Below are 56394 nucleotides of genomic sequence, written 5' to 3' on the forward strand. Positions count from 1 at the left end.
TCCTGTGCGGGGCGTGTGGGGGGGGTCGGTGCCCGCGTTGCCCGGGCCGCGCGGGGGGGGGCGGGCGGGGCGCCCCGGTGTCTTGCGTGCGTTGGGCGGGTGCCCCTCGGCGGTCACGATGCGCTCGCCCCCGCCGATGAATGCGTCGGAACGGCGGGCGAGGGCCGGTGGTCCGCTGAACGCGAGGTCGTCGGCATAGCGCGTGTAGGTGGCATCCACTCTCTCTGCCCACGCCGACAGGCGCGCGTCGAGTCGGCGAACGCTGAGGTTGGCGAGCATCGGGGAGGTCGGGGCGCCCTGCGGGAGGTGTGCCGCCGCGAGGGCACGTCGCGCCGCGAACCTCTCGTCGGCGTCGCCTCCGGAAGGCATGGCCGCGATGACCCGTGGTGGCACCGCGTGCGTGCAGAGGCCGGTGATGGCGTGCGCGACCGCTTCGGGGTACCCGGCGCGGCGGAGGGTCGCGTAGACGCGGCCGGCGGTGACGCGGGAGAAGAACGTCGAGAGGTCGAGGGCGATCACCACCGCGGCGCCGGTGTGGCGGGCGGCGCCGGTGATCGCGCTGCGCCCCGGAACGAACCCGTGCGCCGCGCCATGGACCGGCAGGGGGCCCAGCAGCTCGGCGAGTACCGTGCGCTGGACGGCGACCAGGCGTGACCCCGGCACCTCGAGCAAACGTGGGGTGCGCTGCGGTCGTGTCCGCCACTCGTGCCGGTAGTGCTGCAGGCGGGTGTCGGTCGCGCGCCGGGTGTAGTGCCGTCGGTCGGCGAACCAGTCGAGCTCCCCCGGCGTGAGGCCGAGCAGGTCGGCGAGGTCGTCGAGCCCGTCGACGCGCGGAACCGCGGGCGTCGCGGGCACGGCCCGGGCGGCGACCAGCACGCGGTGCTCGATCCGGATCGGCGTACGGCGGTCGTGGGCGGCGACGACGGCGAGGCCGAATGCCGCTGTCATCTCGACGAAGTCACCGAGTTCGCGGGGGGCGTCGACCGGTGGGCGCCGGTAGGCCGCGAGGGTCTCGCGGACCAGGGGCGGCAACCAGCGGCGGCGCGCCCCGAGCACGTGGGCACCCGCGGCGACGAGGTCGCGCTCTGTCCACGCATCCGCGGCCAGGAATGCACCGGCGAGGGCCGAAGCGACGTCTGCCGTCGACGAGTGCGGCGTGTGCCCGCGGATCACGGCGTGGGCCCGCCCTGGTTCGCCTGCCTGGCCCGAGTGGCTCGGCTGACCCGATTGGCCCGCCTGGCACAGGGCAGCCAGCGGGGGATGGACGTGCCACCGGACGGATAAGTGCGACGGCTTTCGGACGACTCGTCCGTTCGTGCGGGCGCACGGCTGCGCGAAGCGCAGGGCCGCGCCCGCGGCGCTCGTTCCATCTCGGCCTGCGTGCCCCGGGGTAACCCCGGAGAGGCGGGCACCGCTCGGGTACCTGCCACCTCGTTCGAAAGCCGTCGCACGGCCCCACGCTAACGGCTGCCCCCGACCGTGGCTATTGGTCACGTCTTCACGGCGACGTGGCGCCCGGCCAGCGGCATCCACTAGTCTATTGATAACGAAACTCATTACCGCCTCTCTGGAAAGCCCTCATGCGCCTCACCCGATCCCCCCGTGTAGCCCTTTCCGCCGGACGTCGCGTCGCCATCGTCGGCGGCATCGCCGCGATCGCCCTGACCGTCACCGGGTGCGCCCCGACCGGCCAAGACCCCGATTCGACGGATGCCGCAGCCGGCAGTGACCTCGTGCAGGTTGTCGCCTCGACCGACGTCTACGGCGACATCGCATCGCGGATCGGCGGCGACCACGTCGAGGTGACCTCGATCATCTCCGGCGCCGCGCAGGATCCGCACAGCTACGAGGCCACCGCGCGCGACCAGCTCGCCCTCTCGAACGCCCAGCTCGTTGTCGAGAACGGCGGCGGCTACGACCCGTTCATCGACACCATGCTGGGCGCGTCGGGCAGCGACGACGTCGTCGTGGTCACGGCCACCGACGCGTCTGGCCTCCTCGACGATGACGGACACACCGAGGACGAGCACGCGGGCGACGAGCACGCCGACGACGCCGCTGCGGAAGGCGATGCTGCGGCGGTCGATGACGGCCACACCGAGGACGACCACGCCGACGACGAGCATGCTGGTGAGGAGCACGCGGCAGACGACCACGCCGGCGAGGAGCATGCCGAAGACGACGGTCACGGCCACGTCGAGGGGTTCAACGAGCACGTCTGGTACAGCTTCTCGGCCGTCGAGGCGGTCGCGCGTGAGATCGCCGACCAGCTGGCCGCGATCGACGCCGACAATGCCGATGCCTACGAGACCCAGTACGGAGAATTCGCCACCGAGCTCGACGCCCTGCACGAGCGCGCGCACGAGTTCGAGGCCGTCGCCGCCGGCCGGGGCGTCGCGATCACCGAACCGGTGCCGTCGTACCTGCTCGCCGACATGGGCTTCGAGAACATGACGCCCGATGAATTCTCCGAGGCTATCGAAGAGGGGACGGATGTCGCGCCCGCCGTTCTGCAGCAGACCCTCGCGCTGTTCTCCGACGATGCGGTGGCACTGCTCGCCTACAACTCCCAGACCGCGGGCCCCGAGACCGAGCAGGTGCGCGACGCTGCCGACGAGGCCGGTATAGCGATCGTCGACCTGACCGAGACGCTGCCCGACGGCGAGGACTACCTCTCCTGGATGTCGTCCAACATCGACCAGATCGAGGCCGCCCTCGGCTAGGCCCCGGTCGTCCCGGGGCGAAACGTCTCAGGGCCGGACGCCTCCGTGCTGGACGCCGCGGGCGCGGCCTGGCACCGTGCACACCACCAGGTGCGCCGTCGCTCCGGGTCACCCGTGACCTCGGCCCGCACCGACACCGGTGTGCCGCACCGCAGGCACGGGCGACCGGCGCGCCCGACGACCCAGTGCCGCTCGCCGCGGGCCGTGATGCCGGTCGTGACCTGGAACATTCCGGCGATGTGCACCGATGCCCGCAGCGACCGCGCGGCGACGGCGACCAGGCGCGGCACGTCGACTTCTCCCACCGGCGTCCACGGGTAGTGGCCGCGCAGAAAGCACACCTCGTTCGCCCACAGGTTTCCGAGCCCGGCCATCACGCGTTGGTCGAGCAGTGCCGCGATGACCGGCCGGCCCGGATCGAGCAGCAGGCGCCGGGCGGCGTCATCCGCATCCCAATCGGCTCGCAATGGGTCGGACCCGAGGTGCCCGACCACGGATTTCTCGTCGCGGGTAGGCAGCAGGTCGACGACCGGCACGTCGAGACCCCACGCGGTCGGGCCGGCTGCGGTCTGCATGCGCACCCGCACCTGGGGGATGAGGCGCCGGGGGATGCTGCGCCCCGCGCCCGTCACGGTCCACGAGCCCTGCATCCGCAGATGGGTGTGCAGCGTCATGCCGCTGTCGAAACGGGTTAGCAGGTGCTTACCGTGGGTGTCGTGGCCGAGCACCCGCCACCCCGCGAGCGACGTGCCTGCAGCGGTGCCCGATCGCGTCTCGCCGGCCTCCACCAGCTGCCCGTCGAGGGGAGGTCGAAGGCGGGCCGCCAGGCGGTAGACACTGTCACCCTCTGGCATGGTCGCAGCCTACGAGTCGCCCCCGACACTCCAGCGGTCCATAATGAGAATCAGAATCAACGCGCCGCCCGCGGGCCCGGCGCAGCGGGTAGGTCCCGCACCCCACCCGAACCACACAGCCCGCAACCACCTGCCCAGAACGGAGCCCCGCGTGACACCGTCGCCCGACGCATCCATTCTGAGCCTGCGCCAGGCGACGCTGTCGTTCGGTGACCGCCCACTGTGGCGGGGACTCAACCTCGAGCTCAAGGCCGGTGAGTTCCTCGCGGTGCTCGGCCCGAACGGCACCGGCAAGACCAGCCTGCTGCGCACCATCCTCGGCCAGCAGCAGCTCACCTCCGGCACCGTCGAGCTGCTCGGCGGACCGGTCGGGCGGGGCAGCCGCGACATCGGCTACATCCCGCAGCAGAAGCTGCTCGACGCCGGAACGCCGCTGCGTGCGCGCGACCTCGTGGGCTTCGGCATCAACGGGCATCGCTGGGGGCTCCCTGTCTCGAGCCGCGCCATGCGCCGCCGCGTCGACGAGGTGCTCGAATCGGTGGGCGCATCCGACCTTGCGAATGCCTCCGTCGCGAGCCTCTCCGGGGGAGAGCAGCAGCGCATCAGAGTCGGCCAGGCCATCGCCGGCAACCCGCGCCTGTTGCTGTGCGACGAACCCCTGCTGTCGCTCGACCTGCAGTACCAGCGCGCGGTCAGCGAGCTCATCGACGAGAAACGCCGCGAGCTGAACACCGCGGTCGTCTTCGTCACCCACGATGTCAACCCGATTCTGAACATGGTCGACCGGGTGCTCTACCTCGCGGGAGGCCAGTTCAGGGTCGGCACCCCCGACGAGGTGCTGCGCTCCGAGGTGCTGTCGTACATGTACGACACCCCGGTCGAGGTGATCCGCAGTCGCGGCCGCGTCATCGTGATCGGCGCCCCAGACGGCTACGGCGCACACGACCACGAGAATCACCATGTGCACGGAGACGGCGGCCATCACTGATGGACGACCTCTCGGGAACCCTCTTCAACTTCGAGAACTACGGCGAACTGCTCGTGCTGGTGCGCAACTCGATCTATGCCGGTGCGCTGCTCGGCATCGTCGGGGGCCTCATCGGGGTGTTCGTGATGCAGCGCGACCTGCAGTTCGCGGTGCACGGCATCAGCGAGCTGTCGTTCGCCGGGGCATCCGCCGCCCTGCTCTTCGGGGTCAACGTGGTGGCCGGCTCGATCCTCGGGTCGCTCATCGCCGCCCTGCTCATCGGCGTGCTGGGGGTGAGGGCGCGGGAGCGCAATTCGATCGTGGCCGTGCTCATGCCGTTCGGGCTGGGGCTCGGCATCCTCTTCCTGGCCCTGTATCCCGGCCGGAGCGCGAACCAGTTCGGCCTGCTGACCGGCCAGATCGTCTCGGTCGATAACGAGCAGCTCGGCCTGTTGGTCACCATCTCGATCGTCGTCATCATCGGGCTGTTCGTGATGTGGCGCCCGCTCAGCTTCGCCAGCGTCGACGCCGATGTCGCCCGTGCCCGCGGCCTTCCGGTGGCCGCCATCTCGATCGCCTTCATGGTGCTGCTCGGGCTGGCGGTTGCGGTCTCGATCCAGATCGTCGGCGCCCTGCTGGTGCTCGCGCTGCTGGTGACCCCGGCCGCCGCCGCCATGCGGGTGACGGCATCCCCGTTCCTCACCCCGCTGCTGGCCGTGCTGTTCGCCGTGGTGTCGATGGTCGGCGGCATCCTGCTCGCCATCGGTGGCGGGTTGCCGATCAGCCCCTTCGTGACCACCATCTCGTTCCTCATCTACGTCCTCTGTCGTGTCATCGGCTGGCAGCAGCAGCGGTCGGGATCACGCGGGGAGCGCACCGTCTCGCCCGGGAGGGCCGCAGGCCCAACGGTTAGGCTTTCGGAATGAAACGCAACACCTGGCAGCGCGAGGCGGTGCGCGAGGCCCTCGGCACCAACGAGGGATTCGTCAGCGCGCAGAGCCTGCATTCCACGCTGCGCGAGACCGGGTCGTCCATCGGCCTCGCCACCGTCTACCGGGCGCTCGCCGATCTCGCAGTCGAGGGCGAAGCCGACTCGCTGCAGTCCGACCAGGGAGAAAGCCTGTACCGGGCGTGCACGCCGGGGCAGCACCACCACCACCTGATCTGCCGCAACTGCGGGCTCACCGTCGAGATCGAGGCAGACGCTGTCGAGGCGTGGGCACACAGGGTCGCCGCCGACAACGGTTTCACCCAGGCCAGCCACGTCGTCGACGTATTCGGTCTCTGCGCCACGTGCACCGCACAGGCAGCCGCCGCGCAGGTTGCCCCCGCGCCCGCGAGCCCGTTATGATTGGCGGTTGGCGCGCGGGATCTCCGCTCGCCCTGTACGCACATCCCCTCTGAATCGCTCCTCACGGAGCGAATCCGCCTCTCGCGAGGTGCCGGTCGGATGGTGCGTGCCGACAAGAGACCTTGGGTAGGGCGTTCGCGCCCTACGGTATCGATGGAGGAAACCATGGCAGCAACCTGCCAGGTGACAGGAGCCATTCCCGGCTTCGGTCACAACATCTCGCACTCGCACCGGCGCACGAAGCGCCGCTTCGACCCGAACGTGCAGAAGAAGACGTACTACGTGCCGTCGCTTCGCCGCAATGTCACCCTGACGCTCAGCGCCAAGGGAATCAAGGTCATCGATGCCCGTGGCATCGAGTCCGTCGTGAAGGACATCCTCGGACGCGGGGTGAAGATCTAATGGCGAAGCAGCATGACGTACGCCCGATCATCAAGCTCCGTTCGACGGCCGGCACCGGATACACCTACGTTACGAAGAAGAACCGCCGTAACGACCCCGATCGACTCGTGCTGAAGAAGTACGACCCCGTTGTGCGCAGGCACGTCGAATTCCGCGAGGAGCGCTAACCATGGCGAAGAAGAGCAAGATCGCAAAGAACGAGCAGCGTCTCGTCATCGTCAACCGCTACGCGGCCAAGCGCCTCGAGCTGAAGAAGGCACTCGTTGACCCCGCGTCGACGGACGCCCAGCGCGAAGAGGCCCGCCTCGGCCTGCAGAAGCTTCCCCGCGACGCTTCGCCCGTGCGCCTGCGCGGCCGCGACGCGATCGACGGACGCCCCCGTGGATACCTCAAGCAGTTCGGTATCTCGCGTGTGCGCTTCCGCGACATGGCGCACCGGGGCGAATTGCCCGGAATCACCAAGTCAAGCTGGTAAATTACAGGCGGTTCGCCGGGTTCCTACCCGGAAACCGGAGAACTATCCTTCAGCTCCCGCCAGTGCCGAATGGCATCACGCCGAATGGCGCAGGCGCGTGCTGTACCGATCGTCCGAGGAGGACACCGAATGGCTGACACATTGAACCGTACCGAGCTCGTCGCGGCAGTAGCTGCAGAGTCCGGCCAGAGCCAGGCCGCCGTCAACGGCGTTCTCGACGCGCTCTTCTCCACCCTCGCCTCGTCCGTCAGCGACGGCACGAAGGTCACCATCCCGGGTTGGATCGCCGTCGAGCGCACCCACCGCGCCGCCCGCGCGGGGCGCAACCCCTCCACCGGCGAGGCGATCGAGATCGCTGCCGGATACGGCGTCAAGGTCAGCGCTGGCAGCAAGCTGAAGGCTGCGGTCAAGTAACCGCCTTCTCACCACGTCCGATGAGGATGGCGCCCGCGAGGGTGCCATCCTCATTGCTCGTTAACCGGCGAAACACCTGGGCGTCGGCGCCAGGCGAGGGAGCCGAACCCGGCGAAACCGACGAAACCGGCACCCGGGGCGCTCGCTCGTCGCCCGCCCCCAGCTTGCTCGCCTAGGGTTATCAGCGTGTCTCGGCTCGTTCGTATAGCAGGGCCGGCTCTGCTGCTGGTGGTCGCAATGCTGTGCCTTCTCGGCGGCCTCGCCTTCGGTGGGGGTGCCGCCGCTCCGCTGCTGGCCGATCCCGGTGCCGTCGTTCGCTACGGATTGCCCATCTCGAAGCTCATGGTCAACGTGGGTGCCGCCGGAACCATCGGCACGCTCGTGATGGTGGTGTTCGTGCTCAGCGCGAAACGACCCGAGTTCGGTCGTGCACTCGACTTCGCGGCCGCGGCATCCGCCTTCTGGGCCGTCGCCTCCGCCGCCACCGGATTCTTCACCTTCCTCAGCGTCTACCTTCAGCCGGTCTCGCTCGACGCGCAGTTCGGCCAGCTGCTCGGCGACTTCTTCACCGAGGTCGAATTCGGGCAGGCCTGGCTCGCCACCACCCTGATCGCCGCCGCCACCACCGTGCTGTGCTTTGCCGTGCGCAACCACACCGCACTGGTCTTCGTGACCGTCTTCTCGGTGGTCGCCCTTGTTCCCATGGCCCAGCAGGGGCACGCCGCCGGGGCGTCCGGCCACGGGGCGGCCATCTCGTCGCTCGGCCTGCACCTCGTCTTCGCCGCCATCTGGCTCGGCGGTCTCCTGAGCCTCATCGTCATCCGCCCCACGCTCACCCACGACCGCCTCGTCGCCGTCATCAGCCGCTACTCCAGCTTCGCCCTCGTCAGCTTCGTCATCGTCGCCGTCTCGGGCTACGTCAATGCGGCCCTGCGGGTCGGCAGCCTCGACGGCCTGCTCAAGCCCTACGGCGTGCTCGTGCTGGTCAAGGTCGCGGCGCTCATCTCGCTCGGACTCTTCGGTGCCGTGCACCGCCGGTGGGTGATCGGCCGGATGCAGCGCTCGCCCGATTCCGCGACCGGCCCGTTCTGGTGGCTCATCACGGCGGAGCTCGCCTTCATGGGTGTGGCCTCGGGTGTCGCCGTGGCCCTCGCGCGCACCGATCCGCTGGTGCCAGAGGTGCCGATCACGGCCACCCCGGCATTCATCCTCACCGGGGAGGCCCTGCCGCCCGAGCTCACCTTCTCCCGCTACTTCACCGAGTGGCGCTTCGACGTGATCTGGGTGCTCGCCACGGCGTTCCTCGCGTTCTTCTACCTCGCCGGCGTGTGGCGGCTGCGCCGCCGCGGCGACAGCTGGCCGGTGTACCGCACGGTGCTGTGGCTCGCTGGCGTCGCCCTGTTGTTCTACGTCACCAACGGCGGGCTCAATGTCTACGAGTCCTACCTGTTCAGCGCGCACATGCTCGCGCACATGCTGCTCGGCATGATGATCCCGGTGCTGCTCGTGCCAGGCGCCCCCGTCACCCTGGCGCTGCGCACCATCCGTAAGCGCTCCGACGGCAGTCGGGGCGTGCGCGAGTGGATCATGCTCGGCGTGCACTCGAAGTACGCGGCGGTGCTCGCCAACCCGATAGTGACGGCGGTGCTGTTCACCGGGTCGCTCTGGTTGTTCTACTACTCGCCGCTGTTCCGTTGGGCAACCGAAGACCACATCGGCCACCAGTGGATGATCGTGCACTTCCTCGCCACCGGCTACCTGTTCGTGCAGTCGCTCATCGGCTCCGACCCCGTTCCGTACAAGGCGCCCTACCCGCTGCGGCTCATCCTGCTGCTCGGCACCATGGCTTTCCACGCCTTCTTCGGTCTGTCGCTCATCACCGGCACCGGGCTCCTGCTCGCGGACTGGTACGGCGCGATGGGTCGTCCGTGGGGGGTCTCGGCCCTCGCCGACCAGCAGGCGGGCGGCGGAGTCGCGTGGAGCGTCGGCGAGATCCCGACGGTCATCCTCGCGATCGCGGTGGCGTTCATGTGGTCGCGCGACGACACGAAGGAGGCCAAGCGGCTCGACCGCAAGGCCGAGCGCGACGGCGGCGTCGAGCTGCAGGACTACAACGACATGCTCGCCGGCCTCGACCGCCGCCGCTGACCCGCGCCCCACACCTACCCTTGCACCTGCCAGACGCGACTATTCGGCGACGATCGACACCTGGTCGTTGTCGCCGAGGGTGATCAGGTATCCGACCGAGAACGTCACGTCTTCGTCGATGGTCGAGATGGTCCCGTCGAACAGCGACCGCACGTCGACTTCGAGGTGTGCGGCGCCCTCGACCGCGGGCACCCGCCAGGTGTCTGCCGTGGGGCCGGGCTGGATCCGCACCTCTGGGTAGCGGGCGATCGACCACTGCGGCTCGGTGACGATGCGGTTGCGCACGGTCTCGCCGAACGGGCACCCGGTCGGCTGCAGCACCTTCTGGGTCGCGCAGTCGTCGAGCAGGTCGTCGAGCTGGGTCTGGATCATGGCCACGAAGTCGTCGTTGGCCCGCACCGGTATGCGCGCCGCGGCCGATGACCCCGGCTGCAGCACCAGGATGTCCTCGGGGTCGGCGACGAGATAGGTGGATGCGTGGCCGAGCGTGAATTCGCCGGGCGCGAGCACCGTGTACCTGGCGGGCGTGCCCGGCTCGTTCTCGGTGGTGACGGCCCGCTCGTTGACGGTGAAGGTCGACACCTGCTCCGGCGTGATCTCGAGCGTCGCGGTCGGACTCACCACGAACGTCCACCGGTTGAATACGCCGAATCGCGTGCCGGCGCGCTCGACCGTGAACACGCTCGTTGCGCGCTCGCCGCTCAGCTCCAGCTCGACCTCGACGTCGTGCTCGCCCGCGGTCGTGATGGTGTCGGAGAGTACCCGTACGCCGCCGACGTCACCCAGCGCGTCGGGCACGAGTAGCTCGGTGGCGGCATCGTCGCCCACGTCGACACCCGGCGTGCGGAGCGCGGCGGCGACGTCGCGGCGCTCGATCGCACCGAGGTACGACCGCACGAAGCCCTCGGCGCTGTACAGCGTCGAATTGAGGATCACGATGGTGCCGACGAACAGGCCGAACAGCACGCCGACCACGATGCCCCACCGCACGAGGAACCGGCCGATCGGTACGTCGGGGCTGCGTGCGTCCCCACCCTCGACCGCCATGCAGCCATCCTAGGCCGACCGTCACTGCACAACCCCGGCGGGTGCGCCGTCCGCGCCCGCCGCCCGCGCCGATGCGGGGCGCACGGTAGATTGGGGCGAATGGTCGGCGTTCCGGAATCCTCATGAGCGCGCGCGCCGCGGCCTTCCGGCTCTCTGCCGAACAGCAGGCACTGTTCGACGCCATCGAGACCACGCGCGAGCACATCTTCGTCACCGGGCGGGCAGGCACCGGAAAGTCCACGCTGCTCAACTACCTGTCGGCCAACACCTCCAAGCAGCTCGTGGTGTCTGCCCCCACGGGCGTTGCAGCGCTCAACGTGGGCGGCCAGACCATCCACTCCCTGTTCCGGCTGCCGATCGGCGTCATCGCCGATCGGCCGATCCAGCAGAACGCCGACGTTCGCAAGCTCCTCACCACGATCGAGACCCTGGTCATCGACGAGGTCTCGATGGTCAACGCCGACCTCATCGACGCGGTCGACCGGTCGTTGCGCCAGGCCAGGCAGCGCCCGCACGAGGCGTTCGGCGGCGTGCAGCTGGTGCTGTTCGGCGATCCGTACCAACTCGCACCGGTGCCGGGCGACGCCGACGAGCGGGCATACTTCACCGACCGGTACGCGTCGATGTGGTTCTTCGACGCGCAGGTGTGGAATGACGCAGACCTGCGCATCTATGAGTTGAGCGTCATCCATCGCCAGCATGAAGAGGAGTTCAAGGGCATGCTCAATGCGGTGCGCCACGGCGTGGTGACCGCAGAGATCGCCGGGCGGCTCAACGAGACCGGCGCGCGAACGCCGCCGACGGATGGCGCCATCACCCTGGCGACGCGCAACGACGCCGTCAACTCGATCAACGCGCTCGCCCTCGCGCGACTGCCGGGGCGGGCGCTCACCGCGAAGGCCGAGGTGACGGGGGAGTTCGGGGGACGGGCCTATCCCGCCGACGAGGCGCTGCAGCTGAAGGTCGGAGCTCGCGTGATGTTCCTGCGCAACGACGGCGACCAGCGCTGGGTCAACGGGTCGGTCGGTACGGTCACCCGCATCGCCTCGACGGTGTTCGTGGAGGTCGATGGCGAGGTGCACGAGGTGCAGCCGGCCATCTGGGAGAAGTTCAAGTACTCCTATTCGCCAGCCACCAAAGAACTGAAGCGCGATATCGTGGCCGAGTTCCAGCAGTTTCCCCTGCGGCTGGCCTGGGCGGTCACCATCCACAAGTCGCAGGGCAAGACCTACGACCGTGCCATCGTCGACCTCGGGCAGCGCTCGTTCGCACCAGGGCAGACCTACGTCGCGCTGAGCCGCATCTCGCAGCTCGACGGCCTCTACCTCAGCAGGCCGCTGCGGCCGTCGGACATCATCGTCGACCAGGACGTTCGCCGGTTCATGGAGCGCGCGCAGGCCATCCCGGCCATTCGCGCCTAGGCGTCGTAGGACTTGGCGGCGAACACCTAGGCGGCGAACGCCTAGACGGCGAACGACTACGCCGCGTACGACTTGGCCGCGGCGAGGTCGACGAACAGGTCGGTGGTGAACCGATAGGCGACCAGCACCTCGGCGATGACCCGGTCGCGCTCCTGCTCCGACCAGTCCGCGGCGTCGAGCTGGTCGCGGTAGGTGCACTTGAAGGCGCGAGGCTCGGCGATCTGGTCGAACAGGTAGAAGCCGACCCCGTTGGTGTCGAAGCCGAACGAGCGCTGCATCAGCGAGCGGATGATGCGCCCGCCGGACAGGTCGCCGAGGTAGCGCGTGTAGTGGTGGGCGATGAAACCGCCGGTCCACCGGCTCGTCGCGACCTCGTCGATGCGCCGCACGTATCGCGCGGTCGTCGGCAGCGGCACGATCGACGCGCGCCACCCGTCGCCGAGCAGGAAGCGCAGGTCGTGCTCGATGGCCGGGAGCCTCGTCAGCTGCGGGCTGATGAACCGGGCGGCTACCGGGTCACCGGCCATCGCCTCGGCGGCGGACTCGAGGGCGGCGTAGACGAAGTAGTTCTGGGCGACCAGCGCGATGTAGTCGTCGCGGGTGCCCTTGCCGGTCATCAGGTCGGTCATGAACCCCGCTCCATCGGCGCCGGCGCGCTGCACGTCGGTGCCGCTCCAGGTGCGTTCGCGGAGCGCCTGCGTGAACGAGGTCACCGTCATCGTGGCACGCTCCCCTGGGTCGAAGTTAGGTGACCCTTATCTTAGTGAGGAGGTCGTGCGGCTGGCTACGGTTACGACGTAATGCGTGCGAACGCACGTCAATGCGCGTCGTGCTCAGGCAGGTTGAGCTGGTCGAGGTCGCTGTCATCGCTGCCGTCATCGCCGCTGTCGTCCGCGGGGGGCACGAAGCCGTTCTGGTGCTCGCCGTGGGGTTGCGCGTATCGTCCGGCCTCGGTTGCGGCGAGGGCGGGTGTCGTCAGTGCCGCGACGACGAGGGCTCCGGCACCGAGGGAGAGCAGGTACCGGGCCACTCCCGGTTCGGGCGCCGCGGCATCCATCGCCCCCCTCGTGCGCAGGTGCACCGCGAGGATTCCCGCGGCGACGAGGCCGAGCACGGTCGCGGCGAGCAGGGGGAGCATGGGCAGGGCGGTGAACTCCAGGCCGTCGATCGCGACCGGGGCGGCGACCAGGATGCCCAGTACGGCGACCGGTGCCGCGGCGACGACGAGCGCCGTGCGCGGCACGACCACGCGGTCGAGGGCCAGGATGAGGATGCCCCAGCCGAACTCGGCGATACCGAGCGCGGCCAGGGTGATGCCGATGGCGATCGGGGATCCGACCACCATGGCGAGATGGATCAACCCCGCGCCGAACGCGGCGAATGCCAGCCAGGTGCGTGTGATGGTCGACATTGCGTTACCCCCTCTGTGGGTATGAGCCGCGTTCGGCCGGGTCGATGGGTGCAGGACGTGCTGGTGCTGGTCTTGCGGCTGGTGCTGGTGCTGGTGCTGTGCGGGGTTACGCGCGGGCGGCGCGGACGCCCTTGTCGGCGCCGAGTCCGACGGCGAGCAGCACGGCGGCGCTGGCGAAGTGCAGCACGTTGTCTGCGGCGTTGATCGCGAGGATGTTCGCGGCGCTCTCGATGATGAACAGGCCGACGATGCCGAGCAGCAGGTAGGCGGCACCGATGGTGAGGTTCGTCGCGCGAGCGGCGGGCACGGTGGAGAGGCCGGCGATGAGGAGCGCGGCGCCGATCACGAGGTGGGCCACGTTGTGGAAGACGTTGACCTCGAAGAGTCCGAGCAGGAGGCCGCCGTCGGTGGAGAACATACCGACCCCGCCGGTGACGGTGAAGCCGAGGAGCCCGACGAGCAGGTAGACGGCGCCGAAGACGGTGGCCAGAAGGCGGTTGGGTGATCTGGTCATGATGCAGGCCTCTCATTCCATAGCCAGACGGGTGTCGGGCAGCTGTAGTACCTATTCGTACTCCATGCCCCGGCCGATTGGTCCGACGTCGACGGGTCAGTCGCGCGGCGTGCGATTGCGCTGCGCGGACGCCGCGGGCTACTCGAGGAGGTGGCTCTCGAGGAACCGGGCGACCCGCGCGTAGGCGAGGGCGGCGGCCCTGGCATCCAGGGTCGAATGGATCGTGGCGTTCGCGAAACCGTGCACCGTGCCGGCGTAGGTGAACTGGGTCACCGGGGTGCCGTGCTCGCGCAGGCGGTCGACGAAGGACTCGGGTTCCTGCCCGGCGCTCCAGGAATCGGTCTCGGCGAGGTGCAGCTGCACGGGGCTGGGGATGACGCCGTGGTCCTTGGCCTCGAGGCTCGCGTAGTAGGCGACCACGGCGTCGACGGCGCCGCCCTGGGCGTGCAGCAGCGCGATCCACCCGCCCACAGAGAAGCCGACGACCCCGACGTGCGACGATCCCTGGGTGCGCCCGGTGGTGACCGCCTCGTCGACGATGGCCAGTGCCCTGCCGATGTCGAGGCTGTCCATGAGGAGGTGGGCGGTGTGCTCGTCGGTGGTGGCCACCCCGTCGTAGAGGTCGGGCACGACGACGCGGAAGCCCTGGCGCACGAGCGCTTCTGCGTAGAACTCGAGGCCCGGGAGCCGCCCGAACCAGTCATGCACCACGACGACCAGCGGGTCACCCGGTGTGCCGTATTCGAGTGCCGCACCGGGGGAGGGGATCGACACGAGCTCGGGCATGCTCACACCTTACGACTGCCCGCCCGGTGTCGGCCTGCCCGCCCTGCGTTGGCCTGCAGTCAGGGAGCGGGAACCCGCTCGTCGGCGCGCGGGGCTCCGGGAGGGGTGCCGTCGCCGAACGGGCGACCGCCGAGGGACTCGCGCCCGTGCGGGTCGAGCCACCGGCTGGTGTCGGGACCGCCGGGGAGGATTCCGGTCGGGTTGATGTCGACGTGGGTGAGGTAGTAGTGCTGCTTGATCTGCAGGAAGTCGATGGTGTCGCCGAAGCCCGGAGTCTGGAACAGGTCGCGCGCGTACGCCCACAGTGCCGGCATCTCGGAGAGCAGGTTGCGGTTGCACTTGAAGTGGCCGTAGTAGACGACGTCGAAACGCACCAGTGTCGTGAACAGGCGAACGTCGGCCTCGGTGATGGTGTCGCCGACGAGGAACCGCCTGCTGGTGAGGCGTTCCTCAAGCCAGTCGAGCCGCGAGAACAGGGTGGCGAAAGCCCGGTCGTAGGACTTCTGGCTCCCCGCGAACCCGCACTTGTACACGCCGTTGTTCACGTCGTGGAAGATCAGCTCGGCGACCTCGTCGATCTCGGCCCTGAGGTGCTCGGGGTAGAGGTCGGGAGCGCCCTGGCGGTGGTGGTCGACCCATTCGGTCTCGAAGTCGATCGTGATCTGGGGGTAGTTGTTCGTCACCACGCCACCGGAGGGGATGTCGACGAGCGCGGGAACGGTGATTCCGCGCGGGTAGTCCGCGAACCTCGTGAAGTAGGACTGCTGCAGGCGTTCGACGCCGAGTACCGGGTCCCTGCCGTCGGTGTCGAGGTCGAACGTCCAGCTGTCCATGTCGTGGGTCGGACCGGGCAGGCCGAGCGAGATGGCGTTCTCGAGCCCGAGCAGGCGGCGCACGATCGTGGTGCGGTTGGCCCAGGGGCATGCCCGCGCGGCAACGAGGTGGTAGCGCCCCGCTTCGACCGGCCAGCCGTCGCGACCGTCGCGGGTGATGCGATCTTCGATGTAATTCGTGTCTCGGTCGAAAGATTCGCCGGGTTTGACATAGCTGGGGGCGCGGTCATTCATGGGGGTAACGCTACCGGCACTCGCTGGATGCCCCGGGCTGTGGGGGATGCGCGCGCGGGGGTGCGTTGGAATGATTGCATTCACTGCACCGTGTCCACCTTTGTGCCGACTTGTACCCTCTTCGGTTGCCGCTTAGATTGGCTTCTGTCGACAGTGTTTCGGGAACACGAAGTCGACGCACCGGAGGCCATGCCTCTGGTCTCTTCGGTAGGGCGCATCGCGTTCAGGCCGAAGTGCCGGTGGGTCTCCGGGGGGAGGCCGCGACCGGCGCCTCTCGTTTAACGCGGTGTTTTTGCATGACACCTCCCGGACCCCTTCATGACTAATTGCACGGTCGGCGCTTCTGTGCAAATATTTACTCCATGACGGGGAGTGCACTTATCGACGGCGGCGCCACCGCGGCGCCCGATCTCGGCCTGCGCGAGCGCAAGCGGCGAGCCACCGCCGCCGCGATCGGCAACGCCACCCGTGCCCTCGCCGCGGAACGTGGTTTCTCGCACGTCACGGTCGAGCAGGTGTGCGACGCTGTCGGCATCTCGCGGCGTACCTTCTTCAACTACTTTCCGTCGAAGGAAGACGCCCTGCTGGGCCTCCACGAGGCCGGGGTTCCCGAGGCGCTCGCCGCCCGGTTCATCGACAGCCGCGTCGGGACCCCCCACGGCGAAGTCTCGCCGAACCTGATGGACGACCTCGTCGAGCTGTCGTGCGCGGTGCTCGAGGAGGCGCCACTCGGGCGCGAGGAGTTCCAGTTGGTGCTCGCCGCGGTGCGGCGCGATCCCAACCTGCTCGCCATCCTCGTCGGCCGGGCCGAGGAGCGGGAGGGCATGCTGCGCGAACTCATCGCCGCCCGGGAATCCCTGCCCCCGACCGACGTTCGCGTCGTGACCGCCGCCGCCGTGATGGGTGCCGTCATGCAGCAGTCGGGGCGCGAGTACTTCGGCACCGAGACACCGCGCAGCTACCGCGAGATCCTCGTCGGCAACGTCGCCGCCGCCCGCATGCTCCTGCGCAGCTGACCCCGGTCGCCCCACCGTTTCATTCAGTTCCGCATCACCAGCCCCGTCGTACCCGCCGCCATTTTTGAAGGACCCCATGTCTCGAGCATCCACAGCCCCGGCGCAGCCGGTCCTGCTGACCCAACGCCGCATCTGGATCATCTTCTCCGCACTCGTCGCGGGCATGCTGCTCGCGAGCCTCGACCAGACCATCGTGTCGACCGCGATGCCCACCATCGTCGGGCAGCTCGGCGGGGTCGAGCACCAGACCTGGATCACCACGGCCTACCTGCTCGCGACCACCATCGTGATGCCGGTCTACGGCAAGTTCGGTGACGTCTTCGGGCGCCGCAACCTCTTTCTCATCGCGATCGTGATCTTCACCCTCGCCTCGGTCGGATGCGCCTTCGCCGGCGACTTCTGGACCTTCGTGATCTTCCGCGCGCTGCAGGGCGTCGGCGGCGGAGGGTTGATGATCCTCTCGCAGGCGATCATCGCCGACATCGTGCCCGCCAGCGACCGGGGCAAGTACATGGGGCCGCTCGGCGGCATATTCGGTATCTCCGCCATCGCCGGACCGCTGCTCGGGGGCTTCTTCGTCGACCACCTCACCTGGCAGTGGGCGTTCTACATCAACATCCCGATCGGGATCGCGGCGTTCGTCATCACCTTCCTCGCGCTCTCGCTGCCCAGCAAGAAGGCCACTCGGCGCCTCGACATCCCCGGGGTCGTGTTGCTGTCGATCGCGACCGCGTGCCTCATCTTCTTCACCGACTTCGGGGGCAGCACCGACCACGGGTGGGACGACTGGCGCACCTGGGCGTTCGGCGCCGGCCTGCTCGTCGCCGCGATCAGCTTCGTCATGGTCGAGCGCCGGGCAGACGACCCGATCATTCCGCTCAGCCTGTTTCGCAACCCGATCTTCATCAACAGCACCGCGATCGGGTTCACGCTCGGCCTTGGCATGTTCGCGGCGCTCGCGTTCATTCCCACGTTCCTGCAGATGTCGTCGGGAACGTCGGCTGCGGCATCCGGCCTGCTGCTCCTGCCCATGGTCGCCGGTCTCATGGGCACGTCGATCTACTCGGGGCTCGCGATCAGCCGCACCGGAAAGTACAAGGCATACCCGATCGCCGGCACCATCGTGGTGATCCTCGCGATGCTGTGGATGACCACGCTGAGCGAGACGACGCCCATCTGGATGATCTGCGTGCAGCTGTTCTTCTTCGGCGCCGGGCTCGGCCTCATTATGCAGGTCGTTATCCTCGTGGTGCAGAACTCGGTGTCGTCCGACATGGTCGGCACGGCCACCAGCACGAACAACTACTTTCGCGAGGTGGGCGGCTCGCTCGGTGTCGCCGTCTTCGGCGTGATGTTCACGAACCGGCTGTCGGAGTCGCTCACCGAGATCTTCGCCGGCACTGGGGCGGGGGTGGATGCGGCGGCTGAAGCCACGGCGACGCTCGACCCCGCGGCGCTCGACGCCCTCCCGCCCGCGGTACAGGAACAGATCGTCGCCGCCTATGCGGACTCGCTGGCACCGGTGTTCTGGTACCTAATCCCGTTCCTGGTGATCGCGCTCGTTCTCGCTATCACGCTGAAGCAGATCCCGCTGTCTGACGTGGCCGGCATGGTGGCAAGGGGCGAAGCCGTCGGCGGGGCGGATGCGGATCGGCTGGAGGCCGAGCGCACAGCAGCTGCGGCATCCACCCCTCGCGCGCCGCAACCCCCGCGCTGACCGGCCGTCCTGCTGACCGGCTGGCCCGCTGACCCGCTGCCCGGCGGTCCACCAGGGCGACGCCGACCGCTCCGGATCGCTAGCGTGGGGCGAGTGACTATTCGCGTCGACCCTCCGGCCAGTGGCGGTTGGCGTGCCGGGCTGCGTGTGGGGCTGGGTCTCAGTGTCGGGGCATTCGCGCTCGCCCTGAGCTTCGGGGCGTTCGCGGTCTCGAGCGGCTGGCCGGCGTGGCTCGTGATCGTCATGTCCATCGTGGTCTTCTCGGGAGGCGCGCAATTCGCCGCCGTCACCGCGATGACCGGTGGCGGCGGCGTGGTGTCGGCACTCGGGGCGGCGGCGCTCATCAACACCCGGTTCATTCCGATGGCGGCGGCCTCTGCCCGGTCGTTGCGCGGGGGTCCCTGGCGGCGGGCGATGGAGGGGCAGACCATCGTCGACGGTTCGTGGGTTGCGGCCCAGCGCCCGGACGGCACCCTCGACCGGGCCACCATGTTTACCGCGACGGCCGTGCAGTGGCCGGCGTGGGTCGGGGGCACCGTGGTCGGGGCGTTGTTCGCTCCGTCGACCGAGTTCTTTCGCGACTACGGGCTCGACGTGATCTTTCCGTGCTTCTTTCTCGTGCTGCTGCTCGACTCCCTGCGCGGCAAGCCCCGTCACGCGCTGGTCGCAATCGTCGCCGTAGCCATCGGTGTCGCAGCGATCTGGTTCGTGCCGGGCGGGGTGGCCCTGCTGCTGTGCGGGATCGCCGCAGGGATCGCGGGAGTGCGTGCGTCGGGTACCGGCGGAGCGGCCAGCGCGGGCGGGGCAGATAGCGCCGGCGGGGCTCCTGGCGGCGGCGGTGCGGGCAGCGCGCCGGGCGACGGGAGCCAGCAGTGACGTCGATGATCCTGGTCGTGATCGGGCTCGCCCTGATCAACTTCGCTTACAAGGCCGTCGGGCCCGCGATCCTCGGCGACCGCGAGTTTCCGGGGGTGGTGCAGCGTATCGTCGACGCGCTCCCGGCTGCCATGCTGGCCGGGCTGCTCGTCGTGCACCTGCTCGGCGACCGCTGGAGTTCGGCCGACGTCACCGTGGTACCCGGGCTCGCTGCGGCGGTCGTCGCCTGGTACTGGCGGGCGCCCCAACTGGCCTGCGTCGTGATCGCGGTCGTCGTCACGATCGTGGTCCGCGCTGCGCTGTGACGCTGCGCCCGGATGCTGCGCTGCGGTAGCTGTGCGGTCGCCGCCGCGCTGCGATCACTGCGCCGGTTAACGACGAAGGGCCGGCAGCTCTCGCCGCCGGCCCTTCGTGATGCGTTCTAGTGGTTGCGGATCGCGTTGATCTTGCTCTGCAGCAGACCCGCGATCGGGCGCTGCTGCTCACCCTGCTGGGCGGCGAGCACGATGAGGATTCCGGTGAGCGCCGGGTTCAGCCACTGCAGCACCTTCTGCTGCTTCTGGGCCGAGGCGAGGGATTCGGATGCGCCGGCGCCGGGCTCGGTGACGCCCGTGCCGCCTTCGTTGGCGCGGTCCGCGATCTTGACGCCCTGGATGCCCGAGTACACCGTGGTGCCGATGGCGACTCCGGTCAGCACCAGCTTGACGATGGTGTTGGTGCGGGTGTCGGGCTGGGCGAGCACGCGGCCCTTGTTCGCGAAGATGAGGCCGGCGCCGCCGATGGCGTGTGCGACGAGGGCTGCGCCCTGCACGGGGGTCCACTTGGCCCAGCCGAGCGAGGAGAGCTCGAGGCGCTCCTGCGGGTTCTTCGCCTTGGCGGTCGCGCCGTTGAGGCCGACGGCTCCCATCAGCGTGCCGCCGAACCATGCGGCGAGTCCGAGGTCGTGGAGGGAACGGATGACGGTGTTTCGTTCAGACAAAGTTGAGCTCCTGAGGTAGTCGTGAACGAACAACACTCCTGCACTGGCAAACATCTCTCTATGGGTTGACTTCCCAGCCAGCCCGGGGGAGTGGGGTGGCTAGCACTTTCTGTGCGGCAGATAGTTGACGAGCATCCATCATCGACATATAGTTGACCGTCGTCAATCACCACAGGAGTAGCATGTCCCGCCATTCAGCCGCATCTCGTACGCCAGCATCCCGACCGCCGAAGCGCACCGTCTCTGCCGACGGCACGATGACGCAGCGCCAGGTGCTGGAATCCCTCTCCGGGCTGTTGCTCGGAATGTTCGTGGCGATCCTCGCCGGAACCGTGGTCGCGACGTCGCTGCCCGTGATCATCTCCGACCTCGAGGGCGATCAGTCGGCGTACACCTGGGTCGTCACCGCGACCCTGCTCGCCACCACGGTGAGCACCCCGCTGTGGGGAAAGTTCGCTGACCTGTTCAACCGCAAGCTGCTGATCCAGCTGGCCCTCACGGTCTTCGTGGTCGGGTCTGCGCTCGCCGGGTTCTCGCAGAACACCGACACGCTCATCGTGTTCCGCGTTCTTCAGGGCCTCGGCGCCGGCGGACTCGCAGCCCTGAGCCAGATCATCATGGCCGACATCATCAGCCCCCGGGAGCGTGGCAAGTACGCCGGCCTGTTCGGCGCCGTGATGGCCGTCGGCACCGTCGGCGGACCGCTGCTCGGCGGCGTCGTGACCGACGCGTTCGGATGGCGCTGGAACTTCTTCATCGCCCTGCCGGTCGCCATCGTCGCGATCGTGATGCTGCAGCTGACCCTGCACCTGCCGAAGCACCCGCCGCGCAAGGTGCGCATCGACTACCTCGGTGCCGTGCTCATCGCCGGTGGTGTCTCGCTGCTGCTGATCTGGGTGTCGCTGGCCGGAAACGACTTCGAATGGGCCTCCGTGCCCTCCTTCGTGATGGTCGCTGGCGCCGCCCTGCTGCTGATCGCCGCCGTGGTCGTCGAGCTCAAGGTCGCCGAGCCGATCATCCCGCTGTCGATGTTCCGCAACCGCACGTTCTCCCTCTCGGTCATCGCGAGCATCTCGGTCGGCGTCTCGATGTTCGGCACCTCGGTCTTCCTCGCGCAGTACATGCAGCTGGCCCGCGGGGCCACGCCGACCGAATCCGGCCTGCTCACCATCCCGATGATGGCCGGGCTGCTCATCTCCTCCACCGTGTTCGGTGGGCTCATCAGCCGCCGCGGCAAGTGGAAGGCGATCAAGGTCTCCGGCGGCGTGCTCGTGGTCGCGGGCACCGCACTGCTAGGGACCCTGCACTACGACACGAGCATCGTGTTCGTCGGCGTGTTCATGTTCACCCTCGGCGCCGGTCTCGGAATGCTGATGCAGAACCTCGTGCTCGTGGTGCAGAACTCCATCGAGGTGCAGAACCTCGGGGTGGCGACCAGCGCCGTGACGTTCTTCCGCAGCCTGGGCGGCACCGTGGGCGTCTCGGTGCTCGGTTCGGTGCTCGGCACCGTGGTCTCGCAGCAGATCACCGACGGCATCGGCGAGCTCAGCCCCGCCGACCAGGCCGCCGCGGCCGCAACCCTCGGCGATGGAACCATCCCGCAGGTCGCCGCGCTGCCCCAGGCCATCCGGGTGCTCGTCGAGAGCGCATACGGCTCGGGGGTCGGAACCGTCTTCATGGTGAGCGTTCCGCTCGCGGTCATCACGCTCATCGCGGTGTGCTTCCTGCCGAATAAGCCCCTCGGTAGCCTGAACGCCGTGCAGATGAAGAATGGCGAGCGACTCGAGAACGGCGAGGATGCCGCAATCGACGTATCCGCGGGATCCGCCGCGCTCACACCCGTCGGTGAGGCGCACCCCGCGACCGCGTCGACCGCTGCCGTCGGCGCACGGGACGCGAAGTGACGGACGAGCTCGCTGTCGACTCCGCCGACGACGCGCGGAACGCCGTGGAGGAGCAGCTGGGCCAGCTCGCCCGTCAGGTGCGCGCGAGCTTCAAGCAGGCCGCGACGGCTATCGACCCCGCGCTGTCACCGTTCGGGCTGAAGCTCATGCGGCTCCTCGCGCGCTCTGGTCCCACCCAGGCGAGCATCGCCGCCGAACAGCTCGACGTCGACCGCAGCGTGATCAGCCGCCAGGCGCGTCAGCTCGAGGAGCTCGGCCTGGTCGAGACCGCGGTCGACCCGCACGACGGACGTGCCCGGTTTCTCTCGGTCACCCCCGTCGCCGTCACCCGGCTCGAGGCGGTCGGCGCGACGGGCACGACGCTCCTGCACGCCGCGCTCGCCGACTGGTCGGTGGCCGACCTGCGCCAGTTCGCCGGCTACCTCGAGCGCCTGAGCGCAGGCCCCGCCGAGTAGTCGTGGTCACGCAGGACGGCAGGCTCGGCCCGCCGTTGTGACCCGAGTCCGTGCCTGTGTCTGTACCTGGTCCGTGGCCCCTGCACTCGGACCACCACTCAGCCCGCGGCTTCGGCCTCGATGCGCCACAGCTCGGCCTGCGCCTCACCCGCCAGCGACTCGAGGGCGGGCAGTGAGATGGATGCTGCCTTCTTCGGCGTCGAATTCATGATGCAGAACGTGCCGATCGGCGATCCGGCCCTCGACACCAGCGGAACGCCGGCGTAGAACACGAGGTGCCCGAGGTCGATGAGGGGATTGCTGCGAAAGCGGTCGTCCTTGCGGGAGTCGGGCACGACCATGGGCGCGCCGCCCTTCGACGCGACGTTGCAGTAGGCGAGCTCGCGCGGGATCGACGACGGGAGCCCCGCCGGGTTTGCGTACCAGAGGCGGTCGCCCTCGAGGATGCTCGTCACGGCGATGTCGACCCCGAAGGTCGACTTGGCGACGGCGGCGATCCGCTGCAGTTCTGGCGTGCCGTCTGACCTGGCCGCCTCGATGGTGCGTGCGGATCCCTGCCACGTGAACGCGCGGCCGCGCACCGGGCGGTCGGGGTCGGGGCGGCGGCTGCGAGCGCCGTCGGCTGCGGCATCCAACTCCGGCGCCACCTCGTCGGTCAGCATCTCTGCCCATTCGCGATAGGCGTCGCGACTGCCGAGCGGACGGTCGGGATTCGGTGTCGGCACGCCCAGTGCGAAGTAGGCGGCGCGCGGCCGCGCATCGACGAGACGCCGGGTGATGGCGTTGAGGTGGTTCGCGTGCCACTGCGCTATCCGGCCGAATGGGTTGTCGTAGACCGGTATCGATCGCACCGGCTGAATGCCGGCCACCAGGATCGTCGCGTACTCGGGGGTCTCACTCGTGAGGCGGTCGAGGAGCGCGCCGACGGTCTCCTCCCACAGCGGCTCGGGGGTGAGGCGCACGGCGTCGTTCATTCCCATCACGACGATCACCGCGTCGTAGGCCGACAGGTCGGTGGCGCCGAGCCAGGCCATGGCCGATGCCGCGTTCATCGCCTCCTCACCGACGTAGTCGATGTCGGCCGGGCGGCCGGTGCGCGCGCGGAGGGCGGACCCCAGTTGTCCGACCAGGGACAGCTCGTGGGTGCTCACTCCCCAGCCGTGGCAGGGTCCGTTGCCGAACAGCAGCACCCGGTCGGCGGAGGCGTCACCGGTCTGCACGCGGGCCTCGTCGCGCGGACGGGGGAACACCCCGCCCTCGGCCAGCGTCATGATGTACCAGAGCTTCACCAGCGGCCTGATGATCGCATATCCGCGCACGGTGGCCCCCGCCTGATCCGCAGCACGGCGCTGCAGTTCGGCATCACTCTAGGGCCGTGGGGAGAGCTCCCCGTGGGAATCCGCCGAATCGGGCTATTCGTGTTGACTCGGGTACGTCCAGTCACGGCGGCTGGATCACCCATAGCAACTGGATCGCCACGGGCTGCAGCACCACGGCGACCGCGAGTGCGGCGATCCGCCGGGATCGGGTGGCGGTCAGCAGCGGGGCGGCGAGGGCCGGGGCGAGCGGCAGCAGCATCCGGAACAGGCTCTGCTGGGGGAGGAACACGGCGAACAGGTATGCCGCGTAGCTGCCGAGGTAGGCGAGCATGGCGGTGCCGCACCGGCGCGCCCCCGGGCGACGCAGCAGCACGGCGACGAGCAGCATGAGGGCGATGACGGCGACGATTCCGGCCGGCCCCAGGTAGCGGCCCGCCATCAGGAACCACGGCGAGAACGGCACGAACTCCACGTCGCCGATGTGGAACCGCCACCACGCCAGCTCGGTGCGAAAGTAGGCGTCGGTCTCGCCCGTGGCCGCGTCGACGATGACCGGCCACGAGAAGCCCGCCGCGGCGATCACGACCGCGGCGAGTCCGGGGGCCACCGTCGACCGCAGCGGTCGTTCGCGACGGACCAGGTGGATGCCGCCAGCCACGACCACCGCGCAGGCGATCGCCAGCGCGCCCGGGTGGGTGAATGCCGCAGCCACCCCGCAGGCAGCGACGAGCCACCAGCGATCGCGCTGCATCGCCGCGAGGGCACCGAACATCAGGAGCAGGAACATGCTCTCGGCATAGGCGACCTGCAGCACGAACGACAGCGGCGAGAAGCACAGCAGAACCGCGCCCCACAACGCCGTGCTCTCGTCGAACCGGAACGAGAGCACCGTGAACAGCGCAATGGCGGCAGCCCCGCCGAACGCGATCGAGAGCGCGACCGCGATGACGCCGGCGTCGAGTCCCGTGAACAGCAGGCTGCGAATGAGGAGCGGATACAGCGGCAGGAACGCCCACACGTTCTTCTGCACGAGCCCGTCGTCGTTCTCGGGGAGGGTCGACGGGTAGCCGTCCAGGGCGATCTCGCGATAGTTCAGACCGTCCCATGACTGCAGGAGGTCGAGGAAGTCAGTATCGCCGGGGAACTGGGCGATCGGGCGGCCCTGCCGGATCGCGATCGCGTAGGCGGCGACCAGCAGCAGCGTCGTCAGCGCCCGGGAGAGCGCGTAGGCGGCCAGGACGATGAGCACTGGGCGATGACGCGGGCGCGTGCGCTGGTGCGGTGCAGTCGAACGCGCAGCGCTGGGATGCACTGCGCCCGAGTGCACTGCGCCCGAAAGCGCAGCGCCGGGATGCACTGCGCCCGAATGCGCTGTCGGCATGGTGGCCATGCTCCAGCATCGCGACCGCGGTTGACCCGGGGTCGAACGTGGGGTGTCGGGCTGTTGAACCCCTGGTTTTCCGGCTGCGTCGGTTGCAACGGCTGGTAAAGTCGACAGCCTGTCCGGCTCCGTCGCTGGAGTGGTCATTCTCCGTCGCGAGATGTGGTCCGAGGCTCGAAACCTCCTGCATCCCCCACCCCGTCATTCCGGAGGATTCCTATGTCCAATCGCGCCGACAATCGCGCCGCCACCCCCGCCGCCGACGGCATGCCCGGTCGCCCCCGTGGTCGTGCCGCAGGTCGCACCCCCAACAAGTGGGCCTCGCTGGCCATCCTGTCGCTCACCCAGCTCGTCGTCGTTCTCGACGGCACGATCGTGAATGTCGCGCTGCCCCAGGCCCAGTTCGAGCTCGACCTCTCCGACAGCCAGCGCCAGTGGGTCGTGACCGCCTACGCCCTCGCGTTCGGTGCGCTGCTGCTGCTCGGTGGCCGCGTCGCCGACTACTGGGGGCGCAAGCGCACCTACCTGGTCGGCATGGTCGGCTTCGGTATCGCATCGCTGCTCGGCGGCCTCGCGCAGACCGGTGAACTGCTCATCCTCGCTCGCGGCCTGCAGGGGGCATTCGCCGCCCTGCTCGCCCCCGCTGCCCTGGCCCTGCTCACGGTCACCTTTCCGTACGGCAAGGACCGCAACACCGCGTTCGCCGTGTTCGGAACCATCGCCGGCACGGGTGCGGCGGTCGGCCTCGTGCTGGGCGGCGTGCTCACCGAGTTCGCCGACTGGCGCTGGTGCCTCTATATCAATGTCGTCTTCGTGCTGATCGCGCTCGTCGGCGGAATCCGCATCCTCGCCGAGAGCAAGGCCGCCGGCGACAACAAGTACGACCTCGCGGGAGCCGTGACCGTCACCCTCGGCCTCGGCGCCGTCGTCTACGGATTCAGCCTCGCCGAGGGTGGATGGGGTTCGGCCGACACCATCGGGTTCCTCGCACTCGGCGCCGGGCTGCTCGTCGCGTTCGTCGTCATCGAGTCCCGCGTGGCGCAGCCCCTGCTGCCGTTGCGCATCGTGACCGACCGGGTGCGCGGAGGCGCCTTCCTCATCCAGGCGGTCGTCGGCATCGTGATGATCGGCTCCACCCTCTACCTCGCACTGCACCTGCAGCTCGTGCTCGGCTTCCAGCCGCTCGAAGCCGGTCTCGCCAACCTGCCCCTCACGCTCGTGATCATGGTGGTCGCCCCCATTGCGACCAAGCTGCTCCCCGCCATCGGTCCGCGCCCCCTGCTCGTGTTCGGACCGCTCATCACCGCGGGCGGCCTCGTGCTGCTCAGCGGCGTGACGGCCGACGGCAGCTACCTCACCCAGGTGCTCCCCGGGCTCATCGTGATGGGCGTGGGAATGGCGATGGTGTTCGTGCCGATCCAGAACCTCGCGCTCGCGGGCGTCGAACCGCACGATGCCGGAGCCGCATCGGCCACCGCCAACTCCGCCGTGCAGATCGGCGGCTCGGTCGGGCTCTCGGTCTTCACCGCTGTCTACGTCTCGGTCAGCGCGCAGGCGCAGTCGAACGGAAACCCGCTCGTCGCCATGGCAGACGGGCACTCCGCCGTCTTCATCGGCGCCGCCATCGCGATGGTCGTCGCGAGCATCATCGCCGCGACGATGATCCGCGGTGACAAGTCGGTGCTGATGCCCGACCACGGGGAGCACGCGCAGCCGGCCCTCTGAGTCGCATCTGAGCTGCTGCGGGCCGGTCCCCGATCGTGCAGCTCGGCCCTCTGATCTGCAGCTCTGCCCTCCGATCGACCAGGTCTGCCCTCTGATCTGCAGCTCGGCTCGGCCCCTCACCCTGCCGCAACGACAAGACCCCCGGGTCTCCATCGCGAGATGAAGGCCCGGGGGTCTCGTCGGTACTGCCAGCGGTATTAGCTCGCGAGTTCGCGCCGACGACGCATGAGCAGAATGGATGCCCCGGCGAGCGTCAGCAGCGCGCCCAGTCCCACGAACTCGGCGGTCGTCGCACCCGTAGCGGCAAGCTGCGAGCCGGTGGCGGGAACCGTGACCGTGATGGGCGGAACCGCAGCCGGTGCTACGGCGGCGACTACGGAGAACTCGACGGTCTCCGACGGCAGCGACCGCAGCGCGACCAGTTCGCCGTTGTCGTCGACCTCGGCGTGTGCGGCGGTCGCGGTGTAGGTCTCGGGCGTGGCCGCGAGGGTCACTGTCCAGTTGCCGTCGGCGTCCACGATGATCGGGTCGGCCGGTGCGGCGGGCTCAGCCGGTGCGGTGGGCTCGACGGGGGCGGCGAGCGAGCCCAGGTTCTCCAGTTCGTCGGCGATCTCGTCGACGAGGGCGGAGGGAACGGCCAGGAGCAGGATGTTCTCGCCCGCGACTCCGGTACCGGTGAAGGTGACGGTGTCGCCCACGATGACCTGGCCAGCAGTGGGGCTGGTGATCACGGGAGCGTCGAGAAGCGGTGCTGGCAGCGTGAAGCTCACCGTGGCGGTTCCGGTGACCACTCCCGCGAGGGTCTCCGTGATGGTGACGGACTGCTGCGTCGCGGCGTCATCGGCGTAGGCGCCGGTCACGGCCCAGATGCCGTCTTCGACGACGACCGGCGTGGTGCCGGCGGCGAGCGCTCCGGTGCTGTCGCGAACCTCGACGGTTGCGCCGTCGGTTCCGGTGCCGGAGAAGATCACGAGCGAGCGCAGGATCTGCTCTTCACCCGGTGCCGGCGTGATCACCGAGAACGTCGGCGTCGGCGTCGGGGTGGGGGTCGGGGTGGGTTCGGGCGTGGGGGTCGGCTCAGGCGTGGGAGTCGGCGTCGGCTCCGGAGTCGGTGTCGGCTCCGGGGTGGGAGTCGGTGTCGGTTCGGGATCGACGGCCGCGGTCGGCAGCGTGAAGTTCACGACGACGGGTCCGAACAGTTCACCGCGGCTGCCGCCGCCTACGAGGGTCACTGACTGGGCTACCGGCGCGTCGGCGGCGTACTCGGGAAGCGCGATCGTGAACGCAGTCGGAGCGCCAACACCGCCATCAGCGGCTGTCGTGGTCGAGCCCAGCTGCGGGCCGCTCACCGTAGCAAGGGCGGCGATCGTGGTGCCGGCGGGAGCCGTTCCCGTGATCGTGACCGTGCGCGACTGCACTGTCGCACCTTCGGCGGGGCTGGTGATGCTGATATTGGCGGGGGCTGCGGAGGCGGCGGAGGCCGACAGCAGCGCACCCCCCAGGGCGAGCGAGATGACGGCAGGTACTGCGAGTACCTTGCGCCAGGGCAGAGTGATAGACACGAATTCTCCTCAGAGGGGGTTGGCTGTCGTCAAGCTAACACGCAGACTCAAGAATGTCTCGTGTTATCTCCGGACCTCGGACCCCCCCCGTTTGGGGGCGTCGGTACCCCGCCCGTCCCCAGCCTGTGCGCGGCCTTTCCCGTGCTCGTCCCGCGCGGTACGCAGCAACCGCCCCGAGTCGCAGGGCTACAGTCGGTATTCCGCATCACGGGAACTGCAACGTTGTCGTGCCCCAGAAGGAGACAGCGTGGCATCCAAGACCATCGTCATCACCGGCGCAAGCGACGGCATCGGCGAGGCGGCCGCGCGCCGCCTGACCCGCGACGGCCACTCGCTGGTCCTCGTCGGTCGGTCGCCGGAGAAGACGAAGCGCGTCGCCGACGAGCTGGGTGCGCCCTACTACGTCGCGGACTTCACGCGCCTGGCCGAGGTGCGGCAACTCGCCGCGCAGCTCGAGCTCTCCGTACCCCGTATCGACGTGCTGGTGAACAATGCCGGCGGCATCTTCGGGGAACGCAATCGCACCCCGGACGGCTATGAGAAGACCCTGCAGGTCAACCACCTCGCGCCGTTCCTGCTCACCACGCTGCTCATGCCGACGCTGATCAGCAGCGGCGCGAGCGTGCTGAACACCTCGAGCATCGCGGCCAGCCTGTTCGGCAAGATGGACATCGACGACCTCAACAACGAGCGCAAGTTCTCGTCGAACAAGGCATACGGCGATGCGAAACTCGCCAACATCCTGTTCACCAAGGAACTGCACCGCCGGTATTCGGCCGACGGGCTCTCTGCCGTCGCCTTCCACCCCGGCAACGTGAAGACCGCGTTCGCGTCGAACACCACGAGCCTGATGCGGTTCATCTACCGAACGCCGCTCGGCTTGCTCGCCGGCCTGATCAGCCCGGAGCAGGGCGCGGACAACACGGTGTGGCTCGCCGAGACGACCCCCGGGGTCGACTGGGTCTCCGGAGAGTACTACGAGAAGCGCGTGCTCTCGACGACGAACCCGCAGGTGCTCGACGAGAAGCTCGCCGCGGCCTTCTGGGAACGCAGTGCCGAGATGGTGGCGCTGACGGTCTAGCGGATGCCGCTGCGCGCGAATCCCTGCACGAAGTATCGCTGGAACGCGAGGAACAGCACGATCATGGGCAACACAGACAGCAGGGCGAACGCCATGATGGCCCCATAGTCGGAGCCGAACGCTCCCTGCAGAAAGAGCATGCCGATCGGCAGCGTGAACAGCTCGCTCTCCTTGAGCGCGATCAGCGGCCACGCGAAGTCGTTCCACGTCGAGAGGAACGTCAGCAGCACGAGCACGGCGATCAGCGGCTTGCACAGCGGGAGCACGATCTGCGCGAACACCCTGATGCCCCCTGCGCCGTCCATCTTGGCCGCCTCGATGATCTCGCGTGGGATGCCGATGATGAACTGCCGGGCGAGGAAGATACCGAATGCGGTGGCAGCCGACGGCAGGATGACGGCCCAGTACGTTCCGTACAGCCCGAGCCCGGTGACCAGCCTGAACTGCGACACCATGATCACCTGCACCGGCAGCATGAGGGTCGACAGTGCGAGCAGGAACATCAGGTTGCTGCCGGGGAATTTCAGGTGTGCGAATGCATACCCCGACATGAGGTTCACGGCCACGGTGATCGCCGTCACGACGATCGCGATCGCGATCGAGTTGCCGAACCAGGTGGCTACCGGGAATGTCGTGAACACCGTGTCGAAGTTGGCGAGGGTGAAGTCCTGTGGCCACAGGCGCAGCTCGCGAGTGAGCAGTTCGGTGCGCGGCGAGAATGCCACCACGACCATCCAGTAGAGCGGAAACAGCAGGATGCCGCAGCTCATGATTGCGAGCGCCACCCGCAGGGCCTTGCCCCTCCGCTGGGCGGTGCTTGGCTTGCGGCGCCGAATGGGTGCCGTGCCGCCCGTCGCGGAACCCGCGGCTGCCGCGCCCGCCTGATCGACCGGTGTCGAGAGTGTCATGTCGTTCTCCTACCCGACCTGGTCGCGCGACCGGTTGAACCGCCATTGCAGGGCGGTGAAAATGAGGGTCATCACGAGCAGCACGATGCCGATCGCGGCCGCGTAGCCCTGGTCGCGGGTGACGAACCCGTTCTCGTAGGCGTAGGTGACGAGTACCGAGGTGGAGTAGCCAGGGCCACCGCCGGTGAGCACGAAGACGATGTCGAAGACCTGGAAGGAGTAGATGACGTTCATCACCAGGAGGAAGAACGTCGACGGGCCGACCATGGGAACCGTGATGTAGCGGAACTGGTTCCAGCCACCTGCGCCGTCGATGCGTGCGGACTCGTACAGCTCCGGTTCGACAGCCTGCAGCCCGGCGAGGTAGATGATCATGTTGAAGCCGACCCGCCACCACAGGCTCACGAGCACGACGGACATCATGGCGGGGATGCCCTCCGACTGCCAGGAGATCGCGCCGAGTCCGGTCGCGCGCATGATCTTGTTCACGATCCCGTTGTTCTGGTCGAAGATGAGGACGCCGATGAGTGCGGTGGCCACCCCGGAGATGACCATCGGTAGCACGATGATGGTGCGGAAGATGCCACGGGCTGGCATCACCGAGTTCATCAGAACGGCTAGCCCCAGCCCGAGCGCCATGCTCAACGGAACGACCAGCACGGTGAACAGCAGCGTGTTCGCGGCCGACTGCCAGAAGATCGGGTCGGCCAGCAACCGGCCGTAGTTGTCGAGCGCGACGAACACGCCGTCGCCGAAGCCATTGGTGTCCTGCAGGCTGATCCAGCCCGCCCACACCACCGGGAGGAACAGGAACACGCCGAGCAGCACGAGGTTCGGCCCGAGAAAGCTGTATCCCTCTGCCGCATCGAGGGCTGCTCGACGTAATCCAGCGCGCCGCCTGCCGGGCGACCGCTGGCCACCCCGCTGTGGCTGCGGGTGCTCCAACGGGTCGGGCGCCTCGGTGGCGTCGGTCGCCGTCTCGACGCCCGGGGTCGACATCGTCACCGCGCAGTCGCCGCAGCGATACCGTCGGACAAATTGCGGATGGTGTCGTCGGTGCCTTGGCCGCCGATGAATGCCTGCTCGAGCTGGTCGCTCAGCACGGTTCGGATCGCATCGACCGAGGGCGAGGCGAACTGCGCCGCGTCCTCCGGCTGCACCGTCGACGCCTGCCCCACGAAGAAGCGCCCGAGCTCCGGGAGGGCCTCGAATTCGAGATCCTCGCCGACGAGGTCCTTGCGGGTCGGCAGCAGGCTGGAGGCCGTGCAGAAGTCGAGCTGCGTCTCGCGCCCGGTGAGGAAGGCGAGGAACTCGGCGGCGAGCTCCGGCTTCGAGGTGTTCGCGGTGGCGACGAGGGGGTTGCCTCCGAGGTCACTGCCACCCCGGGCGTTGCGGGGCTGGAATGTCGCGCCGACCTCGAAGGGCGCGAGGGAGGCGGCATCCGGCAGCAGGAATGTTCCGCCGAACGCCATCGCGGCGGTCTCCGAGAAGAAGGTCTCGCTCGCGAAGGTGGCGGACTTGACCGAGTTGTTCTGGGGGACGAGGTTTCGCTCGAAGAAGCTCTTGGTGAAGTCGACGGCGGCGCGGCCCGCGTCCGAATCGACGGCCGGGGTGACGAGGTCCTCTTCGAGGAAGCGGCCGCCGGCCTGGAACAACCAGCTGAACCACCGGGTGACGCTCGCGGACTGCCAGTTGTAGGCCAGGGGATAGCGGTCCTCCGGCAACTGCGAACGCAATTGGACGAGTACGGCGTCAAACTCTTCCCAGGTCCACGCGCTCTCGAGCGTGTCGGGCACCGACGTGATGCCGGCGGCCGCGAACGCCTCCTTGTTGAAGAGGATGGTGGAAGTGTCGGTGATGTGCGGCACCGCGTAGGGGATGCCGTCGTACTGAACTGCCTCCCACAGCGGGTCGGTGAACTGGTCGCCGAAGTCGGAGTCGAGGTACTGGCTGAGGTCGAGCAGCTGGTCACGCCCCGCGTAGGTGCCCAGGTTCGTGTAGACCGCGCGGAAGATGTCCGGCTCGGTGCCCGACTGCAGTTGCGCGTCGATGTTCTCGAACATCTGCTGGTACGGCACGACATTGAGTCGCACAGTCGCGCCCGGGGTCGCCTCCTCGAACGCGGCGATTGCCCGCTCGAAGCCGCCGAGTTCTGCCTCTGTTCCCCAGGTCGTGAAGGTCAGCTCGTTGCTGCCCGACGCCTGGCCGGCCGGTCGGGAGAATCCCGCGCAGGCGCTCAGTGCGGCGACGCCGCCGAGTGCACCGGCGAGGCCCAGAATCTGTCGTCTGCTGATGTCCATGGAGCGTCCTTGCCTGGGGAGCGGCCGTACTTCTGGGGGTGGCCGCGACGTCTGCGTCGATCACGATCGTGTCGACGACAACGCCCGAAACGTGAGTCGAGTCGGACGCCGGAAATCAACCAAACCCGGGGTCGTCGTAGGTGTCAAGACGGCGGTCGGGGGCACGCCAGCATTGGCAGGAACCGGTCAGTTTCGGGGCGATTCTCAGCTGGTGACAGTCAGCGCGGCGCTGCCGTCGACTCGCGCACGACGAGCCTCGTCGCGAGCTCGATGTGGTGCGACGCGGGTTCCTTGCCGGTGGCCAGTGCGATGACGGTCTCGGCGGCCATGCGGCCCATGCCGACCAGCGGGGCGCGCACCGACGTGAGCTTGGGATTCGCCCACTCCGCCTCCGGGATGTCGTCGAAGCCGGCGACGGAGAGGTCGGTGGGCAGGTCGAGTCCGCGGCGGCGGGCGGCCTCCATCACGCCGAACGCGATCGTGTCGCTGCCGCAGAGGATCGCGGTCGGTGGTTCTGCGAGGTCGAGCAGTTCGCCGCCGAGCTGCACGCCGGCCTCGAACCCGTAGGGACCGTTGCGGTGCAACTCGCGGTCGTCGGGGAGCCCCGCGCCCTCGAGGGCGAAGCGGAATCCGCGCAGGCGGTCGATGGTCGGGGTGGATCCAGCCGGACCGCCGACCCAGCCGATGCGGCGGTGGCCCAGCTCGATGATGTGTTCGGTGACGGAACGGCTGCCCGTCCAGTCGGTGGAGCTGATGCTCACCACCTCGTCGTCCTTGGAATCGACGGGGTCGATGGTCACCAGCGGCAGGGCGATGCGCGTGGCGGTGACGGCGACTTCGGCGGGGAGCGCGGACGTGACGGCGATGAGTCCGCGGGTCGACGCGTTCTCCTGCACCCAGGTCCTGGCCGCGGCCGGCGTCGCGCTCGCGAACCCGGTGGGGAGGATGCGCACGACGACGTCGGTGTCGCTCTCTGCGGCGGCCAGCACGAGGCCCTGCAGGATCAGTGACGAGTACTGCGACGTCAGGGAATCGAACACCGCGGTGATGCGGGAACGACCGGGTTCCGAGGGGCGTGCCACGGTGCGGCGGTAACCGGCATCGTCGATGATGCGCAGTACGCGGTCGCGGGTGGCATCGGAGACGTCGCTCCGTCCATTCAGCACCTTCGACGCTGTGGCCTGCGAGACGCCGGCACGTTCCGCCACCTGGCGGAGGGTGATGCGGGGGGTGCCCCGAGCGCCGCTGCGGGCGTTGCGGTGGGTGGTTGAGTGCGTCGAATGGATGTCGCTGCCGCTGTCGGCGGTGGGCGCGGGCTCGGCGGCGCGGGGGTCTGCGGCGCGGCGGTCGGCGTCGATGTCGTCGGTCGCGCCGGACAGGGTCGTGCGGCCGGTGCCGTCGGTGCTGGTGCTGCTGCCGGTGCTGCCAGTGGTGCCGGACGTGCCGGTCTTGCTGCGAGATGCCATGAGACCCCTTCGAAAGGTTTCGAGCATACGGCTTTCGGATCACGCCGGGGCGGCCTCAGCTGGATCTGTGGAAACTCCAGCACTTTTGTCGGGTTTCCGCATTTCGCTCGAAGACGCCCGGTGAACGAGATCTCGGCGAACCGAGTGGCGATTTCGTTTGCGTGAGCGCTCACATCGTCTGTTAGCGTCGATTGAACAGTTCGGCTGCCGGTCGCAACAGTTTCGAAGCCTTCCCAATGACGCAGGAGCCACCGATGACAGCCCCCCGCACGACACTCAACGTCGCCATGATCGGCCACGGATTCATGGGCGCCGCCCATTCGCAGGCATGGCGCACCGCCCCGAGGTTCTACGACCTCGCCATCGAGCCGAGGATGCACACCCTCGTGGGGCGCGACCCCGAGCGCGTCGCCGCCGCGGCCGACAAGTTCGGCTGGGACAACACCGACACCGACTGGCGCCGCGTCGTCGAGAGCGACGACATCGACATCGTCGACATCGGCACGCCCGGCGACACCCACGCCGAGATCGCGCTCGCGGCCCTCGCCGCCGGCAAGCACGTCATGTGCGAGAAGCCCCTCGCCAACTCCGTGGCCGACGCCGAGAGGATGACGGCCGCCGCAGCCGACGCCGACGCCCGGGGCGTCCGCTCCATGGTCGGCTTCAGCTACCGCCGGGTTCCCGCCGTGGCCTTCGCCCGCCAACTGGTCGCCGACGGCCGCATCGGCGAGGTGCGCCAGGCCCGCGCGCAGTACCTGCAGGACTGGCTCGCCGATGCCGAGGCGCCGCTCACCTGGCGCCTCAATAAGGAGCTCGCCGGATCGGGCTCGCTCGGCGACATCGGAGCGCACGCCATCGACCTCGTGCAGTACATCACCGCACAGTCCGTCGCCGAGGTCAGCGGAATCCTCCACACCTTCGTGACCGAGCGACCCCTGCTTGGTGAGGGCTCCGGCCTGAGCGGCACGGCCTCCACCGAGCGTGGCCCGGTCACGGTCGACGACGTCGCCCTGTTCACCGCGCGGCTCGAGGCCCCGGGCGCGGCGCCCGCCGCGCTCGCCACCTTCGAGGCGACGCGGTTCGCGACGGGACGCAAGAACGCCGTCCGCGTCGAGATCAACGGCTCGCTCGGCTCTGTCGCCTTCGACCTGGAACGCATGAACGAGCTCGACTTCTACGATGCGACCCTTCCGGCCACGGAACTCGGATTCCGCCGCATCCTCGTCACCGAACCGGAGCACCCGTACATGGCCGCATGGTGGCCCACCGGACACACCATCGGCTACGAGCACGCCTTCAGTCACCAGGTGCGGGACTTCCTCACCAGCATCGCCGAGGGTCGCCCCGCCGAACCTTCGTTCTCGGAGGGCCTGCAGATCCAGCGGGTACTCGACGCGATCGAGACCAGCGCGGGCGCGGGCAGCGCCTGGACGGCACCAGAACCAGCACCGGGCTCCACCACGGGAGCACCGGTCACCACTACAGGAGTCACAGAATGAAGCAGGCACTCATCGTTCGCGGAGGCTGGGACGGCCACCAGCCCATCGAGACCACCGACGCCATGGTGCCGTTCCTCGAGGCCAGTGGCTTCGAGGTACGGATCGAGGAATCACCCGCCGTCTACGCCGACGCCGACTACATGGCCACGGTCGACCTCATCGTGCAGAACAACACCATGAACTCGATCGAGGCCGACCAGCTGGCAGGACTCATCGGTGCCGTCGAGCGGGGAGCCGGTTACGCCGGGTGGCACGGGGGCATCGCCGACTCGTACCGCAATTCGTCGGATTACATGCACTTCGTCGGGGGGCAGTTCGCGACGCACCCTGGCAAGCACCCCGACGAGCGCACGGGCGAGCAGTCGGACAACTACATCCCGCACACCATCACCATGCTCCCGGTCGCCGCCGAGCACGAGATCACCCGCGGCATCGACGACTTCGACCTCGTCACCGAGCAGTACTGGGTGCTGAACGACGACTACATCGATGTGCTCGCGACCACGACGCTCGCCGCCAACCCGTGGAACCCGTGGAAGCGACCGGTGACTTCACCCGCGATCTGGACCCGGCAGTGGGGCGAGGGCCGCATCTTCGTCTGCACCCCCGGCCACCGCCTCGAGATCCTCGAGAACCCGACCGTTCGCACCATCATCGAAAGGGGAATGCTGTGGGCAACCCGCTGAAAATCGGAGTCGTCGGCGTCGGGAAGATCAGCGAGCAGTACTTCGCCGAGTTTCCGAAACTGCCGGGTCTCGAGCTCGTCGCCGTCGCCGACCTCGACCTCGCACGTGCGAAGGCCGTCGCCGCCGAACAGGGCGTCGAAGCCCTCACCGTCGATGAGATCCTGCTCGACCCGCGCATCGACGCGATCCTGAACCTCACCATCCCCGCGGCGCACGTCGAGATCGGCACGCGCGCCCTCGAAGCGGGCAAGCACGTCTACGCCGAGAAGCCGCTCGCCCTCGCCCCCGATGAGGCGGTCGGGATGCTGGAGCTCGCGACGCAGCGAGGGCTGCGGGTCGGCTCCGCCCCCGACACCGTGCTGGGCACCGGCGTGCAGACGGCGCGGGAACTGCTCGATTCCGGTCGCATCGGCGAGCCGGTGGGAGCCGCGGCGCATTGGTCCGCGCCGGGGCACGAGGCGTGGCATCCAGCCCCCGAGTTCTACTACCAGCCGGGTGGCGGCCCCCTGTTCGACATGGGTCCGTACTACCTCACCAGCCTCGTGAGCCTGTTCGGCCCGGTGGCGCGGGTGTTCGGAACGGCCACGCGATCGGACCGCACCCGCACGGTGGCGCAGGGCCCGCGCGCCGGCAACACCATCGATGTATCGATCGACACCCACATCAACGCGACGCTCGTGCACGCGAACGGACTCACCTCCACCCTCTTCGTGAGCTTCGAGGTATGGGCGACCCGCGCTCCTCTGTTCGAGGTCTTCGGAACCGACGGCACCATCTCGGTCGCCGACCCGAACTGGTTCTCGAAGTCGACCGAGATCTGGACCACCGAGAATCCAGAGTGGACCGAGGCCCCGGCCGCCGCGGGATACCAGGACGCTGGTCGCGGTGTCGGCCTCGCCGACATGGCGCACGCGATCGAGACCGACCGTCCGCACCGGGCGTCGGGCGAGCTCGCCTTCCATGTTCTCGAGATCATGGATGCCGTCATGGCATCGTCACGCGACGGACAGGTCATCGACCTGAAGAGCACCGCCCCCCGACCCGACGTCGTCGCCCTCGGCACGACCCCGAGCGACTGGTGAGCGCCGTGGATGGCAGTGCGATAAACGGCAGTGCCGTGGACGGCAGTGTTGTAAACGGCAATGCCGTAAACGGCAATGTTGCGAATGGCGGTGCGGTGGATGACAGTGCCGTGAACGACCGCATCGAACGGGGTCTCGCCGACCGGCGACTGTCGCGGACGGTGACCGTGATCGGAGCGGATGGCCGCCCGGCCGCCGACACCGACGTCGTCGTCGAGCAGCGTAGCCACGCCTTCGGATTCGGCAACATCGGATTCGACCTGATCCCGCTGGCCAATACCGAACCGTTTCCGGAAGGCGATGACGGCCCGGTCGACCTCGAGCGCCTCGGCGAGCAGTTCCTGGGCGTGTTCAACCAGGCCACCCTGCCGTTCTACTGGGGCCGGTTCGAGCCGGAGCGCGGTGCGCCCGACACGGAGCGCATGATGCGAGCCGCGCAGTGGTTCGCCGATCGTGGTGTCACCGTGAAGGGTCATCCACTGGTCTGGCATACCGTGACCGCACCGTGGCTCCTCGAACTTCCCGTGGACGAGATCGAGCGGGTGCAGCGCGAGCGGGTGCGTCGTGACGTCGCCGCGTTCGCCGGGGTCGTCGATGTCTGGGATGCCATCAACGAGGCCGTGATCATGCCGGTGTTCGAGAACGGCGACAACGGGATCACCAAGCTCGCCCAGTCGATCGGCCAGCTGCCGATGATCAGGCTCGCCTTCGAGGAGGCGCGCGCTGCGAATCCGTCGGCGACCCTGCTCATCAACGACTTCGACCTGTCGCCCGCCTACGAGCTACTCATCGAGCAGGTGCTCGAGGCCGGGATCCAGGTCGACGCGATCGGGCTGCAGACCCACATGCACCAGGGCTACCGCGGAGAGCAGCAGATCCTCGAGATCGCGGACCGGTTCGCGCGCTTCGGATTGCCGTTGCACTTCACCGAGAGCACCCTGCTGTCGGGCGAGATCATGCCGCCCCACATCGAAGACCTCAACGACTACGTCGTGGACTCCTGGCCGTCGACCCCCGACGGCGAAGCGCGCCAGGCGGACGAGATCGTGCGCCACTACCGCTCGCTCGTCTCCCACCCGGCCGTCGAGGTCATCAACTACTGGGGTATCACCGACCACGAGGCATGGCTCGGCGCCCCGGTCGGCCTCGTGCGGGCCGATGGCACCGAGAAGCCGTCGTATGGCGCGCTGCGCGACCTCATCATGGGGGAGTGGTGGCATGCGCCGAGCACCCTGCGCACCGATGCCGAGGACCGCGTGCGTGTCGATGGGTTCGCAGGGGAGTACGCCGTGACCAGCGCGGGGCTCAGCGGAACGTTCGCTCTCGCGAAGGACGCTGGTGCCGAGGCCGGCGCCGGTGCTGGTGCCGGCGCCGGTGCTGGTGCTGGTGCTGGTGCTCAGGCTGGCGCCGGTGCCGAGGTGCGGCTGGGTTGAGCTACCGGCGCTCGGGAGGTACCGGCTCGATACGGGTGGCGGCGTCGGTCGTGTAGGTGCGGTTCTGGGGTGAGGTCCACTCGAGGGTCGCGCCGGGCTTCTGCTTGACGGTCCACCGAGTGTGGTGCTTCGTCAGGTGGTGCTTGCGGCAGAGGAACGCGAGATTGTCGTGGGCGGTCGGTCCGCCGTGCTGCCAGTCGATGGTGTGGTCGATGTCGCATCCGGTTGCCATGCGGCCACAGCCGGGGAATCGGCAGGTCTCGTCACGCACCCGCAACCAGGTTCTGAGGTCGGCCGGCACCGTGTAACGGTCGCGACCCACCGAAAGCACCGCGCCGGTCTCGGGGTGGGTCAGCACCCGGATCAGCGACGGTGCGTTCGAGGCGAGCTGCTTCGCGGTCTCGATGTCGATGGGTCCGTACCCCTCGAGGATGGCGGGCTCGTCGCTGTGCCCGAGAAGGGTGAGCACCGGAACGGTGACGATCACCGTCGCCTGGATGCCGCGCCCCATGCCTTCGCAGGTGTCTCCGTCGATCAGCAGGCCCGCGAACACATCGGCGCGCAACTGCGTGAGTGTGCGGGTGTCGCCCGCGGCCTTGAGTCCGGCGGCGATGCGCCCGATCCGGTCGCTGATCGCGAACGCCGTGTCGGCGGGAAGCTGCGCCTCGATGCTCGCCATTCCGTCGCGACCCGGATCGACCCGCACTGAGCGGTCTTCTGCGGCGCGCATGCGGCGTCGCTCGATGCTCTCGGGATGACGCCTCTCGCGCAGGGCGCGGGCGACCCGCTCGAGGCGGGGAACCGTCGACGTCTCGGCGACGGGCACCAGCTGCTCTTCGAACCCTCCGCCCGCGTCGTCGGGGAGGGAGGAGGCGTGGTCGATGACGGTCTGCGCGTGTCGGTAGCTGATGCGCCCGAGCCGCAGGCTGTTGAGCGTCGCAGGCAGGTGCTCGCACAGGTACTGCGACTCGTTCACCAGTTTCTCGACGGTGCTCTCCGGCATGCGCAGCGTGCACGCGAGCTCAGTCACCAGTTCGCGTCGCGCGATCTCGACCCCCGACCAGATGGGACCGGAAGGAGTCGATCCAGAGCCCTGGGAGGGCATCGATGCGAGCTCGGTCGTCTCGCTCCACTGCCGGGCCTGGTCGATCATCTCGGCGCGCAGCGCGGTGGCGGCGGCGATCAGACCGGTGATCGAACCGATGTCGTCGACGATGTCGCCGCGGGTGTCGGCCATCTTGGCGCGGACCTCGAGGGGTACGTCGACGGGAACGGCGGTGGGAGGTGGGGCGCCTGCTTGGGCTGTGCCTGGCGCCGAGGCATCCATTGGTCTTTCCATGACTCAAGGCCATACCCGGCCACCGACAAACCGTGGCCGAAATCACGCCTTCGGAGGGGTGCTGTGCAAAGGTCGCGCAAAGAAAACGTGGGGAGGAGAAGTCCAGCGCCAGAAGCCTTCGAGAGGTGCCAGAAAGCGCGAGAAAACCGCCAGAAACCACCAGAAATCACCCGAGACCACCCGAAGCACGGCCTCGACCCCGGCCACAAGCGCCCTCCCAACCACCGATCGGTACGCTCGTGGGGTACGTCTTCACGACCTCGAGCCACGCACGCGTCGCCTCGAGCCACGACCCCCGCCGCACGCCGACAGGAGCCACCCATGAGACTGACCGACACCAGCGACCTGTGGTGGAAGACCGCGATCTTCTACAACCTCGACGTCAAGACCTTCCTCGACTGGAACGACGACGGCATCGGCGACTTTCAGGGCGTCGCGCACCGCCTCGACCACCTCGCCGAACTGGGCGTCACCTGCCTGTGGCTCGCTCCCTTCTATACGTCGCCGCGGCGCGACAACGGCTACGACATCTCCGACTACTACGGCGTGGATTCCCGCTACGGCCACTTCGGTGACTTCATCGAACTGGTGCGCACGGCAAAGGACCGGGGCATGCGGGTCATCGTCGACCTCGTCGTGAATCACACGAGCGACCAGCATCCATGGTTTCAGGCTGCTCGCAACGACCGCACGAGCCGGTTCCGCGAGTTCTACCAGTGGCGCGACGACGAGCCGGCCGAGCAGCCGCAGAACCTGTTTCCCGATGTCGAAGACGGCGTGTGGTTCTGGGACGACGTCGCCGGCCAGTACTACCGACACACGTTCTACCGGCACCAGCCCGACCTCGCCACCGACACGCAGGTCGTTCGTGACGAGATCGCGAAGGTCATCGGGTTCTGGCTGCAGCTGGGTATCGACGGATTCCGCGTCGATGCCGTGCCCTACCTGATCGACACGGAGGATGGCGCGGAGCACGAGTACCTGCGGGCGATCCGCCGTTTCGTGTCGCGGCGAAACGGAACCGGCGTTCTGCTCGGCGAAGTGAACCTGCCATACGACGAGCAGCTCAAGTTCTTCGGGGATGCCGACGGCGACGAGCTGACGATGCAGTTCGACTTCGTCGCGAACCAGCGGCTCTACCTGGCGCTGGCCCGGGGCGACGCGGCTCCGCTGACCGAGGCGCTGCTGGCCCGTCCGGCGCTCGCCCGCGGCAACCAGTGGGGCAATTTCGTGCGCAACCACGACGAGCTCACGCTCGACCAGCTCAGCGAGAGCGAACGCGCCGAGGTGTTCGAGGCGTTCGCGCCCGAGGAGGGCCAGCGCATCCACGGCCGCGGCATCGTGCGCCGGCTGCCGCCGATGCTCGACGGGGATCCGCGCCACATCCGCATGGTCTACAGCCTGCTGTTCTCGCTGCCGGGGTCGCCGGTGCTGTACTACGGCGAGGAGATCGGCATGGGCGAGGAGCCGAGCATCACCCGCAGTCGCGCGGCGGTGCGCACCGCGATGCAGTGGTCGCCAGACGCGAACGGCGGATTCTCGAACGCGGCGGCGGAAGCCCTGGTTCCCGTCGTCGTGAGCGGAGGTAACTCGCCCGAGCACGTGAACGTCTCGCAGCAGCGCCACGACCCGACGTCGCTGCTGTCGTTCATCAAGCGGCTGACCACGGCCTACCGGGGTGCCCCCGAGATCGGGTGGGGCACGTTCGCGGTGCTCGACCAGCCGCACACCTCGGTGCTCGCGCACTCCATCGAGAGCGAGCTCGGCCTGTTCGTCGCCGCGCACAACTTCGCGCCGGACGGCCGCAGCTTCACCCTCGCCATCGACGGTGCGGGAGACGACTGGCTCGTCGTCGACATGCTCTCCGATGACCCCGCCCCGCGCCCGCTGGCCGACGCGCAACTCTCCGTCGACCTCGGCGGGTACGGCTACCAGTGGTGGCGCGTGGTGCGGCCGGGGGAGAAGCGGCTGCTCTAGGGGTTGGTGAGGGGTGGATGCCACGGGGCGCGGGGCAGCGGCATGAGAGACGAACCCCGTGGGCGGCGGTTCAGCCGACGGACGAGGTAATCGACAGGCCACCTCGTGGATCCCAGAAGTACGTCAACGCGCTGAACTCGCCGTCTTCGACGAATTCGTCGTGGACCGCGAGTCCCGTGGTCGCGAACATCCCCTCCGAAGTGCACTGGAAGGTGATCTCGCTGGGATCGCGGCTGACCGAGAGGCAGACTCGGTTCAGTTCATCGCGGGCCACGTACAGGTCGGGCCCCTCGACGAGCTCGTACGCCCGAACGGTCTCGGGGTCGATGGCGGCCGCGTAGCTGACGATGCCGGCGCGGTCTTCGTCGTCCTGCGGCTCGTCGAAGATCTCGAGGGCGACGACCTCCCGCTCGGCGTCGTCGAATGGCACGGGAGCGGCCAGGGGCATACTGAACTCCGCACTCGCGAAACCCGCGGCGAAGGCTAGCGCAATCGCCAGCGCGACCAGCGCTCGCCGCCATCGCGTGCGTCGCTTCGCCGCCCCTGCCGGGTGGTCACCAGTCTGATGTGTTGCGGGTTCGGCGCCATCGCCTCGAGCTTTCGGCGCTTCGGTCTCCGACTCCTCCGTCGGGGCCGGCCCGCGGCTTCCAGTGGACTGAACGGCAGTGGCTGCAGCGGCTGCAGCGGCGGCGGCCTCGGCAGCCTCGGCGGCCTCGGCGGCGGCAACCGCGCTCGTGATCGCCGTCCGCTCGACATCGATGCGCTGATGCAGGGCGAGCAGGGCCGCAGTCTTCTCGTTCCACTGTTCCGACGTCTCCGGCACGGAGTACACCGCGTACTCGAGTTCGCGCAGGTGCAGAAGGGGCGACGGGATTCCGCCGGGGGTGGGCTCCGTCGGCGCCGAGTACCACCACAGCGCATCGTCGAGATCGGTGTGGCCGGTGTATGCCGCGCGCACGGCAGCGCGGTACTCGGGATTGGTGCGTGCGCGCCAGTAGGGAGTGCCGGTCGATGGGGCGTTGTCCGAGGTCACGGAGTCATCCTCACATGAGGGCGGCCGGAAGGCAGTCACCTCAGCCCAGCGCGGCTCGCAGGCGGTCTGCTGCCTCGAGGGCAACCCCGCGGTCATTGGATGCCACGGCGCTCGCCGCGCGCAGGCGTCGCGCTGCGGCATCCACTCGATCTTCTGCCGACCCTGACCCGCTGGAACGCAACCCGCGCAGGGGCGCAAGCAGGGCGGCACGCCGCACCCACTCGTCGGGGTCACCCGCCCACCGCAGCAGTGCGGTCTGCGCCCTGTCGAGGCGACTCCCATCGAGCTGCTCGGTCAGCGGGCCGACCACGTCGGTCGCCAGCGGGTCGACCAGTGCACGATGGCGGGCGGCACGGATGAAGCCCTCGATGCGGGTCAGGTCGGAATTGTCGAGCTGCTGCACGCGCGTCTGCAGCAGCACGACCGCGGCCAGCCGTCGCTCGAAGACCGGCTCGCTCCACAGTTCGGTCGACAGTGCGGTGATGTCATCGCGGGTGAGTGCCGGGTAGCGCAGCAGGGAGTCGCGGACCGTGCCGCGAACGGCCCCGACAGACGCGCCATAGAAGCGGAGGTCGATGCCGAGCCGGACGCGTTCGGCCTCTGCGCGGTAGTAGTCGCCCTCGAACTCGAGCCGGGAGTCGATGAAATCGGCTGGCTCAGTCACCGCTCCATTCTGCGGTGTCGTCGGGTGGGGTTCGGTCAGTCGGGCGGGGCGGGCGAGGTCGGCGAACCAAGCGAGGTGGGGGAGCCTAGAAGAAGGCGACACGCCACCGACTACAGCAGCTTCTTCATCTGGGTTGCGACGGTCGCGTACCCCAGCCGGGCGTAGAGTTCGCGGGCAGTGTCGTTGTAGCCGAAGACATTCAGGCCTATCGAGGTGACCCCGTGCTCGCGCGCCAGTTCCTCGGCCTGGTGGATTGCGGCGGCTGCGAGGCCCCGCCCGCGCCGATCCTGCTTGACGAAGATGTCCCACAGCCACCAATCGACTCCCGCACCCGGGTTCGCTGGACCCACCCAGATCCAGCCTGCGGGCGCCTCGTCCTCGACGATGTCCATGACGTGGTGCTGGGCCTGTGGCTGGCCGCCCGGGAAGAGTGCCTCCCAGTCGGCGTCGGCCTTCGCGCGGGCCATCTCGTGCGTCTCGCCGGCGCGCACGCGCGCTTCGATGTAGGCAGCGCTGGCTCGACGCATCCACTCAGCGAACCGGTCGTCGGCGATGCGAGCGAGTCGCACGTCGACGCTCAGACGACCCTCGCCGAGTTCGCGATGATCGCGACCGCCACCAGGGCGACCGCAGCGATAGAGAGCATGCCCGTGGCGAGCAGTGCGAGGCGGCGTCGGCCGGGCGCCGTGACCAGGCGCACCACGACCATCGCCGCATAGAGCACTACCACGGTGATCGCGGCCCCCAGCGCGAGACCGGTCGGCGGGCGGTCCATCAGCGCGATGAGCACACCCACCGCGATCGCGGCGAGGAGGCCGCCGAGGACGAGCCAGCTGCGCCCGTTCGAGGTCGTGAGGGATGCCTGGCTGCGGATGCGGGTGGGGTCGTCGTTCGGGTTGACGGAGGACATGCATCCATTCTCCCGCGCCGGCACGGGCAGCGCCTGAACGGAGGACCGACCCGACCGCCGCCGGCAGCGCCCGCCCCGACCCCCGCCGGCAGCGCCCGAACCGCCCGCACCCGCACCGAACCCCACCGCATATAGGCTGATCCGATGGACGGACCCCTGCCCGGCGGCAACATGAACGCGGTCGAGCGACACGGCGACAGTGTGCTGCGCACCGCCGGCCCGTGGACCCCGACCGTGCACCGCTACCTCGACTACCTCCGCATCGCGGGCGTCGACTGGGCTCCACGGCCGCTCGCCATCGAGGACGACCGCGAGCGCCTCTCGTTCATCGACGGCGACGTGCCCCTCTATCCGCTGCCCGGGTGGGTGTTCGCCGATGCCGTTCTCGAGCAGGGCGCCCGCATGCTGCGGCAGCTCCACGACGCGAGTATCGGCTTTGGTATCGATGGCTCGGTCTGGCAGTCGCCGTCGAAGATCCCCTCTGAGGTCATCTGCCACAACGACTTCGCGCCCCACAACCTCGCCTTTCGCGACGGCGTAATCATCGGTGCCATCGACTTCGACATGGGCTCGCCCGGGCCGCGGCTCTGGGACATCGCCTACTTCGCGACCAGGGCCGTTCCCCTCGGTGCCGTGACCCCGCCGAACGCCCCCGGCATGGGCGACGCGGGGCGACGCGTGCAGCTCATCCTCGATGCGTATGGGTCGGATGCCACGATCAGCGACGTACTGCGGGTCGCCGTCATCCGGCTGCACGACCTCGCGGCCATGTCCATCGCGAAGGCCGACGAGCTCGGCAAGCCGCACCTGCTCGCCGAGGCGGCAGAGTACGACCGCGACGCAGTATTCCTCAGCGACATCCGTCTGTAGACCTCGGCCCCGCGGCAACAACACCTACCGTCCCGACCAGGCCGCCCCCGGGCCGCGCGACCGGGTTCCGGCAGACTGGGAATCGCTGCTGCGGTGAGGGACACCCGGCGCAGAGGGAGCTCATGCCTGTCGTACTGGGCCGATCGACACGAACCATCGCCCTGGTCGCGCTCGCGGGCGCGGTGCTCGTGGGGTGCGGCAGCGCATCGACGGCGGGGAACGCGGGCGCGACGACGGGCCCGAGCGCCGCGGCATCCACCACCGCCCCTGCACCGGTCGATTTCATCGCGGAGTTCGACGAACTCGAGGCACGCTATGACGCGACGCTCGGGGTCTTCGCCGTCGACACCGGCACGGGTGTCGAGGTCGAGTGGCGGGCCGACGACAGGTTCGCCTACGCATCCACGATCAAGGCGCTTGCCGCCGCAGCCGCTCTCGGCCGATTCGGTATCGATGGGATGCAGCAGCCGGTCGCCATCGCGTCGAGCGACCTCGTGTCGTACTCGCCGGTGACCGAGACCCGTGTCGGTGGAAGCATGACCCTCGCCGAGATCGCCGACGCCGCGGTCACGCTCAGCGACAACACGGCGGGCAACTACCTGTTCGAGGCCCTCGGCGGGCCCGGTGAGCTCGACCGCGCGCTCGCCGTGCTCGGGGACGATACGACCACGGTGTCGCGCATCGAGCCGCAGCTCAACGAAGCCGCGCCGGGCGACGAGCGGGACACCAGCACCCCGCGGGCCATGGCGGGGAGCCTGCGCGAATACGTGCTCGGCGACGCCCTGCCCGAGGCCGAGCGCGCGCAGCTGACGGAGTGGCTCGTGGCCAGCCAGACCGGTGGTTCGCTGGTGGGCGCCGACCTGCCAGGTGACTGGACGATCGGCGACAAGTCGGGAGCCGGGGGATTCGGAACCCGCAACGACATCGCCGTCGTCTGGCCGTCGACGGGAGAGGCGATCGTGATTGCGGTGATGTCGACGCGCGGCGTCGAGGGGGCCGAGTACGACGACCGGCTGGTGGCGGAAGCCGCCGCGATCGCCGTGGGGGCGCTGTGAGCGCCGAGGTCGACCGCGCGCGGGTGCAGCGACGCACCCTGACCGTCGTGGTGCTGAGCCAGATCCTCGGCGGTGCCGGTCTCGCCGCGGGGGTCACCGTCGGCGCCCTGCTCGCGCAGGACATGCTCGGCTCCGACAGCTTCGCCGGCGTCTCGGCCGCCCTGTTCACGCTGGGAGCAGCGCTGACGGCATACATCGTCGGGCGCGTCACCCAGCGATCGGGACGTCGCATCGGGCTCAGTGCCGGCTTCGCGGCGGGCGGGGCGGGAGCGATCGGCGTCGTCATCGCCGCCGTGATCGACAGCCCCGCGCTGCTCTTTGCATCGTTCCTCGTCTACGGCGCTGGCACCGCCACCAACCTGCAGGCGCGGTATGCGGGCACCGACCTCGCACTCCCCGCGGTGCGCGGACGCGCGGTGAGTATCGCGCTGGTCTCCACCACAGCGGGCGCCGTCGCCGGTCCGAACCTGGTGCAACCACTCGGTGAGTTGGCGCTAGGGCTCGGTATCCCCGCGCTGGCGGGGCCGTTCCTGCTCGCGGCGGCCGCGTACCTGGGGGCGGGCGCCGTGCTGTTCGTTCTGCTGCGCCCGGATCCCTTCGTGCTGGCGCGGGAGCTCGCCGCGGGGGCGGCCGCCGAGGCATCCAATTCTGCAGTTGGCCAGGAGGACGCGTCGACCGTTCCCCGTCCCGGAACCGGTGCGTACATCGGCGCCGCCGTCATGGTGCTGACGCAGATCGCGATGGTCGCGATCATGACGATGACGCCGGTGCACATGCGGGCCCATGATCACGATCTGGGCGACATCGGACTGGTGATCAGCGTGCACATCGGCGCGATGTACCTGCCGTCGCTGCTGACCGGGGCCCTCGTCGACCGGGTCGGCCGAACGCCCATGGCGATCGCAGCCGGGGTTACCCTGCTCGCCGCCGGGGTCACCGCCGCGGTCGCGCCCGCCGACGACCTGGCCCTGCTCATTGTGGCGCTCGCGCTGCTCGGGCTGGGCTGGAACTTCGGGCTCATCGCCGGCACCGCGCTGGTGGTCGACAACACCGTGCCGGCCAATCGCGCGCGGGTGCAGGGCACGCTCGACGTGCTCATCGCGCTGGCCGGTGCGGGGGCGGGCATCATGTCGAGCATCGTGATGGCCGGCACCAGTTTCGCCACCCTGTCGCTCGCCGGCGGGGTGCTCGCGCTCCTGCTCATTCCCGTGCTCATCTGGGCGCACGCCGCGGACCGTCGGGTGAGTCTTCGCTCGTAAACATAGAGCGATGGTGGATGCCGCCTTCCGGCTCACATTCGCGAGGATTTATCCTTGTCGCATGAGCGCGAACGAGCGGCAGCGATTGACTCCCGATGAGCGACAGCGCGTAGGAGCAGGGGGATTGACCTCCGGCGTGATTTTCGCCGTGCTGTTCACCCTCCTCACCTGGGCAATGACGGGCAACCTCTCCCCGGTTTCCGGCGCGCTGGGCGGCGTCGTGTTCGGGGTCGCAATGGGATGCATCTTCGCCTCGACGGTGCGGCAAAACGGAGGGGAAGCTGCGACGAGAGCGCTGCGGCGCGCCTTCCGGTCACGGACGCTTCCCACGGGTGCCGATCCGCACCTGTGGTCGACCCTGCTGGATCGGCACGATGCAAGCGCGAACAAGGCCAAGTATTTCGCCATCTTCTTTGCCGCGCTGGCCGTGCTGTACGTGGTGCTTGCACTGAATGCCACGGGGCCCACAGCGGTCGCCATGTGGGCGAGCGTCGTTCTGTTTGCGGGCCTGGTCGTCTGGACGCCGCTGGAAGCCCGGGCGCGGCGTTCCAGGGTGCGCGTGCTGCGCGAGCAATTGGCACAGGTATCGGGCGGGCGGGCAGGAACCGGCGGTCATTCCGAGAACCCCTCCGATGCGCATCGCTGACGACGCGGGCGAGTCCGCATTCACGCTGGCACCGGTGCGCTACGAATTCGCCGAGGCGACCGGTGACGAATGGGATGACAACTGGCTCGTCGTGCGCGGGGCGGTAATCACTCCCGCAGCGACCTCGGAGTTCGAAGACCCGTCGCTGCTGGTGACCGAGGCGCAGGCACTGCAGGACTGGCTCGTGGGGGTCAGCCGGGGCGCAGAAAGACCGATGGCTCCCGCCGTGCTGCCCCTCCCGTCGCTGCCGTGGAGTCAGTCCACTCCGCCCGTGCTGCCCACGCTGACCTTCGTCGAACCGAACATCGCCTTCGGCGTCGTGGCATACGCCGGCGATTCGGTCACCGTGCGGGTGTTCCTCGACGCCGAGGCCCGTCCGCCCGGGGGCCTCGGCGCACCGGAAGACGAGGCCGCCGCACTCGACATCAGGGTGCGACTGACCGCGCTCGCCGACGCCGCTTCCGACTGGGGCCGCGACATCAGCGAGTTTCCCGAGCGGGCCTGACGGCTGTTCAGCGACCCGCGGGACGCGAGACCGCCGCGGCCCTGACGAGCTTCGCGATGGTGGCCGCGCCCTCATCGGTCAGGTGGTCTTGGCGCCCGCGACTACCCGCCCTCGCGCACCCGCGCGGTCGACTCGCCCTCGACGAGCACGCAGGGCAGGAGCACCTGTGTCTCGCCGTTCGCCGCCCGTCCCTCCAGCTTGTCGACCAGGGCGTCGACGCCCATTCGCCCGAGCTCGACACCCGGGGCGGCCATCAGGGTCAGGGTGGGATCGGACATCGCCGCCATCTCTGCCGACGAACTCATCGAAATCACCGAGATGTCTTCTGGCACCCGAAAGCCCAGGTTGCGAAAGCCGCTGACGAGCCCGAACGCCGCCTGCTCGTTCATGACGATGACCGCGGTGAGGTCGGGACTCGCCTCGATGAGCCTGCTGGCGGCGTCGCGGCCGGCCGCGGGCGTCTCGTCGCACGAGATCATCACGGCATCGCCATCACGGGTGGCCATGATCGCGCCGTATGTTGCCTCGGTGCGCACGACGGGCCCGTAGTCGGTCAGCAGGCTGCTTCCGACGCTGCCGGTGACGAGGGCAATGCGGGTGTGCCCCAGGTTCGATAGATATTCGATGGATGCTGCCATCGTTGTTTCGAAGTCGATGTCGACATACGTGAGCAGATCGGGTTCGCGCGTGCGTCCGATGATGGCGAACGGGGTGCCCGTCTGCAGCAGCGACGTCACGCGCGGGTCGTCGAGCTGCACCTCCATCAGCAGCACCCCGTCGACGAGGCCCCCTGCGGTGAGGTCGCCGAGCTGACCGGCGTCATTGTCGATGGGCGACAGGATCAGGTTGTAGCCGAGCTCGCTCGCGCGACGGGCGGCGCTGGTGAAGAAGTGCACGACGGTGCCGCCGAACCGGTGCTGCAGCGCCGGGTAGAGCACGGCGAGCACGCGCGACCGCTTGCTGGCGAGGGCGCGAGCCACCTCGTTGCGCCGAAAGCCGAGGTCGCGGATCGCCTGCTCGACCCGCTCGCGGGTCGCCGGGGCGACGGGTTTCGTGTTGTTGAGCGTGAACGACACCGTGGCCACCGACACGTCGGCCAGGCGGGCTACATCGCGCATCGTGACCACGCGTGCCTTCTTTCGAATGTTCCGTTGCCGTGCGCTCGGGAGTTTCGGCGTTTGCAGGAAGTCTCCCACGATTCCGGGGTCGTCCCAGTCTCGTAGTAAAGCGGTTAGATATTTTCCTTGACATGTCGGTAGCGGCGAAACAGACTGTGGCGGTAAAGCGGTTTACCGGTTCGTGGACGCACCGGTAACGACCATCACCACGGCAAAGGAGCCACACGATGACGACTGCACGCAGCCCCAGAATGACCTTCGGCCCCTCTGCCGCCCCAGCGAATCGGGCAGGTACGAGGCGCTTTCGCTCGAGGATGACCGCCGTGTTCGCGGTCGCCGCCATCACCCCGCTCGTGCTCGCATCCTGCAGCGGCGGGGGCGACTCGGGATCCGGCGGCGGCGAGGTGGAGAGCCTCTCGATCCTCGACTACTACAACAACGAGCCGGACAGCACCCTGATCCAGACGGCCATCGACAACTGCGGTGAGGAGATCGGCGTCGAGATCGACCGACGCACCGTGCCCGGTGCCGACCTCATCCAGACGGTGCTTCAGCAGGCGTCGTCGAGAACCCTCCCCGACGTTCTGATGCTCGACAATCCCGACCTGCAGGAGATCGCGGCAACGGGCGGGCTGTCGCCGCTCAGCGACTACGACGTCGACACGTCGGGATTCGCCGAGGGGATGCTCGAAGCGGCCACCTACGAAGGCGAGGTCTACGGACTCGCCCCCACCGCCAACACCATCGGCCTCTTCTACAACGCCGACCTGCTCGAGGCGGCGGGCATCGAGCCGCCGACCACCTGGGACGAGCTGAAGACCGCGGCCGCCGCCCTCACCACCGGCGACCAGTACGGCATCGCCTTCTCGGCGATCGCCACCTACGAGGGCAGCTGGCAATTCCTGCCGTTCATGTGGACCAACGGTGGTGACGAGACCGACCTCACCACCCCCGAGGTCGCGGAGGCCCTGCAGCTGCAGGTCGACCTCGTGCAGTCCGGCTCGGCATCGAGCAGCGTTCTCAACTGGTCGCAGGCCGATGTGAAGGACCAGTTCGCCGCGGGCAACGCGGCCATGATGATCAACGGGCCGTGGCAGATCCCCGCCCTGCAGGAGACGCCGGAGATCAACTGGGGCACCGTGCAGATTCCCGTGCGCGAAGAGGGCCAGACGCCTATCGCGCCCCTCGGCGGCGAGGTCTGGACGGTCCCGGTCACCGGCGATGACGCGAAGCAGGCCAAGGCTGCCGAGTTCGTCTCGTGCATGAGCAACGACGAGAACCAGCTGACCCTCGCCGAAGCCCGCTACACCGTTCCGACGAAGACCGCCCTCGCGGAGCAGTACGTCGAGAACGTGCCGGAGATGGCATCATTCACCGAACAGGTGGCCAACGCCCGGTCGCGCACCGGTCAGCTCGGCGAAGAGTGGCCAGACGCGGCGACCGTGATCTACACCGCGATCCAGCTCGCCCTGACCGATCAGGCCACCCCGACGGATGCGTTCGAGGAAGCGGCTGCGGGTTAGGCCATGACCCGACTGGAAACGTCGCCGAGAGCGTCATCCACTATCGAGGCCTCTGAACCGCCCGTGCACCGTCGTCGGCGGTGGACGATGGAGAAGGTGACGAAGATCCTCTTCGTCGTGCCGGCCGGCCTGTTCCTGCTGCTGTTCTTCGGCTACCCCGTGGTCAAGAACGTCACGATGAGCCTGCAGGAATACACGTCGCGCACCTTCTTCACCGGTGAGGCCCCGTGGGTCGGATTCGCGAACTACGTGACGATCTTCACGAGCAACCTGTTCGTGCCGTCGATGGTGAACACGGCGTTGTTCACGGTGGGGTCGATCGCGGGGCAGTTCGCGATCGGCCTCGCCCTGGCCGTGTTCTTCAAGCGCCGTTTTCCGCTGAGCAACTTCCTCCGCTCGATGCTGCTGCTGCCGTGGCTCCTGCCGCTCATCGTCGCCAGCGCGACCTGGCGGTCGATCCTCGACCAGGACAGCGGGGTGCTCAACCAGTTCATCGGCGTGTTCGGCGTCGAACCGGTGCCGTGGCTCACGTCGCCCGGCGTCGCCCTGATCGCCGTGATCCTGGTGAACATCTGGATCGGCATCCCGTTCAACGTGACCATCCTCTACGGAGGGCTGCAGGACATCCCCGAGGAGCTGTATGAGGCGGGGGCCCTCGACGGCGCCACCGGCTGGGCTGCGTTCCGGTACATCACCTGGCCGAACCTGCGACCGGTGGTGAGCGTGGTGCTCGTGCTCGGGGTGGTCTACACGATCAAGGTGCTCGACATCATCCTGGGCCTCACCGACGGTGGCCCGGCGAACTCGACCCAGACCCTCTCGATCCGCTCGTACCAGGAGTCGTTCGTGAGCTTCGAGTTCGGGGTCGGCGCCGCATACAGCAACGTGCTGATCATCGTGTCGCTGCTGTTCGCCCTCATCTACCTGCGCGCCAACCGACGCGCCGTCGACGAATAGGAGCTCGCGATGACCTCGATAATCTCCACCCCCGTCGACGCACCGCGGCCGCAGCCGAGCCTGAGCGAGCGGCGTGGCGTTCGAAAGGTTCCGTCGGCCGTATTCACGGTGCTCGGCATCTTCTTCCTCGCCGTGATGCTGTTCCCCATCTACTGGATGGTCAACGCGTCGCTGCAGCCATCGGGCAACACGCTCTCCGGCGAGTGGTTTCCGGTCAATCCGAGCTTCGCCGGCTACCAGACGGCGATCGCCGACCAGGGGGCGAACCTGCTGACCAGCCTGATCGTCTCGCTCGGCACCGTGGTCTTCAGCCTCGCCGTCGCCGCGCCCGCGGCCTACGCGCTCGCGCAGTTTCGGTTCCGCTGGGTGGGGGCCGCGCTGCTGGCCATCCTGATCTCGCAGATGATCCCGGGAATCGTGATCGCCAATGCGCTGTACACCGCATACAACGACCTCGGGCTGCTCAACTCGATCCCCGGGCTGATCCTCGCCGATGCCACGCACGCCATCCCGTTCGCGATCCTCATCCTGCGCGCGTCGATGCTGAGCATTCCGGCCTCGATCATCGAGGCGGCGCGAGTCGACGGGGCCGGGTTCTTTCGGGCCTTCGTGTCGATCGTGATCCCGATCAGCCGCAACGGGTTGATCACCGCGGGGTTGTTCGCGTTCCTCTTCACGTGGAGCGACTTCCTCTTCGCGCTGACGCTCACGACGACCGACGAAGTGCGCCCGGTGACCCTCGGCATCTACCAGTACCTCGGTTCGCAGGTCGGCAACTGGAGCGCCGTGATGGCGACCGCCGTTCTGTCGTCGCTGCCCGCGATCGTGCTCCTGGTCATCGCGCAGCGGTTCATTGCCGCCGGTGCCGTGGGAGGTGCCGTGAAATAGGAACCGGCTGTATACGAGGGGCCACCGCGGCCCGAACCACCCCATCAACAGATGTAGATCGAAGGAATCACCGTGACCGAGCAGTCCGCAGCATCCACCCCCGTCCGCGTCGTCGTCTGGGGCGAGAACCGCCACGAGAAAGTCGAGCCGCACGTCGCCGAGATCTATCCGAATGGAATGCACGAAACCATCCGCGAAGGCATCGAGGAGAACCTCGGCGCGAGTGCGACCGTCACGACGGCGACCCTCGACGACCCCGAGCACGGACTCACCGAAGAGGTGCTCGCCGCCACCGACGTTCTCGTCTGGTGGGGGCACGCCGCTCACGACGAGGTGAGTGACGAGGTCGTCGAACGCGTGCACTCGCACGTGCTCGCCGGAATGGGGCTGCTCGTGCTGCACTCCGGGCACTGGTCGAAGATCTTCGGCAAGCTCATGGGCACCAGCTGCACGCTGCGTTGGCGGTCTGAGGCCGACCGCGAGATCGTCTGGACGGTCGACCCGACCCACCCGATCTCGCGGGGCATCCCGCATCCATTCATCATTCCGCAGCAGGAGATGTACGGGGAGTTCTTCGACATCCCCGCGCCCGACGAGCTGGTGTTCCTCAGCACGTTCTCCGGAGGGGAGGTCTTTCGGTCGGGCTGCACGTTCAAACGCGGTTTCGGCAAGATCTTCTTCTTCAGCCCCGGCGATCAGGACTTTCCGGTCTACCACCACAGCGACGTTCGCCGGGTCATCGCCAACGGCGTCGAGTGGGCGAGGACGGTGCGCCCCGAGCGCGCGGTTCCGGTGCTGCTGCGCTACGAGACCGAGGACTTCTACACCGGCCGCGACTACACCGGCGCGATGAACAACAGCGAAAAGGTGGAGTGATGGCGGCGTTCCAGACGCTCGCCAGCGCGACCGAGCCGGTGCGCATGGTGCTGGTCGGCGCCGGCGGCATGGGCAAGCAGTGGATCGCCGCGCTCACCGCGAACGCCGACGTCGACCTGGTCGGCGTCGTCGACCTCGATATGGATGCTGCGCGAGCGGCCCTCGATGCGGCCGGGCTCGACGGCACCCCCGTCGGCACCAGCGTCTCCGCGCTGGCCGCCGAGACCGGCGCGCACGCGGTGGTGAACGTGACCGTGCCGGTCGCGCACCACCCCGTGAACGTCGAGGCCATGTTCGCCGGACTGCCCGTGCTGTGCGAGAAGCCGGCGGCCCCGACGGTGAGCCTCGCGCTGTCGCTCGCCGCGTCGGCGGAGGCCGCCGGACAACTGCTGATGATCAGCCAGTCCCGGCGGTACTACCAGAGCCTCGCGGCGTTCCGGTCGGAGGTCGGCGGCCTCGGCGACATCGGCATGGTGACGACCGAGTTCTTCAAGGCACCCCGGTTCGGCGGCTTTCGCGACGAGATGCAGCACGTGCTGCTCGTCGACATGGCGATCCACGCGTTCGACGTGGCGCGGTACCTGGTCGAGCAGGATCCGGTCGCCGTGTACTGCGACGAGTTCAACCCGAGCTGGAGCTGGTACCGGGCGGATGCCGCGGCCACCGCGGTCTTCGAGCTGAGCGGCGGCACGCGCTACGTCTATACCGGCAGCTGGTGCAGCGACGGGCTCGAGACGTCGTGGAACGGGTCGTGGCGCGTCAGCGGCGCCGGCGGCACGGCGACGTGGGACGGCGAGGGCCAGCCGACGGTGGAGCGGGTGTCGGCGTCGTCTGCTGATGATGCTCCTACTGCGACTGCCGTCTCGGAGAGTGCGGATGCCGCGGCGGCGGGCCCAGAAGAGATTGCGGGTTCGCTCGCCGAGTTCGTCAGCGCACTGCGCACCGGCGAGACGCCGTCGGGCGAGATCCACTCGAACATCTACAGCCTCGCGATGGTCGAGGCCGCGGTCACGTCGGCCGAGACCCACCAGCGGGTGCTCATCGACGACGTGATCACCGCGGCACTCGCCGACGCGAAGGCGAACGAACGGAACGATGCCGTGCGCGCGATCCTCGAAGGGTGGGAGTCGCCCGCGGCAATCGGGAAACGCTAACGGTCGAGGGTCGGCGCCCCGGCGACAGTGCAGTGCGCCGACCCTGGCAACGCCCGTCAGACCGTGAAGCGCACCCCGACCAGCCGCTCCGACTCCTCCCACACCCGGCGGGCGTCGTTCATGTCGAGCATCGGCGCCCAGAACTGCTGCGCTACGGCCGGGCCGCCGATCAAGCGCTTCGGGCCGAAGAACTGGTCGCCGCGCGAGTCGGCGCCGACAGCCGCCCGCAGCGCGGGCATCGCGGCGGTCTCGACCGTTCCGGTGACGCCGAGCCGTGACATGGCCCGGATGACGCGGCGGCTGCCGGTCTCGCGTGGACGGCCCAGGCCGGGCTGCGCGGCGAGCAGATTCGTGGGCGAGACACCGGGGTGCGACAGGTTGCTGCTGATACCCCAGCCACTCTCGCGGCTGCGGGCGTCGAGCTCGCGGGCGAACAGCGCCACTGCGATCTTCGACTGGACGTAGGCCTTCATCACGTCGTAGCTCCGCTGCCAGTTGAGGTCGTCCCACTGCATCCCACCGCTTCGCGCCGCAATGCTCGTCTGATGCGTCACCCGCGCGCCGCCGTCTCGCAGCAGCGGAAGGAGGCCCAGCGTGAGGGCGAAGTGTCCGAGATGGTTGGTACCGAGCTGCAGCTCGAACCCGTCGCGG

The 56394-nt window shown here is 68.7% G+C and carries 56 protein-coding genes (1 of these 56 only partly in view); 33 read left to right on the forward strand and 23 right to left on the reverse strand.

Features of this window, described 5'->3' with window-relative positions; genetic code table 11:
- On the reverse strand, positions 1-1173 hold a 1173-nt coding region (locus tag G5S38_RS00005), incomplete at its 3' end, for a reverse transcriptase family protein (protein ID WP_165063145.1).
- A gap of 407 nt (positions 1174-1580) precedes the next feature.
- On the opposite strand from G5S38_RS00005, the gene G5S38_RS00010 reads away from it, so the two are divergent.
- On the forward strand, positions 1581-2723 hold the full coding sequence (locus G5S38_RS00010) for a metal ABC transporter solute-binding protein, Zn/Mn family (protein ID WP_165063146.1): 1143 nt from the start codon (positions 1581-1583) through the stop codon (positions 2721-2723).
- Here the strand turns inward: G5S38_RS00010 and G5S38_RS00015 are convergent.
- Positions 2720-3577, reverse strand: a complete 858-nt coding sequence (locus tag G5S38_RS00015) for a DNA-formamidopyrimidine glycosylase family protein (RefSeq protein WP_165063147.1) — start codon at positions 3575-3577, stop codon at positions 2720-2722. The genes G5S38_RS00010 and G5S38_RS00015 overlap by 4 nt on opposite strands.
- A 151-nt stretch (positions 3578-3728) precedes the next feature.
- On the opposite strand from G5S38_RS00015, the gene G5S38_RS00020 reads away from it, so the two are divergent.
- The 8 genes from G5S38_RS00020 (at position 3729) to G5S38_RS00055 (ending at position 9334) form a co-directional block, all read left to right on the forward strand.
- Positions 3729-4565: a metal ABC transporter ATP-binding protein gene (locus tag G5S38_RS00020; RefSeq protein ID WP_235928814.1), complete on the forward strand. Its 837-nt coding sequence runs from the start codon at positions 3729-3731 to the stop codon at positions 4563-4565.
- A complete protein-coding gene (locus G5S38_RS00025) occupies positions 4565-5470 on the forward strand; it encodes a metal ABC transporter permease (RefSeq protein ID WP_165063149.1) in 906 nt (301 codons plus the stop codon). Before G5S38_RS00020 ends, G5S38_RS00025 begins: the two co-directional genes overlap by 1 nt.
- Positions 5467-5895 carry a Fur family transcriptional regulator gene (locus G5S38_RS00030; protein ID WP_165063150.1) on the forward strand — a complete coding sequence of 143 codons (429 nt, stop codon included), beginning with the start codon at positions 5467-5469 and terminating at the stop codon, positions 5893-5895. The genes G5S38_RS00025 and G5S38_RS00030 overlap by 4 nt, the downstream gene beginning before the upstream one ends.
- A gap of 165 nt (positions 5896-6060) precedes the next feature.
- On the forward strand, positions 6061-6297 hold the full coding sequence (gene rpmB / locus G5S38_RS00035; protein ID WP_165063151.1) for a 50S ribosomal protein L28: 237 nt from the start codon (positions 6061-6063) through the stop codon (positions 6295-6297).
- Positions 6297-6464, forward strand: a complete 168-nt coding sequence (gene rpmG, locus G5S38_RS00040; protein ID WP_165063152.1) for a 50S ribosomal protein L33 — start codon at positions 6297-6299, stop codon at positions 6462-6464. Before rpmB ends, rpmG begins: the two co-directional genes overlap by 1 nt.
- 2 nt (positions 6465-6466) lie before the next feature.
- Positions 6467-6772: a 30S ribosomal protein S14 gene (gene rpsN / locus G5S38_RS00045; protein WP_165063153.1), complete on the forward strand. Its 306-nt coding sequence runs from the start codon at positions 6467-6469 to the stop codon at positions 6770-6772.
- A 129-nt stretch (positions 6773-6901) separates the two neighbouring features.
- The gene (locus G5S38_RS00050; RefSeq protein WP_165063154.1) at positions 6902-7186 is read left to right on the forward strand and encodes an HU family DNA-binding protein; all 285 of its coding nucleotides are present in this window, start codon (positions 6902-6904) and stop codon (positions 7184-7186) included.
- A gap of 186 nt (positions 7187-7372) precedes the next feature.
- Positions 7373-9334, forward strand: a complete 1962-nt coding sequence (locus tag G5S38_RS00055; protein WP_235928815.1) for a cytochrome c oxidase assembly protein — start codon at positions 7373-7375, stop codon at positions 9332-9334.
- A 39-nt stretch (positions 9335-9373) separates the two neighbouring features.
- Here G5S38_RS00055 and G5S38_RS00060 read toward each other — a convergent pair whose 3' ends face one another.
- A complete protein-coding gene (locus G5S38_RS00060) occupies positions 9374-10381 on the reverse strand; it encodes a hypothetical protein (RefSeq protein WP_165063155.1) in 1008 nt (335 codons plus the stop codon).
- A gap of 122 nt (positions 10382-10503) precedes the next feature.
- Here G5S38_RS00060 and G5S38_RS00065 point away from each other — a divergent pair, with 122 nt between their 5' ends.
- Positions 10504-11802: an ATP-dependent DNA helicase gene (locus G5S38_RS00065; RefSeq protein ID WP_165063156.1), complete on the forward strand. Its 1299-nt coding sequence runs from the start codon at positions 10504-10506 to the stop codon at positions 11800-11802.
- A gap of 56 nt (positions 11803-11858) precedes the next feature.
- On the opposite strand, the gene G5S38_RS00070 is transcribed toward G5S38_RS00065, so the two are convergent.
- The 5 genes from G5S38_RS00070 to G5S38_RS00090 all read right to left on the reverse strand — a co-directional run bounded on the left by G5S38_RS00070 (position 11859) and on the right by G5S38_RS00090 (position 15580).
- The gene (locus tag G5S38_RS00070; RefSeq protein WP_165063157.1) at positions 11859-12521 is read right to left on the reverse strand and encodes a biliverdin-producing heme oxygenase; all 663 of its coding nucleotides are present in this window, start codon (positions 12519-12521) and stop codon (positions 11859-11861) included.
- Positions 12522-12619: 98 nt separating this feature from the next.
- Entirely contained in the window at positions 12620-13213 is a 594-nt protein-coding gene (locus G5S38_RS00075; RefSeq protein WP_165063158.1) for a hypothetical protein, read from the reverse strand.
- Between the two features lie 106 nt (positions 13214-13319).
- Positions 13320-13727 carry a DUF4383 domain-containing protein gene (locus tag G5S38_RS00080; RefSeq protein WP_165063159.1) on the reverse strand — a complete coding sequence of 136 codons (408 nt, stop codon included), beginning with the start codon at positions 13725-13727 and terminating at the stop codon, positions 13320-13322.
- A gap of 138 nt (positions 13728-13865) precedes the next feature.
- Positions 13866-14513 (reverse strand): dienelactone hydrolase family protein, encoded by a 648-nt coding sequence (locus tag G5S38_RS00085; protein ID WP_165063160.1) that lies wholly within the window; start codon positions 14511-14513, stop codon positions 13866-13868.
- 59 nt (positions 14514-14572) lie between these two features.
- Entirely contained in the window at positions 14573-15580 is a 1008-nt protein-coding gene (locus G5S38_RS00090; RefSeq protein WP_165063161.1) for a glutathione S-transferase family protein, read from the reverse strand.
- A 362-nt stretch (positions 15581-15942) separates the two neighbouring features.
- Here G5S38_RS00090 and G5S38_RS00095 point away from each other — a divergent pair, with 362 nt between their 5' ends.
- From G5S38_RS00095 to G5S38_RS00110, 4 genes are all read left to right on the forward strand, one after another.
- Entirely contained in the window at positions 15943-16596 is a 654-nt protein-coding gene (locus G5S38_RS00095) for a TetR/AcrR family transcriptional regulator (protein ID WP_165063162.1), read from the forward strand.
- A gap of 76 nt (positions 16597-16672) precedes the next feature.
- Entirely contained in the window at positions 16673-18313 is a 1641-nt protein-coding gene (locus G5S38_RS00100; protein ID WP_165063163.1) for a DHA2 family efflux MFS transporter permease subunit, read from the forward strand.
- A 93-nt stretch (positions 18314-18406) separates the two neighbouring features.
- Positions 18407-19189 carry an AzlC family ABC transporter permease gene (locus G5S38_RS00105; protein ID WP_201276534.1) on the forward strand — a complete coding sequence of 261 codons (783 nt, stop codon included), beginning with the start codon at positions 18407-18409 and terminating at the stop codon, positions 19187-19189.
- 5 nt (positions 19190-19194) lie between these two features.
- Entirely contained in the window at positions 19195-19494 is a 300-nt protein-coding gene (locus G5S38_RS00110) for an AzlD domain-containing protein (protein ID WP_235928836.1), read from the forward strand.
- A 116-nt stretch (positions 19495-19610) separates the two neighbouring features.
- Here G5S38_RS00110 and G5S38_RS00115 read toward each other — a convergent pair whose 3' ends face one another.
- On the reverse strand, positions 19611-20168 hold the full coding sequence (locus G5S38_RS00115; protein WP_165063165.1) for a hypothetical protein: 558 nt from the start codon (positions 20166-20168) through the stop codon (positions 19611-19613).
- A 182-nt stretch (positions 20169-20350) separates the two neighbouring features.
- Between G5S38_RS00115 and G5S38_RS00120 the strand changes: the two genes are divergently transcribed.
- On the forward strand, positions 20351-22072 hold the full coding sequence (locus G5S38_RS00120) for an MDR family MFS transporter (RefSeq protein WP_235928816.1): 1722 nt from the start codon (positions 20351-20353) through the stop codon (positions 22070-22072).
- Positions 22069-22527: a MarR family winged helix-turn-helix transcriptional regulator gene (locus G5S38_RS00125; protein ID WP_165063166.1), complete on the forward strand. Its 459-nt coding sequence runs from the start codon at positions 22069-22071 to the stop codon at positions 22525-22527. The genes G5S38_RS00120 and G5S38_RS00125 overlap by 4 nt, the downstream gene beginning before the upstream one ends.
- Before the next feature lie 98 nt (positions 22528-22625).
- Here the strand turns inward: G5S38_RS00125 and G5S38_RS00130 are convergent, their stop codons facing one another.
- Entirely contained in the window at positions 22626-23846 is a 1221-nt protein-coding gene (locus tag G5S38_RS00130; RefSeq protein WP_165063167.1) for a GAF domain-containing protein, read from the reverse strand.
- A gap of 121 nt (positions 23847-23967) precedes the next feature.
- Entirely contained in the window at positions 23968-25095 is a 1128-nt protein-coding gene (locus G5S38_RS00135; protein ID WP_165063168.1) for a glycosyltransferase family protein, read from the reverse strand.
- 351 nt (positions 25096-25446) lie between these two features.
- Here G5S38_RS00135 and G5S38_RS00140 point away from each other — a divergent pair, with 351 nt between their 5' ends.
- A complete protein-coding gene (locus G5S38_RS00140) occupies positions 25447-26952 on the forward strand; it encodes an MFS transporter (protein ID WP_235928817.1) in 1506 nt (501 codons plus the stop codon).
- A 197-nt stretch (positions 26953-27149) separates the two neighbouring features.
- Here G5S38_RS00140 and G5S38_RS00145 read toward each other — a convergent pair whose 3' ends face one another.
- A complete protein-coding gene (locus tag G5S38_RS00145; protein ID WP_165063169.1) occupies positions 27150-28514 on the reverse strand; it encodes an LPXTG cell wall anchor domain-containing protein in 1365 nt (454 codons plus the stop codon).
- Positions 28515-28761: 247 nt separating this feature from the next.
- Here G5S38_RS00145 and G5S38_RS00150 point away from each other — a divergent pair, with 247 nt between their 5' ends.
- The gene (locus tag G5S38_RS00150) at positions 28762-29595 is read left to right on the forward strand and encodes an SDR family NAD(P)-dependent oxidoreductase (RefSeq protein WP_165063170.1); all 834 of its coding nucleotides are present in this window, start codon (positions 28762-28764) and stop codon (positions 29593-29595) included.
- Here the strand turns inward: G5S38_RS00150 and G5S38_RS00155 are convergent.
- The 4 genes from G5S38_RS00155 to G5S38_RS00170 form a co-directional block, all read right to left on the reverse strand.
- Complete coding sequence (locus tag G5S38_RS00155) at positions 29592-30503, reverse strand: carbohydrate ABC transporter permease (protein ID WP_165063171.1); 912 nt, start codon at positions 30501-30503, stop codon at positions 29592-29594. The genes G5S38_RS00150 and G5S38_RS00155 overlap by 4 nt on opposite strands.
- A gap of 9 nt (positions 30504-30512) precedes the next feature.
- Complete coding sequence (locus tag G5S38_RS00160; RefSeq protein WP_165063475.1) at positions 30513-31502, reverse strand: carbohydrate ABC transporter permease; 990 nt, start codon at positions 31500-31502, stop codon at positions 30513-30515.
- Positions 31503-31504: 2 nt separating this feature from the next.
- Positions 31505-32803, reverse strand: coding sequence for an ABC transporter substrate-binding protein (locus tag G5S38_RS00165; protein ID WP_165063172.1), 1299 nt, complete (start codon positions 32801-32803; stop codon positions 31505-31507).
- A gap of 218 nt (positions 32804-33021) precedes the next feature.
- The gene (locus G5S38_RS00170) at positions 33022-34269 is read right to left on the reverse strand and encodes a LacI family DNA-binding transcriptional regulator (RefSeq protein WP_165063173.1); all 1248 of its coding nucleotides are present in this window, start codon (positions 34267-34269) and stop codon (positions 33022-33024) included.
- 254 nt (positions 34270-34523) lie between these two features.
- On the opposite strand from G5S38_RS00170, the gene G5S38_RS00175 reads away from it, so the two are divergent.
- The 4 genes from G5S38_RS00175 (at position 34524) to G5S38_RS00190 (ending at position 38969) form a co-directional block, all read left to right on the forward strand.
- The gene (locus G5S38_RS00175; protein ID WP_235928818.1) at positions 34524-35768 is read left to right on the forward strand and encodes a Gfo/Idh/MocA family protein; all 1245 of its coding nucleotides are present in this window, start codon (positions 34524-34526) and stop codon (positions 35766-35768) included.
- Positions 35765-36454 (forward strand): ThuA domain-containing protein, encoded by a 690-nt coding sequence (locus tag G5S38_RS00180; protein WP_165063174.1) that lies wholly within the window; start codon positions 35765-35767, stop codon positions 36452-36454. The genes G5S38_RS00175 and G5S38_RS00180 overlap by 4 nt, the downstream gene beginning before the upstream one ends.
- Complete coding sequence (locus tag G5S38_RS00185; RefSeq protein ID WP_165063175.1) at positions 36439-37536, forward strand: Gfo/Idh/MocA family protein; 1098 nt, start codon at positions 36439-36441, stop codon at positions 37534-37536. Before G5S38_RS00180 ends, G5S38_RS00185 begins: the two co-directional genes overlap by 16 nt.
- Positions 37537-37631: 95 nt before the next feature.
- Positions 37632-38969, forward strand: coding sequence for an endo-1,4-beta-xylanase (locus G5S38_RS00190; protein WP_201276535.1), 1338 nt, complete (start codon positions 37632-37634; stop codon positions 38967-38969).
- 1 nt (position 38970) lies between these two features.
- Here G5S38_RS00190 and G5S38_RS00195 read toward each other — a convergent pair whose 3' ends face one another.
- Positions 38971-40308, reverse strand: a complete 1338-nt coding sequence (locus tag G5S38_RS00195) for an HNH endonuclease signature motif containing protein (RefSeq protein ID WP_165063176.1) — start codon at positions 40306-40308, stop codon at positions 38971-38973.
- Between the two features lie 321 nt (positions 40309-40629).
- Here G5S38_RS00195 and G5S38_RS00200 point away from each other — a divergent pair, with 321 nt between their 5' ends.
- Positions 40630-42285: an alpha-amylase family protein gene (locus G5S38_RS00200; RefSeq protein WP_165063177.1), complete on the forward strand. Its 1656-nt coding sequence runs from the start codon at positions 40630-40632 to the stop codon at positions 42283-42285.
- A gap of 70 nt (positions 42286-42355) precedes the next feature.
- Here G5S38_RS00200 and G5S38_RS00205 read toward each other — a convergent pair whose 3' ends face one another.
- From G5S38_RS00205 to G5S38_RS00220, 4 genes are all read right to left on the reverse strand, one after another.
- Positions 42356-43318, reverse strand: a complete 963-nt coding sequence (locus tag G5S38_RS00205) for a hypothetical protein (RefSeq protein ID WP_165063178.1) — start codon at positions 43316-43318, stop codon at positions 42356-42358.
- Positions 43319-43358: 40 nt separating this feature from the next.
- The gene (locus tag G5S38_RS00210) at positions 43359-43982 is read right to left on the reverse strand and encodes a DNA alkylation repair protein (RefSeq protein ID WP_165063179.1); all 624 of its coding nucleotides are present in this window, start codon (positions 43980-43982) and stop codon (positions 43359-43361) included.
- Between the two features lie 110 nt (positions 43983-44092).
- Positions 44093-44551 carry a GNAT family N-acetyltransferase gene (locus G5S38_RS00215; RefSeq protein ID WP_165063180.1) on the reverse strand — a complete coding sequence of 153 codons (459 nt, stop codon included), beginning with the start codon at positions 44549-44551 and terminating at the stop codon, positions 44093-44095.
- Positions 44552-44559: 8 nt separating this feature from the next.
- Positions 44560-44892, reverse strand: coding sequence for a hypothetical protein (locus G5S38_RS00220; protein WP_165063181.1), 333 nt, complete (start codon positions 44890-44892; stop codon positions 44560-44562).
- A 144-nt stretch (positions 44893-45036) separates the two neighbouring features.
- Here G5S38_RS00220 and G5S38_RS00225 point away from each other — a divergent pair, with 144 nt between their 5' ends.
- The 5 genes from G5S38_RS00225 to G5S38_RS00245 all read left to right on the forward strand — a co-directional run bounded on the left by G5S38_RS00225 (position 45037) and on the right by G5S38_RS00245 (position 49227).
- Entirely contained in the window at positions 45037-45762 is a 726-nt protein-coding gene (locus G5S38_RS00225; RefSeq protein ID WP_165063182.1) for a phosphotransferase, read from the forward strand.
- A 122-nt stretch (positions 45763-45884) separates the two neighbouring features.
- The gene (bla, locus tag G5S38_RS00230) at positions 45885-46817 is read left to right on the forward strand and encodes a class A beta-lactamase (RefSeq protein ID WP_165063183.1); all 933 of its coding nucleotides are present in this window, start codon (positions 45885-45887) and stop codon (positions 46815-46817) included.
- Positions 46814-48076: an MFS transporter gene (locus G5S38_RS00235; protein WP_201276536.1), complete on the forward strand. Its 1263-nt coding sequence runs from the start codon at positions 46814-46816 to the stop codon at positions 48074-48076. Before bla ends, G5S38_RS00235 begins: the two co-directional genes overlap by 4 nt.
- A gap of 61 nt (positions 48077-48137) precedes the next feature.
- Positions 48138-48722, forward strand: coding sequence for a hypothetical protein (locus G5S38_RS00240; RefSeq protein WP_165063184.1), 585 nt, complete (start codon positions 48138-48140; stop codon positions 48720-48722).
- The gene (locus G5S38_RS00245) at positions 48709-49227 is read left to right on the forward strand and encodes a WapI family immunity protein (protein WP_165063185.1); all 519 of its coding nucleotides are present in this window, start codon (positions 48709-48711) and stop codon (positions 49225-49227) included. The genes G5S38_RS00240 and G5S38_RS00245 overlap by 14 nt, the downstream gene beginning before the upstream one ends.
- Before the next feature lie 101 nt (positions 49228-49328).
- Here G5S38_RS00245 and G5S38_RS00250 read toward each other — a convergent pair whose 3' ends face one another.
- Positions 49329-50345, reverse strand: a complete 1017-nt coding sequence (locus G5S38_RS00250) for a LacI family DNA-binding transcriptional regulator (protein ID WP_235928838.1) — start codon at positions 50343-50345, stop codon at positions 49329-49331.
- A gap of 314 nt (positions 50346-50659) precedes the next feature.
- On the opposite strand from G5S38_RS00250, the gene G5S38_RS00255 reads away from it, so the two are divergent.
- The 5 genes from G5S38_RS00255 (at position 50660) to G5S38_RS00275 (ending at position 55743) form a co-directional block, all read left to right on the forward strand.
- Complete coding sequence (locus tag G5S38_RS00255) at positions 50660-51868, forward strand: sugar ABC transporter substrate-binding protein (RefSeq protein ID WP_165063187.1); 1209 nt, start codon at positions 50660-50662, stop codon at positions 51866-51868.
- 3 nt (positions 51869-51871) lie between these two features.
- On the forward strand, positions 51872-52825 hold the full coding sequence (locus G5S38_RS00260; RefSeq protein WP_165063188.1) for a carbohydrate ABC transporter permease: 954 nt from the start codon (positions 51872-51874) through the stop codon (positions 52823-52825).
- 9 nt (positions 52826-52834) lie between these two features.
- On the forward strand, positions 52835-53713 hold the full coding sequence (locus tag G5S38_RS00265; protein WP_165063189.1) for a carbohydrate ABC transporter permease: 879 nt from the start codon (positions 52835-52837) through the stop codon (positions 53711-53713).
- 72 nt (positions 53714-53785) lie between these two features.
- On the forward strand, positions 53786-54589 hold the full coding sequence (locus G5S38_RS00270) for a ThuA domain-containing protein (protein ID WP_165063190.1): 804 nt from the start codon (positions 53786-53788) through the stop codon (positions 54587-54589).
- Positions 54589-55743: a Gfo/Idh/MocA family protein gene (locus tag G5S38_RS00275; protein WP_165063191.1), complete on the forward strand. Its 1155-nt coding sequence runs from the start codon at positions 54589-54591 to the stop codon at positions 55741-55743. The genes G5S38_RS00270 and G5S38_RS00275 overlap by 1 nt, the downstream gene beginning before the upstream one ends.
- Positions 55744-55799: 56 nt before the next feature.
- On the opposite strand, the gene G5S38_RS00280 is transcribed toward G5S38_RS00275, so the two are convergent.
- Positions 55800-56394 carry the 3' portion of an SDR family oxidoreductase gene (locus G5S38_RS00280; RefSeq protein ID WP_165063192.1) on the reverse strand. Its footprint extends 335 nt past the window's final position, so 595 of the gene's 930 nt are visible here — the last part of the coding sequence; the start codon falls outside the window, past its right edge; its stop codon occupies positions 55800-55802.

The organism is Marisediminicola senii (assembly GCF_011057645.1).
In the GTDB taxonomy this organism is placed as follows: domain Bacteria; phylum Actinomycetota; class Actinomycetes; order Actinomycetales; family Microbacteriaceae; genus Marisediminicola; species Marisediminicola senii.

Bases quoted from the DNA above. Each gene is read 5' to 3' on its own strand.
- G5S38_RS00050 (WP_165063154.1), top strand. From the start codon at position 6,902: ATGGCTGACACATTGAACCGTACCGAGCTCGTCGCGGCAGTAGCTGCA.
- bla (WP_165063183.1), top strand. From the start codon at position 45,885: ATGCCTGTCGTACTGGGCCGATCGACACGAACCATCGCCCTGGTCGCG.
- G5S38_RS00090 (WP_165063161.1), bottom strand. From the start codon at position 15,580: ATGAATGACCGCGCCCCCAGCTATGTCAAACCCGGCGAATCTTTCGAC.
- G5S38_RS00160 (WP_165063475.1), bottom strand. From the start codon at position 31,502: ATGTCGACCCCGGGCGTCGAGACGGCGACCGACGCCACCGAGGCGCCC.
- G5S38_RS00170 (WP_165063173.1), bottom strand. From the start codon at position 34,269: ATGGCATCTCGCAGCAAGACCGGCACGTCCGGCACCACTGGCAGCACC.
- G5S38_RS00065 (WP_165063156.1), top strand. From the start codon at position 10,504: ATGAGCGCGCGCGCCGCGGCCTTCCGGCTCTCTGCCGAACAGCAGGCA.
- G5S38_RS00165 (WP_165063172.1), bottom strand. From the start codon at position 32,803: ATGGACATCAGCAGACGACAGATTCTGGGCCTCGCCGGTGCACTCGGC.
- G5S38_RS00250 (WP_235928838.1), bottom strand. From the start codon at position 50,345: ATGCGCGATGTAGCCCGCCTGGCCGACGTGTCGGTGGCCACGGTGTCG.
- rpsN (WP_165063153.1), top strand. From the start codon at position 6,467: ATGGCGAAGAAGAGCAAGATCGCAAAGAACGAGCAGCGTCTCGTCATC.
- G5S38_RS00025 (WP_165063149.1), top strand. From the start codon at position 4,565: ATGGACGACCTCTCGGGAACCCTCTTCAACTTCGAGAACTACGGCGAA.
- G5S38_RS00010 (WP_165063146.1), top strand. From the start codon at position 1,581: ATGCGCCTCACCCGATCCCCCCGTGTAGCCCTTTCCGCCGGACGTCGC.
- G5S38_RS00070 (WP_165063157.1), bottom strand. From the start codon at position 12,521: ATGACGGTGACCTCGTTCACGCAGGCGCTCCGCGAACGCACCTGGAGC.
- G5S38_RS00030 (WP_165063150.1), top strand. From the start codon at position 5,467: ATGAAACGCAACACCTGGCAGCGCGAGGCGGTGCGCGAGGCCCTCGGC.
- G5S38_RS00200 (WP_165063177.1), top strand. From the start codon at position 40,630: ATGAGACTGACCGACACCAGCGACCTGTGGTGGAAGACCGCGATCTTC.
- rpmB (WP_165063151.1), top strand. From the start codon at position 6,061: ATGGCAGCAACCTGCCAGGTGACAGGAGCCATTCCCGGCTTCGGTCAC.
- G5S38_RS00060 (WP_165063155.1), bottom strand. From the start codon at position 10,381: ATGGCGGTCGAGGGTGGGGACGCACGCAGCCCCGACGTACCGATCGGC.
- G5S38_RS00260 (WP_165063188.1), top strand. From the start codon at position 51,872: ATGACCCGACTGGAAACGTCGCCGAGAGCGTCATCCACTATCGAGGCC.
- G5S38_RS00100 (WP_165063163.1), top strand. From the start codon at position 16,673: ATGTCTCGAGCATCCACAGCCCCGGCGCAGCCGGTCCTGCTGACCCAA.
- G5S38_RS00245 (WP_165063185.1), top strand. From the start codon at position 48,709: ATGCGCATCGCTGACGACGCGGGCGAGTCCGCATTCACGCTGGCACCG.
- G5S38_RS00155 (WP_165063171.1), bottom strand. From the start codon at position 30,503: ATGACACTCTCGACACCGGTCGATCAGGCGGGCGCGGCAGCCGCGGGT.
- rpmG (WP_165063152.1), top strand. From the start codon at position 6,297: ATGGCGAAGCAGCATGACGTACGCCCGATCATCAAGCTCCGTTCGACG.
- G5S38_RS00180 (WP_165063174.1), top strand. From the start codon at position 35,765: ATGAAGCAGGCACTCATCGTTCGCGGAGGCTGGGACGGCCACCAGCCC.
- G5S38_RS00240 (WP_165063184.1), top strand. From the start codon at position 48,138: ATGAGCGCGAACGAGCGGCAGCGATTGACTCCCGATGAGCGACAGCGC.
- G5S38_RS00085 (WP_165063160.1), bottom strand. From the start codon at position 14,513: ATGCCCGAGCTCGTGTCGATCCCCTCCCCCGGTGCGGCACTCGAATAC.
- G5S38_RS00075 (WP_165063158.1), bottom strand. From the start codon at position 13,213: ATGTCGACCATCACACGCACCTGGCTGGCATTCGCCGCGTTCGGCGCG.
- G5S38_RS00120 (WP_235928816.1), top strand. From the start codon at position 20,351: ATGTCCCGCCATTCAGCCGCATCTCGTACGCCAGCATCCCGACCGCCG.
- G5S38_RS00220 (WP_165063181.1), bottom strand. From the start codon at position 44,892: ATGTCCTCCGTCAACCCGAACGACGACCCCACCCGCATCCGCAGCCAG.
- G5S38_RS00255 (WP_165063187.1), top strand. From the start codon at position 50,660: ATGACCGCCGTGTTCGCGGTCGCCGCCATCACCCCGCTCGTGCTCGCA.
- G5S38_RS00225 (WP_165063182.1), top strand. From the start codon at position 45,037: ATGGACGGACCCCTGCCCGGCGGCAACATGAACGCGGTCGAGCGACAC.
- G5S38_RS00015 (WP_165063147.1), bottom strand. From the start codon at position 3,577: ATGCCAGAGGGTGACAGTGTCTACCGCCTGGCGGCCCGCCTTCGACCT.
- G5S38_RS00110 (WP_235928836.1), top strand. From the start codon at position 19,195: ATGATCCTGGTCGTGATCGGGCTCGCCCTGATCAACTTCGCTTACAAG.
- G5S38_RS00080 (WP_165063159.1), bottom strand. From the start codon at position 13,727: ATGACCAGATCACCCAACCGCCTTCTGGCCACCGTCTTCGGCGCCGTC.
- G5S38_RS00140 (WP_235928817.1), top strand. From the start codon at position 25,447: ATGTCCAATCGCGCCGACAATCGCGCCGCCACCCCCGCCGCCGACGGC.
- G5S38_RS00095 (WP_165063162.1), top strand. From the start codon at position 15,943: ATGACGGGGAGTGCACTTATCGACGGCGGCGCCACCGCGGCGCCCGAT.
- G5S38_RS00265 (WP_165063189.1), top strand. From the start codon at position 52,835: ATGACCTCGATAATCTCCACCCCCGTCGACGCACCGCGGCCGCAGCCG.
- G5S38_RS00195 (WP_165063176.1), bottom strand. From the start codon at position 40,308: ATGGAAAGACCAATGGATGCCTCGGCGCCAGGCACAGCCCAAGCAGGC.
- G5S38_RS00175 (WP_235928818.1), top strand. From the start codon at position 34,524: ATGACAGCCCCCCGCACGACACTCAACGTCGCCATGATCGGCCACGGA.
- G5S38_RS00275 (WP_165063191.1), top strand. From the start codon at position 54,589: ATGGCGGCGTTCCAGACGCTCGCCAGCGCGACCGAGCCGGTGCGCATG.